The sequence below is a fragment of the Bacillus sp. MRMR6 genome (assembly GCF_001940785.1).
GTDB lineage: Bacteria > Bacillota > Bacilli > Bacillales > Cytobacillaceae > Neobacillus.
Genome location: NZ_MSLS01000036.1, coordinates 1 through 52507, shown reverse-complemented (window position 1 = coordinate 52507; position 52507 = coordinate 1). Strand labels below are relative to the sequence as shown.

General features: G+C 38.9%; 54 protein-coding genes and 3 rRNA genes. 56 read left to right on the top strand and 1 reads right to left on the bottom strand.

All coding sequences use genetic code 11. The features are described from left to right. The 13 genes from BTR25_RS23025 to rsmI all read left to right on the top strand — a co-directional run. Positions 1-146, top strand: a 23S ribosomal RNA gene (locus tag BTR25_RS23025); the annotation flags it as partial. 216 nt (positions 147-362) lie between these two features. Then, a 5S ribosomal RNA gene (rrf, locus tag BTR25_RS23020) occupies positions 363-479 on the top strand. Positions 480-910: 431 nt separating this feature from the next. After that, positions 911-1111, top strand: a complete 201-nt coding sequence (locus BTR25_RS23015) for a sigma factor G inhibitor Gin (RefSeq protein ID WP_075690330.1) — start codon at positions 911-913, stop codon at positions 1109-1111. A gap of 96 nt (positions 1112-1207) precedes the next feature. Further along, a complete protein-coding gene (locus BTR25_RS23010) occupies positions 1208-2671 on the top strand; it encodes an aminotransferase class I/II-fold pyridoxal phosphate-dependent enzyme (RefSeq protein WP_075690335.1) in 1464 nt (487 codons plus the stop codon). A gap of 6 nt (positions 2672-2677) precedes the next feature. Beyond that, complete coding sequence (gene tmk / locus BTR25_RS23005) at positions 2678-3307, top strand: dTMP kinase (protein ID WP_075690329.1); 630 nt, start codon at positions 2678-2680, stop codon at positions 3305-3307. Between the two features lie 186 nt (positions 3308-3493). Then, positions 3494-3823 (top strand): cyclic-di-AMP receptor, encoded by a 330-nt coding sequence (locus tag BTR25_RS23000; protein ID WP_075690328.1) that lies wholly within the window; start codon positions 3494-3496, stop codon positions 3821-3823. 28 nt (positions 3824-3851) lie between these two features. After that, entirely contained in the window at positions 3852-4859 is a 1008-nt protein-coding gene (gene holB / locus BTR25_RS22995; protein ID WP_075690327.1) for a DNA polymerase III subunit delta', read from the top strand. Continuing rightward, the gene (locus BTR25_RS22990; protein ID WP_075690326.1) at positions 4852-5679 is read left to right on the top strand and encodes a PSP1 domain-containing protein; all 828 of its coding nucleotides are present in this window, start codon (positions 4852-4854) and stop codon (positions 5677-5679) included. Before holB ends, BTR25_RS22990 begins: the two co-directional genes overlap by 8 nt. Positions 5680-5691: 12 nt before the next feature. After that, positions 5692-6063: a DNA replication initiation control protein YabA gene (yabA, locus tag BTR25_RS22985; RefSeq protein ID WP_075690325.1), complete on the top strand. Its 372-nt coding sequence runs from the start codon at positions 5692-5694 to the stop codon at positions 6061-6063. A gap of 76 nt (positions 6064-6139) precedes the next feature. Then, entirely contained in the window at positions 6140-6877 is a 738-nt protein-coding gene (locus BTR25_RS22980) for a tRNA1(Val) (adenine(37)-N6)-methyltransferase (protein WP_075690334.1), read from the top strand. Beyond that, positions 6867-7142, top strand: a complete 276-nt coding sequence (locus BTR25_RS22975; RefSeq protein WP_075690324.1) for a GIY-YIG nuclease family protein — start codon at positions 6867-6869, stop codon at positions 7140-7142. The genes BTR25_RS22980 and BTR25_RS22975 overlap by 11 nt, the downstream gene beginning before the upstream one ends. After that, positions 7132-7317 carry a hypothetical protein gene (locus BTR25_RS27840; protein ID WP_175596863.1) on the top strand — a complete coding sequence of 62 codons (186 nt, stop codon included), beginning with the start codon at positions 7132-7134 and terminating at the stop codon, positions 7315-7317. Before BTR25_RS22975 ends, BTR25_RS27840 begins: the two co-directional genes overlap by 11 nt. Further along, the gene (gene rsmI, locus BTR25_RS22970) at positions 7295-8176 is read left to right on the top strand and encodes a 16S rRNA (cytidine(1402)-2'-O)-methyltransferase (RefSeq protein WP_075690323.1); all 882 of its coding nucleotides are present in this window, start codon (positions 7295-7297) and stop codon (positions 8174-8176) included. Before BTR25_RS27840 ends, rsmI begins: the two co-directional genes overlap by 23 nt. 39 nt (positions 8177-8215) lie before the next feature. On the opposite strand, the gene BTR25_RS22965 is transcribed toward rsmI, so the two are convergent. After that, complete coding sequence (locus tag BTR25_RS22965) at positions 8216-8500, bottom strand: transition state genes transcriptional regulator AbrB (RefSeq protein ID WP_075690322.1); 285 nt, start codon at positions 8498-8500, stop codon at positions 8216-8218. A 468-nt stretch (positions 8501-8968) separates the two neighbouring features. Here BTR25_RS22965 and metG point away from each other — a divergent pair, with 468 nt between their 5' ends. The 43 genes from metG to BTR25_RS22750 all read left to right on the top strand — a co-directional run. Then, a complete protein-coding gene (metG, locus tag BTR25_RS22960) occupies positions 8969-10951 on the top strand; it encodes a methionine--tRNA ligase (RefSeq protein ID WP_075690321.1) in 1983 nt (660 codons plus the stop codon). A gap of 156 nt (positions 10952-11107) precedes the next feature. Continuing rightward, positions 11108-11875, top strand: a complete 768-nt coding sequence (locus BTR25_RS22955; protein ID WP_075690320.1) for a TatD family hydrolase — start codon at positions 11108-11110, stop codon at positions 11873-11875. Between the two features lie 337 nt (positions 11876-12212). Beyond that, entirely contained in the window at positions 12213-13388 is a 1176-nt protein-coding gene (locus BTR25_RS22950; protein WP_075690319.1) for a G5 and 3D domain-containing protein, read from the top strand. Between the two features lie 197 nt (positions 13389-13585). After that, the gene (rnmV, locus tag BTR25_RS22945) at positions 13586-14146 is read left to right on the top strand and encodes a ribonuclease M5 (RefSeq protein WP_075690318.1); all 561 of its coding nucleotides are present in this window, start codon (positions 13586-13588) and stop codon (positions 14144-14146) included. Further along, on the top strand, positions 14139-15017 hold the full coding sequence (rsmA, locus tag BTR25_RS22940; protein WP_075690317.1) for a 16S rRNA (adenine(1518)-N(6)/adenine(1519)-N(6))-dimethyltransferase RsmA: 879 nt from the start codon (positions 14139-14141) through the stop codon (positions 15015-15017). Before rnmV ends, rsmA begins: the two co-directional genes overlap by 8 nt. Before the next feature lie 135 nt (positions 15018-15152). Continuing rightward, positions 15153-16031: a sporulation peptidase YabG gene (yabG, locus tag BTR25_RS22935; protein WP_075690316.1), complete on the top strand. Its 879-nt coding sequence runs from the start codon at positions 15153-15155 to the stop codon at positions 16029-16031. 210 nt (positions 16032-16241) lie between these two features. Next, on the top strand, positions 16242-16505 hold the full coding sequence (gene veg / locus BTR25_RS22930; protein ID WP_045515579.1) for a biofilm formation stimulator Veg: 264 nt from the start codon (positions 16242-16244) through the stop codon (positions 16503-16505). A 375-nt stretch (positions 16506-16880) separates the two neighbouring features. Further along, positions 16881-17066: a small, acid-soluble spore protein, alpha/beta type gene (locus BTR25_RS22925; protein WP_075690315.1), complete on the top strand. Its 186-nt coding sequence runs from the start codon at positions 16881-16883 to the stop codon at positions 17064-17066. Between the two features lie 274 nt (positions 17067-17340). Then, on the top strand, positions 17341-18210 hold the full coding sequence (gene ispE, locus BTR25_RS22920; protein ID WP_075690314.1) for a 4-(cytidine 5'-diphospho)-2-C-methyl-D-erythritol kinase: 870 nt from the start codon (positions 17341-17343) through the stop codon (positions 18208-18210). 54 nt (positions 18211-18264) lie between these two features. Continuing rightward, positions 18265-19083: a pur operon repressor gene (gene purR, locus BTR25_RS22915; protein WP_075690313.1), complete on the top strand. Its 819-nt coding sequence runs from the start codon at positions 18265-18267 to the stop codon at positions 19081-19083. A gap of 13 nt (positions 19084-19096) precedes the next feature. Beyond that, positions 19097-19471 carry a 2-iminobutanoate/2-iminopropanoate deaminase gene (gene ridA, locus BTR25_RS22910; protein WP_075690312.1) on the top strand — a complete coding sequence of 125 codons (375 nt, stop codon included), beginning with the start codon at positions 19097-19099 and terminating at the stop codon, positions 19469-19471. Positions 19472-19632: 161 nt separating this feature from the next. Continuing rightward, positions 19633-19923 (top strand): septation regulator SpoVG, encoded by a 291-nt coding sequence (gene spoVG, locus BTR25_RS22905; protein WP_015591897.1) that lies wholly within the window; start codon positions 19633-19635, stop codon positions 19921-19923. Between the two features lie 199 nt (positions 19924-20122). After that, positions 20123-21496, top strand: coding sequence for a bifunctional UDP-N-acetylglucosamine diphosphorylase/glucosamine-1-phosphate N-acetyltransferase GlmU (glmU, locus tag BTR25_RS22900; RefSeq protein ID WP_075690311.1), 1374 nt, complete (start codon positions 20123-20125; stop codon positions 21494-21496). A gap of 23 nt (positions 21497-21519) precedes the next feature. Further along, the gene (locus tag BTR25_RS22895; protein WP_075690310.1) at positions 21520-22476 is read left to right on the top strand and encodes a ribose-phosphate diphosphokinase; all 957 of its coding nucleotides are present in this window, start codon (positions 21520-21522) and stop codon (positions 22474-22476) included. A 145-nt stretch (positions 22477-22621) separates the two neighbouring features. Next, positions 22622-23257 (top strand): 50S ribosomal protein L25/general stress protein Ctc, encoded by a 636-nt coding sequence (locus BTR25_RS22890; protein ID WP_075690309.1) that lies wholly within the window; start codon positions 22622-22624, stop codon positions 23255-23257. 131 nt (positions 23258-23388) lie between these two features. Continuing rightward, complete coding sequence (gene pth / locus BTR25_RS22885; RefSeq protein WP_075690333.1) at positions 23389-23949, top strand: aminoacyl-tRNA hydrolase; 561 nt, start codon at positions 23389-23391, stop codon at positions 23947-23949. A 130-nt stretch (positions 23950-24079) separates the two neighbouring features. Continuing rightward, positions 24080-24310 carry an anti-sigma-F factor Fin gene (gene fin / locus BTR25_RS22880; RefSeq protein ID WP_075690308.1) on the top strand — a complete coding sequence of 77 codons (231 nt, stop codon included), beginning with the start codon at positions 24080-24082 and terminating at the stop codon, positions 24308-24310. A 145-nt stretch (positions 24311-24455) separates the two neighbouring features. Continuing rightward, entirely contained in the window at positions 24456-27992 is a 3537-nt protein-coding gene (mfd, locus tag BTR25_RS22875) for a transcription-repair coupling factor (protein WP_075690307.1), read from the top strand. Between the two features lie 531 nt (positions 27993-28523). Continuing rightward, the gene (gene spoVT, locus BTR25_RS22870; protein WP_075690306.1) at positions 28524-29060 is read left to right on the top strand and encodes a stage V sporulation protein T; all 537 of its coding nucleotides are present in this window, start codon (positions 28524-28526) and stop codon (positions 29058-29060) included. Between the two features lie 123 nt (positions 29061-29183). Beyond that, on the top strand, positions 29184-30806 hold the full coding sequence (locus tag BTR25_RS22865) for a putative polysaccharide biosynthesis protein (protein ID WP_075690305.1): 1623 nt from the start codon (positions 29184-29186) through the stop codon (positions 30804-30806). A 4-nt stretch (positions 30807-30810) separates the two neighbouring features. Beyond that, positions 30811-32277 carry a bifunctional methyltransferase/pyrophosphohydrolase YabN gene (gene yabN, locus BTR25_RS22860; RefSeq protein WP_075690304.1) on the top strand — a complete coding sequence of 489 codons (1467 nt, stop codon included), beginning with the start codon at positions 30811-30813 and terminating at the stop codon, positions 32275-32277. A gap of 16 nt (positions 32278-32293) precedes the next feature. Then, a complete protein-coding gene (locus BTR25_RS22855) occupies positions 32294-32563 on the top strand; it encodes an RNA-binding S4 domain-containing protein (RefSeq protein ID WP_075690303.1) in 270 nt (89 codons plus the stop codon). Positions 32564-32656: 93 nt separating this feature from the next. After that, complete coding sequence (gene yabP, locus BTR25_RS22850; RefSeq protein WP_075690302.1) at positions 32657-32959, top strand: sporulation protein YabP; 303 nt, start codon at positions 32657-32659, stop codon at positions 32957-32959. After that, complete coding sequence (gene yabQ / locus BTR25_RS22845) at positions 32956-33588, top strand: spore cortex biosynthesis protein YabQ (RefSeq protein ID WP_075690301.1); 633 nt, start codon at positions 32956-32958, stop codon at positions 33586-33588. Before yabP ends, yabQ begins: the two co-directional genes overlap by 4 nt. Before the next feature lie 12 nt (positions 33589-33600). Then, positions 33601-33969 carry an FtsB family cell division protein gene (locus tag BTR25_RS22840; protein ID WP_075690300.1) on the top strand — a complete coding sequence of 123 codons (369 nt, stop codon included), beginning with the start codon at positions 33601-33603 and terminating at the stop codon, positions 33967-33969. A 108-nt stretch (positions 33970-34077) separates the two neighbouring features. Then, positions 34078-34527: a S1 domain-containing RNA-binding protein gene (locus BTR25_RS22835; protein WP_075690299.1), complete on the top strand. Its 450-nt coding sequence runs from the start codon at positions 34078-34080 to the stop codon at positions 34525-34527. Between the two features lie 383 nt (positions 34528-34910). After that, positions 34911-37385, top strand: coding sequence for a stage II sporulation protein E (gene spoIIE / locus BTR25_RS22830; RefSeq protein WP_075690298.1), 2475 nt, complete (start codon positions 34911-34913; stop codon positions 37383-37385). Positions 37386-37478: 93 nt separating this feature from the next. Then, positions 37479-38216 (top strand): VWA domain-containing protein, encoded by a 738-nt coding sequence (locus BTR25_RS22825; RefSeq protein WP_075690297.1) that lies wholly within the window; start codon positions 37479-37481, stop codon positions 38214-38216. Continuing rightward, positions 38185-39186, top strand: coding sequence for a protein kinase domain-containing protein (locus tag BTR25_RS22820; protein ID WP_075690296.1), 1002 nt, complete (start codon positions 38185-38187; stop codon positions 39184-39186). Before BTR25_RS22825 ends, BTR25_RS22820 begins: the two co-directional genes overlap by 32 nt. Before the next feature lie 161 nt (positions 39187-39347). Further along, positions 39348-40733: a tRNA lysidine(34) synthetase TilS gene (gene tilS / locus BTR25_RS22815; protein ID WP_075690295.1), complete on the top strand. Its 1386-nt coding sequence runs from the start codon at positions 39348-39350 to the stop codon at positions 40731-40733. Positions 40734-40755: 22 nt separating this feature from the next. Then, positions 40756-41304, top strand: a complete 549-nt coding sequence (gene hpt, locus BTR25_RS22810) for a hypoxanthine phosphoribosyltransferase (RefSeq protein ID WP_075690332.1) — start codon at positions 40756-40758, stop codon at positions 41302-41304. A gap of 128 nt (positions 41305-41432) precedes the next feature. Continuing rightward, complete coding sequence (ftsH, locus tag BTR25_RS22805) at positions 41433-43379, top strand: ATP-dependent zinc metalloprotease FtsH (RefSeq protein WP_075690294.1); 1947 nt, start codon at positions 41433-41435, stop codon at positions 43377-43379. A gap of 115 nt (positions 43380-43494) precedes the next feature. After that, complete coding sequence (locus tag BTR25_RS22800) at positions 43495-44277, top strand: type III pantothenate kinase (RefSeq protein WP_175596864.1); 783 nt, start codon at positions 43495-43497, stop codon at positions 44275-44277. A gap of 77 nt (positions 44278-44354) precedes the next feature. Then, a complete protein-coding gene (gene hslO / locus BTR25_RS22795; RefSeq protein WP_075690331.1) occupies positions 44355-45233 on the top strand; it encodes an Hsp33 family molecular chaperone HslO in 879 nt (292 codons plus the stop codon). A gap of 19 nt (positions 45234-45252) precedes the next feature. Further along, on the top strand, positions 45253-46146 hold the full coding sequence (locus BTR25_RS22790) for a peptidyl-prolyl cis-trans isomerase (protein ID WP_075690292.1): 894 nt from the start codon (positions 45253-45255) through the stop codon (positions 46144-46146). A gap of 112 nt (positions 46147-46258) precedes the next feature. Next, positions 46259-47185: a cysteine synthase A gene (gene cysK, locus BTR25_RS22785; protein WP_075690291.1), complete on the top strand. Its 927-nt coding sequence runs from the start codon at positions 46259-46261 to the stop codon at positions 47183-47185. 122 nt (positions 47186-47307) lie between these two features. Beyond that, positions 47308-48153: a dihydropteroate synthase gene (gene folP / locus BTR25_RS22780; protein WP_075690290.1), complete on the top strand. Its 846-nt coding sequence runs from the start codon at positions 47308-47310 to the stop codon at positions 48151-48153. Then, positions 48146-48505: a dihydroneopterin aldolase gene (gene folB / locus BTR25_RS22775; RefSeq protein WP_075690289.1), complete on the top strand. Its 360-nt coding sequence runs from the start codon at positions 48146-48148 to the stop codon at positions 48503-48505. The genes folP and folB overlap by 8 nt, the downstream gene beginning before the upstream one ends. Before the next feature lie 2 nt (positions 48506-48507). Continuing rightward, the gene (folK, locus tag BTR25_RS22770; RefSeq protein ID WP_075690288.1) at positions 48508-49041 is read left to right on the top strand and encodes a 2-amino-4-hydroxy-6-hydroxymethyldihydropteridine diphosphokinase; all 534 of its coding nucleotides are present in this window, start codon (positions 48508-48510) and stop codon (positions 49039-49041) included. Beyond that, entirely contained in the window at positions 48993-49205 is a 213-nt protein-coding gene (locus BTR25_RS22765) for a helix-turn-helix domain-containing protein (protein WP_075690287.1), read from the top strand. The genes folK and BTR25_RS22765 overlap by 49 nt, the downstream gene beginning before the upstream one ends. 17 nt (positions 49206-49222) lie before the next feature. After that, entirely contained in the window at positions 49223-50221 is a 999-nt protein-coding gene (dusB, locus tag BTR25_RS22760; RefSeq protein ID WP_075690286.1) for a tRNA dihydrouridine synthase DusB, read from the top strand. A 201-nt stretch (positions 50222-50422) separates the two neighbouring features. Beyond that, positions 50423-51907 (top strand): lysine--tRNA ligase, encoded by a 1485-nt coding sequence (lysS, locus tag BTR25_RS22755; RefSeq protein ID WP_075690285.1) that lies wholly within the window; start codon positions 50423-50425, stop codon positions 51905-51907. A gap of 334 nt (positions 51908-52241) precedes the next feature. Further along, positions 52242-52507, top strand: a 16S ribosomal RNA gene (locus BTR25_RS22750); the annotation flags it as partial.

The window sequence follows — 52507 nt, the reverse complement described above, 5'->3', positions numbered from 1 at the left end:
TCTAAGCATGAAGCCCCCCTCAAGATGAGATTTCCCATAGCGCAAGCTAGTAAGAACCCTGAAAGATGATCAGGTTGATAGGTCAGAGGTGGAAGCGCGGTGACGTGTGGAGCTGACTGATACTAATCGTTCGAGGACTTAACCAAATAGAAAAGCGTAGGCGACTGTTCAACTCTGAGAGGCGTTGGAGGGCCGGCACTACAAATCCTTCACTTTGGATTTGTAGAGACGGACCGAAACGAAAGAAGAGTTAGGAGCCGAAGCTGGACAAAACATAGCAATATGAGTAAGGTGAACTYGGTTTTACAAAACTTCTTCTACATTATCTAGTTTTGAGGGAATGAAACCTCAAACTWAAATAGTCTGGTAATTAAGGCGAGAAGGYCACACCCGTTCCCATACCGAACACGGAAGTTAAGCTTCTCAGCGCCGATGGTAGTTGGGGCAGGCGCCCCTGTGAGAGTAGGACGTTGCCAGGCAAATGAAAAGACAATCCTTAATAGGGTTGTCTTTTTTTTCAGTTGAGTAACGTAGCTAAGTTATTTGTGACCACTTTGCCAAAGATAAGTAAAAGAGGGAGTGGTGATAAGTAACCTGTTTGCCAAAGAATAGTGAGGAAAAGGTCACTTATAGTATTTCTTTAAGAGATATCCAAAATAACAATAAAAACACAACAAAACACAAAACAACCTCTTACCTAACCAGTTCCTTGTCCGGGAAATAATGTACAAGAAATATTAGCTTATTCGTCAAAAAGTACGAAGTGTTTTTAAAGAAATCGACACTAGACATACACCCAAATGCAATTTGCTACATAGGATAATAACGAGGAATTCTAGGAAGAGATAATTCTAAAGATTGTATACAATTCTACGAAAAAGGTAACACTAGGTCTGTGGAGGTGGTGGGATTGAGTTCAGCAGCACATAACGAATTTCCGAAAACATGTGTTATCTGTGAGGATTTAAAACCCAAAGGAATCTATTTATATACGTCTTTTATCTGTACCGAGTGCGAAAGTGATTTAATTCATACAGAAACGCATGACCCAAAATATAAATATTTCTTGCGGCAGCTAAGAAAGATTACCACACCAGAAATTTTTTCCTAATAAGTCCTATTAAGGGCTTTATTTTTTTGCAAAGAAGGGGGTAGAGCCCTTTGTTTTTTGTTAAAATAAATGAGACTCTTAAAGGAGTATGAAAAGATGAAAAATCAAAACAGAATGCCCATATTTGAGGCTTTAATAAAACATAGGAACAGCAGACCCACTTCCTTCCATGTACCAGGACATAAGTACGGGGTGCTCCTTCAGCACCGTCCAGAGGAAGAGAATTACTTTAAAGATGTTCTTAAAATAGATGCCACTGAAATAACAGGTTTGGATGACTTACATTCTCCAGATGGCATCATTCAAGAGGCAGAAGAGCTCTTAGCTGAACTATACCAGGTGAAGAAAAGTTTCTTTCTAATAAATGGTTCGACAGTCGGGAACCTTGCCATGATTATGGCAGCATGTGAGCAGGATGATCTAATACTTGTACAAAGAAATTGCCATAAATCTGTATTAAATGCATTAAATTTAGCCAAAGTTCGACCTGTTTTTTTAGATCCTGACTTCGTTCACCACTGGAAAATTGCTTCAGGTGTTAGTTTAGATACGGTTGAACAAGCTTTCTCTAGGTTTCCATCAGCAAAGGCGATCATATTAACCTATCCGAATTATTACGGTTTGGTAAGTGATTTAAAAGAAATAAGCAAACTCGCTCACCTTTATAATATTCCTGTATTAGTCGATGAGGCGCATGGTTCACATTTAATCGTCGGCGAACCTTTTCCTGCTTCGGCTATACAATGTGGAGCAGATGTTGTGGTCCAATCAGCACATAAAACACTACCGGCGATGACGATGGGCTCTTACATGCATGTTAACAGTGACCTCGTTAGCATAGATAAAATCAGAGAGTACCTGCAGATGTTCCAATCAAGCAGTCCATCCTACCCGATTATGGCTTCACTTGATTTAGCAAGACACTACTTATCTTCTTATAAAAAAGCAGATTGTGATTTTTTAAATAAAGAAATTGCACGATTTAAAAAAGAGTTAGCAGTTATACCAAGTATTGAAGTGTTAGATTTTCCATCAAAAATAGGTGATCTTTTAAAAATTACTATTCAATCTAAATCAGGGTTAAGTGGATTTGAGTTGCAAAAGCTCCTTGAAAAGGAAGGAATATATACTGAACTAGCAGATTCCTATAATGTTTTATTCATCTTTCCTTTATTAAAGGAAAATCATGTATACCCTATTGATGAAACAATAATGAAAATCAAAAGAGTATTAGCTGATATAAAAATTGAACATGTTCGCGAAGAAATGGTTATGACGATCGATACCAGAATTTCAGAATTAGCAATTCCATTCAGTGAAATGGCTAAATATGAGACGAAGGAAGTACCAATTGACGAAGCAGAGGGAAAAGTCTGTGCGGAGACAATCATTCCTTACCCACCTGGCATTCCATTATTGCAGCGGGGTGAGCAGATTACGGAGGAAAAAATAATCCACTTAAATCGGTTAGTAGGGGGCGGGTCCCGTTTTCATGGCGGGTTGCTATTAGATAAGGGATTATTAAAAGTTTTTATAGAAACAACAGCTTTTGGAGGTTAATTGAAAATGACAACAGGATATTTTATTACATTTGAAGGCCCAGAAGGTGCAGGTAAAACAACTATTATAAATATGGTTGCAGAATACTTCGAAGAGGCGTTAATAACGCGTGAACCAGGCGGGATTGACATTGCAGAACAAATCAGGAATGTCATTTTAGATAAAGGAAACACATCGATGGATGCTCGAACAGAGGCCCTGCTATATGCAGCAGCAAGGAGACAGCATCTGGTTGAAAAGGTAAAACCAGCATTAGAGGAAGGGAAAATCATTCTATGTGATCGGTTTGTAGACAGTTCTTTGGCCTATCAGGGGCATGCAAGAGGTTTAGGAATAGATGAAGTGTTTACAATTAACCAGTTTGCTATTGAACAGATGATGCCTGACCTGACTATTTACTTTGATATTGAACCTGAGTTAGGGTTAAAGCGAATCAATAGTAATAAAGGAAGAGAAATAAACCGATTAGACCTTGAAGATTTAGAATTCCACAGTAAGGTAAGAGAGGGATATAAAATCCTATTAGACCGTTTTCCGAATAGAATGGTAGAAATCGACGCATCGGAATCACTAGAAATGGTCTATAAAAAAACAATAAAAATTCTAGAACGGAAATTAACGAAAGGAAGCCTATAAGGGCTTTTTTTCTTATTTAGAAGCTAAATATCCTGTGCTTTATGCTGGAAAGTAAAATTAGGCACTCTAAGTAGCCGCTTTTTCCAAAATTGATCTCTGTTCCCTGTCGAATATCCATGTAAGCAGCCATAATACCTGTTATAATATAGTTAATACAAAAGCTGACTATAGGAAGGGACTGGTTGGATGAAACTAATCATCGCTGTTATTCAGGACCAAGATAGCAATCGGTTATCAAAGGCCTTAGTAGATAATAATTTTAGAGCAACGAAGCTTGCTAGTACAGGTGGTTTTTTAAAATCCGGCAATACTACTTTCATGATTGGAACGGAAGACATTCGAGTTGATCGTGCACTGCAAATTATTAAAGATAACTGCCGGTCACGCGAGCAATTAGTTGCGCCTGTTTCACCCATGGGCGGAAATGCAGATTCATTTGTTCCGTATCCAGTTGAAGTTGAGGTTGGAGGAGCAACTGTATTCGTTCTCCCAATTGAACAATTCCTACATTTTTAAAAAAGTACTAAAGTAAGCGGTGATAAGCATGGTTAAATCATGGGATCAACTAGAAGAACTTCAGCCAACAGTATTAAAAATGCTGAAGAACAGTGTATTAAAAAATCGGATTGCTCATGCCTATCTGCTTGAGGGTATAAGAGGAACTGGAAAGAGAGAAATTGGTTTACTGATTACCAAAACTCTCTTTTGTGATTTTCTTATAGAGAGATATAAACCATGTGAAGCCTGCCATAATTGCCGGAGAATAAATAGTGGTAATCATCCAGACGTCCATAAGGTAGAGCCTGATGGACTATCAATAAAAAAACAGCAGATACAAGACCTGCAAGGGGAGTTTGCAAAAAAAGGGGTAGAGTCATCGCGGAAGGTTTATATGATCCACCATGCAGATAAAATGAGTGTGAGTGCTGCCAATAGTCTGCTAAAGTTCTTAGAGGAACCAAACTCACAGACAGTTGCTTTTCTAGTAACAGAACAACCACAGCAGCTATTACCAACCATCCTTTCTCGCTGCCAAATTTTACCTTTTAGGCCATTATCCTCCCGGGCAATGATTAATCAGTTAGTTGAAAATGGTGTGGATTCGCGTGTGGCGCCACTATTGGCCCAGCTGACGAATAGTCTGGATGAGGCATACGAATTAAATGTCGATGATTGGTTTGCACAAGCCCAAAAAATAGTGTTAAAATTATATGAGGTGTTGGAGAAAAATCCTTTAGAGGCTATGGTAACACTTCAAGGTGATTGGTTTTCACACTTTAAAGATAAAGAACAGATTAATCGTGGTTTAGACCTTTTACTTCTTATTTTTAAGGATTTATTATATATACAATTAGACAAGCAGGAGCAAATCGTTTTTAAGGCTGAAGGTGAACGGTTAAAGCAGTTTGCTCTTAAGGCATCCGGACGGCGCTTATCGGATCAAATGTCAGCGATTCTCGAGGCAAAAAGAAAGCTTGGGGCCAATATGAACCCTCAGTTAATGATGGAAGAGCTTGTGTTAAAATTGCAGGAGGGATCTTCATTTGTATGATGTTGTAGGAGTACGCTTTAAAAAAGCAGGTAAAATCTATTATTTTGATCCTGGGGACCTCTCTATTGAAAAAGATGACTTTGTAATTGTTGAAACTGTAAGAGGCGTAGAATACGGCAGGGCAGTTATTGCCCGTAAACAGGTAGAGGAAAACGATGTAGTCCTCCCTCTTAAAAAAGTTGTCAGAGTTGCGGACCATAAGGATCGAATGATCGTTGATGAAAATAAACAAGCGGCCCAAGAAGCATACGAAGTTTGTAGTGAAAAAGTTAGTGAACATCAGCTGGATATGAAACTAGTGGATGTTGAATATACATTTGATCGAAATAAAATTATTTTCTATTTTACAGCGGATGGCAGAGTGGATTTCCGTGATTTGGTTAAGGATCTGGCCGCTATTTTTCGGACAAGAATCGAGTTACGCCAAATTGGAGTTAGAGACGAAGCAAAGATGCTGGGGGGTATAGGCCCATGTGGAAGGATGCTATGCTGTTCTACCTTCCTAGGCGACTTTGACCCTGTTTCGATTAAGATGGCGAAGGATCAAAACCTTTCCTTAAATCCTACTAAAATTTCAGGTTTATGTGGAAGGCTTATGTGCTGTTTGAAATATGAAAATGATGAATATGAAGCAGCAAAGGAACAGCTTCCTGACTTAGGAGAAATAATTATGACTCCGCAAGGCAAAGGAAAGGTAGTAGGACTGAATTTATTAGGGCGGGTACTTCAGGTGGAACTTAAAGAACAGGAACAGGTTCTGGAGTATACATTGGAGGAAATCATAAAAGAGGGTGCCTTTTCTATACAATCCACAGATTAAGAGGTGGAAGACGTGGATAAAAAAGAGATATTCGAATCAGTTAGTAATATGGAAACGCAGATTGGCCATCTTTACCAACAGCTCGGCGAATTAAAGCAGCATTTAGCTGAGATACTAGAAGAAAATCATTATTTAAAGCTCGAGAATGACCATTTGCGACGCCGTTTAGATGTAACTACGGAAAAGGAAAAGAAGGAAGAAAAACAAAAAAAGGGCAAAGACCCTCGTGCCGCCTCTGGCGATAAAGTTTTAGATGTGGGAGAAGGATATGATAATCTTGCCCGTCTATATCAGGAAGGCTTCCATATATGTAACCTGCATTTTGGAAGCTTACGTAAAGAAGGCGATTGTTTATTTTGTTTATCTTTTCTAAATAAGAAATAATCCTAAGGCCTTCCTTTACATGGAAGGCTCTTTTTATAAGATAGAACTCCTAGAAAAAGAGGTTTTTTAGCATATGATAAATTTGAAAGAAGATGAGCGGTTAGACTATTTGCTTGCAGAACAACTTAGAATCATCCAAAGTCCCACTGTATTCTCCTTTTCTCTAGATGCTGTATTACTATCAAGGTTTGTCTATGTTCCGATTCAAAGAGGCAATATTCTCGATTTATGTAGTGGCAATGGCGTCATTCCATTATTTTTAAGTGCGCGAACAAAAGGACAGATTACCGGTGTTGAGATTCAAGAACGCCTCTATGATATGGCCATTAGAAGTATTGAATATAATCAACTTCAGAATCGATTACATATGATTAACGGGGACATTAAGGATATGCCCAAAGTATTAGGGTTTGGCAAATTTGATGTGGTAACCTGCAATCCTCCTTACTTTGTGACACCTTCAAAAGAGGAAGTAAATCCAAACGAATATTTGGCAATTGCACGTCATGAGATTCTTTGTACACTTGAAGATGCTATTAAAGCATCGAGCCAATTAGTAAGACAGGGAGGAAAGGTGGCATTTGTTCATCGCCCAAGCCGGCTATTAGATATCATTACCTTAATGAGAAAGTATCGCCTCGAACCAAAACGGATTCAGTTAGTCTATCCGAAACAAGGAAAGGAAGCCAATACACTGCTAGTAGAAGCAATAAAGGATGGCAATCCTGATTTAAAAATTCTTGCGCCGCTATTTGTTTATAATGAAAACGATGAATATACGTCTGAAATAAGAGAAATTTTATATGGAGAATAAAGAACATTATTTCTATGTCTTAACCTGCAGGGATGGAAGTTTCTATGGCGGTTATACGAACAATCTCGAACGGCGTTTAAAGGTACATAATGAAGGAAAAGGTGCTAAATATACACGTGGCAGAGGCCCAGTTAAATTAACCTATTACAAGGAATTTACAGATAAGAGCGAGGCTTTAAAAGCGGAGATCTGTTTTAAAAGGTTGACGAGAAAGAAAAAGCTGGAGTTCTTAAAGAGCAAAGAATGTATAGAACTTGAACTTTGAGAATTGTCTAGCTCCAGGCGCCATCGGCTCGAGGTCAAAAGCCCATCCGTCAAGAAGGTTAAAGAGCAACCTTCATGCTGGCTGGTTCGTCTTTTGCTGGTCGTCGATTAACGGACGCCTTCCGCTATTCTATAAAGAAACGGGTGGTAACAATGTGGCAGCAGAAGAGCTTTGAAAATGAGAAGGATAAAGGAATACTCTATCTTGTACCAACTCCAATAGGCAACTTGGAAGATATGAGTTTTAGAGCAATTAGAATTTTAAAAGAAGCCGATTTAATTGCTGCTGAAGATACAAGAAACACAAGGAAGCTGTGCAATTATTATGAAATTCAAACACCTGTTGTGAGTTACCATGAGCATAATAAAGAAGCTAGCGGTGAGAAGCTTATTGAGAAGGTTCAGGCAGGATTGAAGGTAGCTTTAGTTAGTGATGCCGGAATGCCCACGATCTCTGACCCTGGATATGAACTAGTTGTTGCTGCTGTAAAGGAGAGAGTGACAGTAGTACCTCTTCCTGGTGCAAATGCAGCCCTAACGTCGTTAATTGCCTCAGGCCTCAGCTGCCAGCCGTTTTATTTTTATGGCTTTTTAGCCCGAAATAAAAAAGAGAAGAGGCTGGAATTAGAAGTCCTAAGGAAACAAACAGCAACCTTGATTTTTTATGAATCACCACATCGGTTAAAAGAAACATTGAATATTATGTTTGATGTGCTAGGGAATCGTAAAATTGCGTTATGTCGTGAGTTAACAAAGAAATTCGAGGAATTTATTAGAGGGACAATTGAAGAAATGATTGAATGGGCGAATCAAGATGAAGTTCGCGGAGAATTCTGTATAATCATTGAAGGAACTGATGACCAAGATTTAAGTAAGGAAGAAACTAGCTGGTGGGAGGGAATGGAGATCAAGAATCATGTAAACCATTATATTCATGAAAGAAACCTTACCTCAAAGGATGCCATCAAACAAACAGCAAAAGACCGGGACATAAATAAAAGAGATGTATACCACGCCTACCATGTAGATGAATAAATAAAAAAGCTTCTCCAATTTGGAGAAGCTTATATGTTATTATTTAACAGCTGCAAATGAGTTTTGGATTTCTTCTACTAATTTCTCTGCACCTTCACGGCTAAGAATTAACTTTCCGCCTGCAAGAGCTAGATTATCGTCAGAAACTTCACCAGTTACTTGGCAAGTCATATTAGGCTTGTACTTTTTAAGGATGATACGCTCGTCATCAACATAGATTTCTAGTGCATCCTTTTCTGCAATACCAAGGGTACGTCTTAATTCGATTGGAATAACCACACGACCTAATTCATCAACTTTACGAACAATACCTGTAGATTTCATTTTAAAATTTCTCCTCTCAAACTTGTATAATGATTATTTTTCTATCTATATTCGTCAATATTCGACAATGTTTTTATATTTTTATAATACCAGCCATTCCCAAATCCGTCAATTATTTTATATTAAAAAGTAATAGGAATTTTTACCTTTTTGTCTAAAATATTGATATATCAACATAATATCTTATGTGTAAACAGTTGAAATAAGGTATAACTGGTATTCCACATGAAATTTGGATAATATTTCGCTTTTTAGTTATCCGACATAATTCGACATAATGCGTTTGGTTCACCTGGATATTATTCGACAGAAATCTATTGTTTGTGGGGGGAGTAATTGAGTAAAATAAAATATAAAAAATGGGAGTTACAGCAACAGGAAAAATTAATGTAGCTTTATTATTAGGAAAAACATTATGAATAGCGAAAAACAGGCAATAATGATTTAATAGATATAGATGTTACCTTTATTAGGAGGGTTCAAATGGAAGAGAAATTGAAGACTTTTTACCTTACAACACCAATCTACTATCCGAGCGGTAATTTACATATTGGTCACGCTTATACAACTGTTGCAGGTGACGCGATGGCCCGTTACAAACGATTACGCGGTTATGATGTTATGTATCTAACTGGGACCGACGAACATGGACAGAAAATTCAGCGAAAGGCTGAAGAAAGCGGACTTACTCCTCAGCAATATGTGGATGGTATTGTCGATGGAATAAAAGAATTATGGCAGAAGCTTGATATATCTTATGATGACTTTATCCGGACTACCGATGAGCGGCACAAACAAGCCGTGGAGAAAATTTTTGCAAAACTAGTTGAGCAAGGTGATATATATCTTGATCAATATGAAGGCTGGTACTGTACCCCCTGTGAATCTTTTTATACTGAGAGACAGCTGCAAGAAGGGAACTGCCCAGACTGCGGGAGATCAGTTGAGACTGTAAAAGAAGAGTCATATTTCTTTAAAATGAGTAAATATGTTGAGCGCCTACTGAAACATTACGAAGAAAATCCAGACTTTATCCAGCCTGAATCTCGTAAGAATGAGATGGTAAACAACTTCATCAAACCCGGACTAGAGGATTTAGCTGTTTCCCGAACTACCTTTGATTGGGGTGTAAAGGTACCTGGAGATCCAAAGCATGTTATTTATGTATGGATAGATGCCTTATCAAACTATATTACAGCACTTGGCTATGGAACAGAGAATGATAGTAAATACTTAAATTACTGGCCAGCTGATGTCCACTTAGTTGGCAAAGAAATTGTTCGTTTCCATACCATATATTGGCCAATTATGTTAATGGCACTCGATCTGCCTCTCCCTAAAAAGGTGTTTGCACATGGTTGGTTATTAATGAAGGATGGAAAAATGTCAAAATCAAAAGGTAATGTGGTGGATCCTGTTACCCTAATTGACCGGTATGGTCTAGATGCACTTCGTTATTATCTATTACGAGAAGTACCATTTGGAGCAGATGGAGTATTTACGCCAGAAGGGTTTGTAGAAAGAATTAACTTTGATTTGGCTAACGATCTTGGCAACCTATTAAATCGGACGGTTGCCATGATTGATAAATATTTCAATGGTGTCATTCCTACCTATTCAGGATCAATAACAGAATTTGATGAGTCATTGCTGCAAATGAACCAAGAGACCGTTGCTAAATATGAAGAGGCTATGGAAAAGATGGAGTTCTCGGTTGCTTTAACTACTATCTGGCAGTTAGTGAGCCGGACAAATAAGTACATTGATGAAACAAAACCATGGGCTTTAGCGAAAACAGAAGAAAATACGAAAGAACTTGCCAGTGTGATGAGCCATCTAGCGGAATCATTAAGACGGGTTGCAGTTTTGCTTCAACCGTTCCTAACCCGTACCCCGAATGGCATCTTTGAGCAATTAGGTGTTCAGGCAGCTGAATTGAAAACTTGGGAAAGTTTAGACCAACTTGGTGCTATACCAAGTGGAACGAAAGTGTCGAAAGGAAATCCATTATTCCCACGCCTTGAAATAGCAGAAGAAGTTCTATACATCCGCACCAAAATGGAAGGTACAGCACCAGCTTCTGTGGAAAAGAAGGAAGAGAAAAAGGAAGAAAAGCTTGAAACAACTGAAGAAATTGCGATTGATGACTTTATGAAAATTGATTTACGTGTAGCGGAAGTCATTCAGGCAGAACCTATTAAAAAAGCAGATAAGCTATTAAAGCTGCAGCTTGACCTTGGCTATGAGAAACGGCAAGTTGTTTCTGGAATTGCGCAATATTATAAGCCAGAGGATTTGGTTGGTAAAAAGGTTATTTGCATTACCAACTTAAAGCCAGTGAAACTTCGCGGTGAACTTTCCCAAGGTATGATATTAGCCGGTTCAAAGGATGGGGTTCTTTCTGTAGCGACAGTGGACCAAACGCTTCCAAACGGATCAAAGGTGAAGTAAACTCAAGCAAAAAGAGCCTTTTAAAGGCTCTTTTGCTTTTCCAAACGCCGCTAAACAGGGCACTTGCGCTTTTGTAGAATGTTTCACGTGTAACATTTTTCGATACCACTCAACTAGATTATTACTTATTCGACAAAAAATAAGGAGTTTTTTGCTATGTTATTTGATACACACGCACATTTAAATGCGGAGCAATACAATGAGGATTTACAGGAGGTTATCGAACGAGCTCAGGAAGAGGGAGTTTCAAATATCGTGGTAGTCGGTTTTGATCGCCCTACCATTGAGAAGGCAATGGAACTAGCTGAAAACTATGAATTTATCTATGCCTGTGTAGGATGGCATCCTGTAGATGCGATTGATATGACTGAGGCAGATTTAATTTGGATTGAAGAACTAGCTGCCCATCCTAAGGTCGTGGCAATCGGAGAAATGGGGCTGGATTATCACTGGGATAAGTCCCCGAAGGAGATTCAAAAGAGTGTTTTCCGCAAGCAAATCCAATTAGCTAAAAAGGTAAAATTACCGATTGTCATCCATAATAGAGAGGCAACTGCTGATATTGTTGAAATCTTAAGGGAGGAAGGCGCTGAAGAAGTAGGGGGGATTATGCATTGTTTCAGCGGTAGTGCAGAAATTGCTAAAGAATGCGTGAATATGAATTTTTATATCTCCCTAGGTGGGCCGGTTACCTTTAAGAATGCAAAAAAACCGAAGGAAGTTGCTGCTGCAATTCCTTTAGATAAGTTGTTAATTGAAACCGATTGCCCTTATTTAACACCGCATCCACATCGTGGAAAGCGAAATGAACCATCATATGTAAAATTAGTAGCTGAACAAATTGCCGAAATAAAGGGGATATCCTTAGAAGAAGTGGCAATCGAAACGACACGCAATGCCAAAAAAATATTCGACATAAAATGATATCAGAGTATGTCGAAGTTAGAGGAAGCCTGTCCAAATTGATTCATTTAACTTAAAGTTCTACATGTCTCCTTTTCAACATAGGATAACCGTGTCGAGAAGTTTTGCTTTGCAAATTTCCCAACTTTATGCATAATAAGTTATACGTTCACAACAAATGCAAGGGTTGACAGCCAAATGCATGTTTCTCGAACATCTTTATAAGTAGATACACCTGTAATGTCCTTATTAGAGGGCGATAATCATGGTGTGCCTGCACTTATGTGTAGCAGGAAGGATAGCTTTTATCTTTCTTGTGTGCCGAGAAAAGGAGGCGTTTTTCATCGTAATCCAAAACATGAAAAGCCTGTTTTCGAAGCTTTTGAGTAAACGATTGGTCATTATTTGTGCTAGTTTGCTAGTTTTAACTGCAACCTTAGGATTTTCTTATTATGAAGGATCCAAGAAGATCGTAACGTTGACGCTAAATGGGGAACAAAAAACAGTTAAAACACATGCAAAAACGGTGAAGGCTTTATTTGCTGAACTAGAATTAGCAGTAAACTCAAAAGATTACTTGTATCCCTCGGCTAATGCCTTGGTGAAGGACAACGAAGAGATTGTCTGGAAACAAGCGAAACAGGTTCATATTGTGAAAGACAACGAGAAGAAAACGATTTGGACAACAGCAGGTACGGTTGCTGAGCTTTTAACAGAGCAGAGAATTGTATTGAACGAACATGATAAGATATCACCAGATCCGCATGCAATCCTTAAAAGTAAGATGAAAGTAGATATTGATTTTGCTTTTAATCTTATCTTAGTTGACGGCGGAAAAGAGCAGCAAGTTTGGTCCACTTCGGCTACGGTCGCTGACTTTTTAACACAGCAGGGCATTAACTTAAATGAACTTGACCGAGTTGAACCGTCACTAGTACAGACAGTCAAAAAGGATGGGGTTATCAACGTCATCCGAGTAGAAAAAGTCACCGATGTAGTGGAAGAACCAGTACAATTTGCCGTCATCACCAAAAAGGATAGCAGTTTAGAAAAAGGACAAGAAAAGACAATTACGCCAGGAATGCAAGGTCTTGTTACTAGAGAATACGAGGTTGTTTTTGAAAATGGTATAGAGGTATCAAGACAACTTATTAGTGAGCAACAGATTAAAGAGAAACAGGATAAAGTTGTGGCTGTCGGTACGAAGGAAGTGGCATATCAAGTATCTCGTGGTGAAGAAACTGGTACTGAATTTTACGTAACTACAACTGCTTATACAGCATATTGTAACGGCTGTTCAGGAACAACAGCTACAGGTATTGATTTGCGTGCAAACCCTAACATAAAAGTAATTGCAGTGGATCCTTCTATCATTCCGCTAGGAACAAAAGTGTATGTTGAAGGCTATGGCTATGCGATAGCAGGTGATACAGGTTCTAGTATAAAGGGAAATAAAATTGATGTTTTCTTTCCGACAAAAGCAGAAGCCTTCCGCTGGGGAGTAAGACAGGTGAAAATCAAGATATTAAAATAAGCTATCACAATGCAGAGGATTTTGGCCTCTGCATTTTGCTTTTTGGTCAACTTTCTTTATACTTACAACATGGGTGAATGTTAATTTCTTTAATATAATGATATGAATGGTTTCAATAATATAGACGATGGACATTACGAAAATGTTTCAAGTTTTTTTCAATTTTATATAAATTTAATATACGGAGATTCGAAAAAATGAAGATTAAAGAAATCATTGTTGTGGAAGGTAAGGATGACACAACCGCTATAAAACGTGCTGTAGATGCTGATACTATTGAGACCAATGGTTCAGCAGTAAATAGTGCAACCATTGCACAAGTAAAAAGGGCAAGCGAAACAAGGGGGGTCATTATTTTCACCGACCCAGATTTTCCAGGAGAGAAGATTAGGAAAATAATAGCCGAAAATGTTCCCTCTTGTAAGCATGCGTTCTTACCAAAGGAGGCAGCAATTGCTAAAAATGGTAAAGGGCTTGGTGTCGAACATGCATCTATTGAGGCCATTCAAGAGGCTTTAAGAGATGCACAAATGATGCGTGATGCGATCGTTGAAGAGATTACACAGGAAGATTTACTGACTGCAGGACTTATTGGCGGTTCGGGATCAAAGGAACGAAGAATACGTATAGGAAGTCTGCTGAAAATTGGCTATACAAATGGGAAACAGTTACATAAACGTTTAATGATGTTTCAAATTAGCAGACAGGAATTTGCTGAAGCACTTGCAGTTGCCATTCAGGAGGAACAGGATGAATAAAGATATTGCTACACCAATTAGAACAAGAACAATCTTAGAAAAATATGGTTTTTCTTTTAAGAAAAGTCTGGGTCAGAATTTTTTAATCGATACGAATATCTTACGAAGAATTGTAGATTTTTCAGAGGTTAACGAAAATACAGGTGCAATTGAAATTGGACCTGGCATTGGAGCGCTAACAGAGCAGCTGGCAAGGAGCAGTAAAAAGGTGGTGGCCTTTGAAATTGACCAGCGTTTATTACCAATCTTGTCAGATACGCTTTCTCCATATGATAATGTTAAAATCATTCATCAAGATGTATTAACGGCGGATGTTCAGGGGGTAATTGATACCGAGTTTACCGATATGAGTGACTTAATGGTAGTGGCTAATTTACCGTATTATGTAACAACACCGATCATTATGAAGCTTTTAGAGGAAAAACTACCAATCCGCGGTATTGTTTGTATGCTTCAGAAGGAGGTAGCGGACCGAATCTCTGCGAGCCCAGGAACAAAAGATTATGGTTCACTTTCGATTGCCGTTCAGTATTACACGAAGGCTGAAACGGTTATGATTGTGCCTAAAACAGTTTTTGTCCCTCAGCCGAATGTAGATTCTGCGGTTATTCGGTTAACAAGGCGGGAAACTCCTGCAGTCGAAGTACAGGATGAAAACTTCTTCTTTCAAGTCACAAAGGCAAGCTTTGCTCAGAGAAGGAAAACCATCCTTAATAACCTGACCAGCCAACTCCCAGACGGAAAGCAAAAAAAAGAACAAGTACTAGCTGCCCTGAATTCTGCCGGAATTGAACCAACTAGAAGGGGCGAAACACTCTCCCTACAAGAATTCGGAAAACTAAGCGATGAACTATATACCTACTTCAAATAGACCTTGCATAGGTCTATTTTTTTATTTTTCCCAATCATATAACACAACTACTCACACCTAATGTGACTGTTGCATAGCCTATGAAAAGAAACTATTCTTTAAAGGCCATATGATGGTTTAATTGGAGTGACGGAAGTGGATATAAAACTGATGGATCTTGTCGGAAGACGAAAATATAAATGTGATATTCTATTCCGCGTTATCGATATACAAGAAATGAATGGCCAGAAGCTTGTGGTCCTTTATGGTGCAGATATCCGCTTAGTAGCTGATGCTCTGTATGATGATTTAGTGGTAATCAACCAAAATCAAAGGTCCAAAATTACCGAAGAATATAGAACACTAGAGGAACAGTCTTACAGGCTGTTTGCACAGGATATAGATTTAATAAAGCAACGACAAGAATATGAGGCTACTGGCGGCTACGTGAAACCATCCAACTATTTTCAAATTCCGGGGAAGGTTCTGCATCTAGATGGTGATGCAGCTTATCTAGAAAAATGTATGACCTTATACGAGAAAATTGGTGTTCCTGTTACAGGTATTCACTGTAATGAAAAGGAGATGCCTAACCAAATTGGGAAATTGATTGATCGATTTCGGCCAGATATCTTAGTGATCACCGGTCATGATGCCTATTCAAAGGCAAAAGGAAAAATGGCAGACATTAATGCTTATAGGCACTCAAAGCACTTTGTTCAAACTGTAAGAGAGGCTAGAAGAAAAATACCCCATTTAGACCAGCTCGTCATCTTTGCAGGAGCCTGCCAATCTCATTTTGAATCGCTCATATATGCAGGTGCTAATTTTGCTAGTTCCCCTTCAAGAATCAATATACATGCTTTAGACCCTGTCTACATTGTCGCAAAAGTAAGCTTTACCCCATTCGTGGAACGAGTCAATGTTTGGGATGTTTTACGAAACACATTAACTGGGGAAAAAGGACTAGGAGGCATCGAAACAAAAGGAGTTTTAAGAACCGGTATGCCTTTCAACCCCGTTCAGGATGATTAACCATAAGCCTTTTGTGCTAGTTGGGGCTTATTTTTTTTGCTAACTACACATATTCGTACCTAGTTAAGGTAAAAATAGGATTGTTGAAATTTAGAAGAAAAAGTAGAAGGAAATATATTGACAATCTTTTTGTCGGACTGATATAATTTTATGTTTTTATTTGACAGTACTATGTCAGTGTGATATACTTTACACAGTGAGGTGGACCGAATGCCAAAAACCTTAGCCGATATTAAAAAGGCTCTTGATTCAAATTTAGGGAAAAGATTGTTGCTTAAGGCAAACGGAGGTCGAAGAAAGACAATCGAACGTTCCGGCGTATTAGCGGAAACGTATCCTTCAGTATTTGTAATTGAGTTAGACCAAGAAGAAAATGCTTTCGAACGTGTTTCCTACAGTTATGCAGATGTATTAACTGAAACCGTTCAAATCACCTTCTATGAAGATGCAGCAGGAAATATAGCTCTAAGCTAGTATTATACGTTTAGTAAGCAGTAAACCTAGGTTTACTGCTTTTTGCCTTTTTAAAAATAGGTTTGTTAAAGGTAAATGTTGATTCTAAACGATACTTACTAAATCAACGAGACTCCCCGGAACGCCCGCAGAAAGGGAGTGGATTTCGCAAATCACTGCTAAATAATTACTGGAATTATTAAGATTTCATGAAATTCGTTATTCTTCTTATACTAATTGTACCGTGTGTGATAAAAAGAAAAGCGGAAGCGCCTTGGTTAGGGGCGACCGGCATAAGCCCGAGCCGGCGAGAAGGTTGCTTTTTAACCTTCTTGAGGGATTGGCTTATGACCCGAGCCCCTAGGCGCTGAAGCTGGACAAAAAAGGGGTGTTTAGATGGGCAGAAGAAGAGGTGTCATGTCTGATCACTTTAAAGAGGAATTAGCAAAAGAACTAGGCTTTTATGATGTCGTCCAAAAAGAAGGCTGGGGCGGCATTCGTGCTAAAGATGCGGGAAACATGGTAAAAAGAGCCATTGAACTTGCAGAGCAACAGCTAATGAGTAGAGGGACAAAATCCTAGGAGCATTCACGTTAACCTGAAGTAAGATAAATACTACTGTCACCACGGTAAAAGTCAGGGGAATATCCCCTGACTTTTTTATTTCTTATGTTTTTGCTGTTTTTTGTCGAAAATGAAGGATAAAATTTATTATTTGTTAGGATTGTCATATTGTTACGTCTTACTTTTATCTTTTTGTGGTAAAATAGGACAAAATGTGGATTTCGGAATACAGAAAAGCGTTAACGTCTTAGAAGGGCGTTACAGCTGGAATTTTAATAAGTAGGTGGGCGTAGTGAAGCTTTTAGTTAAAGCACCGGCCAAAATTAATCTATCTTTGGATGTACTGTACAAGCGTCCTGATGGTTTTCATGAAGTTGAAATGATTATGACAACAATTGATTTGGCTGATCGGATTGAATTATCTTTATTGAATCAAGATAAAATACATATCCTTTCTCATAATCGATATGTTCCTGATGACCAAAGGAACTTAGCTTATCAAGCAGCACAATTGTTAAAGCATCGGTTTAATGTTAAAAAGGGCGTTGAAATAACAATTGAGAAATCTATCCCTGTCGCTGCTGGGTTGGCAGGAGGTAGCAGTGATGCGGCTGCAACCTTGAGAGGTTTAAATAAACTATGGGATCTCGGCTTAACCTTGGATGAATTAGCGGACCTGGGATCTGAGATTGGTTCAGATGTATCATTTTGTGTCTATGGGGGAACAGCGTTGGCCCAAGGGAGAGGCGAAATCATTAGAAGACTGCCTGCACCGCCAACCTGCTGGGTAATCCTTGCAAAACCGTTTATCGGCGTTTCGACAGCAGATGTCTATCGCCGGCTTGACGTAAATGGAATAAAGCATCCAAATACCAGTGAGATGATTAAGGCGATTAAGGAAAATGATTATCAGCGGGTATGTGGGAATGTAGGGAATGTTCTAGAAGAGGTCACCTTAAACCTTCATCCAGAAGTAGCCCAAATAAAAGAACAAATGAGACGTTTTGGTGCAGATGCTGTATTAATGAGCGGCAGCGGACCAACTGTATTTGCCATTGTCCAGCATGATTCGAGGATGCATCGAATCTATAATGGACTTAGGGGATTTTGCGACCAAGTATTTGCAGTAAGATTGTTAGGTGAACGTCATACTCTTGATTAAAAACGTACAATAATGATATTCTAAAAATAGAATATTCGTCTTTGGGGGTTTGTTATGAAGTTTCGTCGGAGTGAACGATTGATTGATATGACGAATTATTTACTAGACCATCCACGTCACCTAGTGCCACTGACATTTTTCGCTGAACGTTACTCTTCAGCAAAGTCCTCTATTAGTGAGGACTTGGGCATTATTAAAGAAACCTTTGAACAAAGGGGAGTCGGGACACTTCAAACTGTACCTGGGGCTGCTGGTGGAGTTAAGTTTTTTGTTAATGTGAGTAATGAAGAAGCAAAACCTTTTGTAAACGAATTATGCAATTTAATCGCTAAACCCGATAGGCTTTTACCTGGTGGGTATTTATACCTGACAGACATATTGGGCAATCCTACAATCGTCCAAAAGGCCGGGAAAATCATTGCTTCAGCATACGCAAATGTGAAAATTGACGTCGTAATGACAGTAGCTACTAAGGGTATTCCGCTTGCATATGCCGTCGCGAGTCAGTTGAATACTCCTGTCGTGATTGTTAGAAGAGACAGCAAGGTAACAGAAGGACCGACTGTTAGTATCAATTATGTGTCGGGCTCAGCAAAGAGAATCCAAACAATGGTGCTTTCAAAAAGGAGTATTCCTCAAGGGTCAAAGGTTTTAATTGTAGATGACTTTATGAAGGCTGGCGGAACGGTTATTGGTATGATTAGTTTGCTTGAAGAGTTTCAAGCTCAGGTTGCTGGCATTGCTGTTCTCGTCGAAGCAGAGGAAATAGAAGAACGCTTGATTGATGAGTATATATCGCTTGTAAAGCTAGAAAATGTTGATGTGAAAGAGAAAACGATAAATGTAAAAGAGGGAAATTACTTTAACAAATGATGGAGGTATGGTTATGAAAGTAGTAGAAACAAAGCAAGCTCCAGCAGCAATTGGACCTTATTCGCAAGGAATTATTGTAAATAATATGTTTTACAGCTCAGGACAGATTCCATTAACACCAGAGGGAGTCATGTTAGAAGGTGATGTTAAAGAGCAGACCCATCAAGTATTTAGCAATTTAAAAGCGGTCCTTGCTGCTGCAGGTGCTTCCTTAGAGACAGTTGTAAAGGCAACAGTATTTATAAAGAATATGGATGAATTTTCACTTGTAAACGAGGTATATGGAGAGTATTTCTCAAACCATAAACCTGCACGTTCATGTGTTGAGGTGGCAAGATTACCTAAAGATGCTTTGGTAGAAATTGAAGTAGTAGCACTCATTAAATAAACAAAATAATCATTTTTATTGTAGCTTAATGTCTAAAATCTACAAATGTTCACTAAATCGCCCTATTTTTCTTAAATATTTTAAAAATTAAGAAGGATTATTTGAAATTCTGTTGAATTTATTAAATAGCTTTTAACATTGAGAAAAGGGTGTGAACAAACATGGAAGTAACTGACGTAAGATTACGCCGCGTTAATACGGATGGAAGAATGAGAGCGATTGCATCAATCACATTAGACAATGAATTTGTCGTTCATGATATCCGCGTCATCGATGGCAACAACGGTTTATTTGTTGCAATGCCAAGTAAACGTACTCCAGATGGAGAGTTTCGTGATATTGCACATCCAATTAACTCAGGAACACGTGGGAAAATCCAAGAGGCTGTTTTAGTTGAATATCATCGCTTGGGTGAGTTAGAAGTTGAATTTGAAGAAGCAGGAGCTTCCTAATACCATCACAGCAACTAGAGCCTACTACATAAGTAGCGCTCTTTTTTATTCTATTTCCTCGTTTTATCTTCCCTAAAAATCCTTCAAATTATTTTTTTAAATAATACAAATTTAATCAACTCACTCTCTCTCCTTGAAATGATAGGCTATTTACGTTAATATTTTTAATGGATAAAAAGGTAAAATTGGAGGCCTGTACATGTCTAATCGTTATGCTGTAATTTTAGCCGCCGGCCAAGGGACTCGTATGAAGTCAAAGCTTTATAAGGTATTGCACCCTGTTTGCGGTAAACCAATGGTTCAGCATGTTGTTGATCAAATAATGAAGCTTGATATACAAGAAATAGTGACAATTATTGGGCATGGAGCCGAAAAGGTAAAAGCGCAATTAGGGAAGCAAAGTAGATACGCACTCCAGGAGCAGCAGCTTGGGACTGCACACGCCGTAATGCAGGCACAAGAAATGCTGGCTGGTAAAGACGGTGTAACCATTGTAGTTTGTGGTGATACACCTCTAATCAAGGCAGAGACGATGCTATCGCTATTCAAACATCATGAGGAGTTAGGTGCAAAAGCAACCATTCTGACGGCGTTGATTAAAGAACCGACAGGATATGGCCGTATTATACGGAATGGCATGGGTCTTGTCGAAAAGATCGTAGAACATAAAGATGCAACAGAAGCAGAGCGAGAAATAAATGAAATCAATACAGGTACATACTGCTTTGATAATGCAGCGTTATTTGAGGCATTGAAAAATGTTTCAAATGAAAATGTACAAGGGGAATATTACTTACCTGATGTAATTGAAATTCTTAAAAACCAGGGCGAAATCGTTACAGCCTTCCAAACAAATGAATTTGAAGAAACTTTAGGCGTAAATGACCGAGTTGCCTTGGCAGAGGCTGAACGGATTATGCGAAATCGTACAAATGAATTTCATATGCGGAATGGAGTCACGATTATTGATCCGGCTAATACATACATCGAAACAGATGTAGTAATTGGTCAGGACACAGTTCTTCTTCCAGGTACATCTATTATTGGAAATACGGTCATTGGAACTGAATGTCAGATTGGACCAAACTCTGAGATTGATACATGTGAGATTGGGGAAGAAACCGTCATTCGTCAATCTGTTGCCCATTACAGTAAGATTGGAAGCCGAGTTAATATTGGCCCATTCGCTCATATTCGACCTGATTCGGCTATTAGCGATGAAGTGAAAATTGGAAACTTTGTAGAAATTAAAAAGGCTGTTTTTGGTCATGGCAGCAAGGCATCTCACTTAAGTTATATTGGTGATGCGGAAGTAGGAAGCAATGTAAATATTGGTTGTGGATCAATCACTGTTAATTATGATGGTAAAAACAAATACTTAACTAAAATAGAAGACGATGTATTTATTGGATGCAATTCTAACCTAGTCGCCCCTGTTACAGTTGGAAAAGGTGCTTATGTGGCTGCGGGTTCCACTATTACGAAGAATGTTCCTGGTCAAGCCTTGTCGATTGCACGTGCGCAGCAGGTGAATAAGGAAAATTACGTTGATAAGCTTAATCTAAAAAAATAAGCGATTGATTCGGGAGGCTAACAATGTCAAATCAATATTTAGATCCTAACTTAAAGGTATTCAGTTTAAATTCAAATTTACCGCTCTCACAAGAAATTGCTAAGGTAATCGGAGTGGAATTAGGAAAGACCTCTGTAACCAGATTTAGTGATGGGGAAATCCAAATTAACATTGAAGAAAGTATCCGTGGCTGTGATGTCTATGTCATCCAGTCGACTAGTTCACCTGTTAATGAAAATATTATGGAAGTCCTAATCATGATCGATGCATTAAAAAGAGCATCTGCAAAAACTATTAATATTGTTATGCCGTATTATGGCTATGCTCGACAGGATCGTAAAGCGAGAGCAAGGGAGCCGATTACGGCAAAACTTGTAGCCAACCTGCTTGAAACAGCTGGTGCTACCCGCATCATTTGCTTGGACTTGCATGCTCCACAAATTCAAGGTTTCTTTGAAATTCCAACTGATCATCTTATGGGTGTACCAATTCTTTCAGATTATTTTAAAACAAAAGAATTTAATGGCGATATTGTTATTGTTTCTCCCGACCATGGCGGTGTAACAAGAGCTAGAAAAATGGCTGAACGTCTGAAAGCGCCCATTGCCATCATTGACAAACGCCGTCCCAGACCGAATGTTGCTGAAGTCATGAATATTGTTGGAAATATTGAAGGGAAAGTTGCGATCTTAATTGATGATATTATTGATACAGCTGGAACCATTACACTTGCTGCTAATGCACTTATTGAAAATGGTGCTTCAGAAGTTTATGCTTGCTGTACACATCCAGTACTGTCCGGTCCTGCAATCGATCGCATTCAAAACTCAAAAATAAAAGAACTCGTTGTCACGAACTCGATTGCTCTTCCTGAAGAGAAAAAGATTGATAAGATTATAAATCTTTCTGTGGCTCCATTAATGGGTGAAGCAATTATCCGTGTCCATGAAGAACAGTCAGTGAGTACCCTGTTTGATTAATACAACCAATTAGTAGAGAAGAGGATCTGATATGAATCAGATCCTGCTATTATTTACAGAATAAAAAATGTTTAGACCTTCCTGTTTTGGGGCATTTTTTATATAGAGATGTTTTTGATTTTCATACAGGAAGGTGACTTGACTTATGAGTACTATATTAGAGGCAAAAGAACGGACTGATTTGCAGTATTCTTCACTAAGAAAAATTAGAAGTGCAGGAAATATCCCTGCAGTTATCTACGGAAAAAAGGTTGCTAGTAAACCAGTTATGGTTAGTTCAGCCGATTTGCTGAAAACGATTCGGTCTGTGGGAAGAAATGGTGTTATTTCTCTTAATATTGATGGTGCTTCCCAAGATGTCATACTATCAGATTACCAAGAGGATTTTATCAAAAAGGAGATTATTCATGCTGATTTCCTAGCCGTAGATAAATCTTCTAAAATCACTGTTTCTGCAAGACTTGCTCTTACTGGTGAAGCAGCAGGTGTGAAAGATGGAGGGGTTCTGCAACAGCCTGTTCATGAGCTATCCATTACAGCAACACCTAGTGAAATCCCTCAGCAAATCGAGATGGATGTTACAAATCTGCAGGTAGGGGAAACCTTAACGATTGCGGATTTACTTTATCAAGGTTCATTTACCATAAACCATGAAGCTGATGAGGTCATTGCATCCATTCTTCCGCCTAAGGTAGAAGAGGAAATTAATGCAGGAGAGGAACAGGAACCAGGGCATCCTGACAATGAAGAGGGAAGAGAAACAGAACCAATTGGTGAATAAGTTTAGACGTAACCTGATTAAGGTTACGTCTTTTATGATTACCTTTTTGACGATAAAGAGACTATAATGGGAGAAGAGCGATGTTACGAGAAATTTTTAAAAGGTGGTTTGAGTCAAAAGATATGGGGAGTATGAAATTAATCGTTGGGTTAGGTAACCCTGGAAAACAATATGAAAATACGAGACACAATATAGGATTTGATGTAATTGAAGAGCTGGCTCGTAAATTCTCTATACCGCTGAACCATTCTAAATTCAAAGGACTATATGGCATTGGCTTTTATAACGGAGAAAAGGTAGTCTTATTAAAACCACTTACATATATGAATTTGTCTGGTGAATCCATTAGAGCCGTAATTGATTTCTACCAAATAGATGTTTGCGACATTGTTGTCATTTATGATGATCTCGATTTGCCTGTTGGTAAAATTAGACTAAGGCAAAAAGGGAGTGCTGGCGGACATAATGGGATTAAATCGACCATACAACATTTGGGCACCCAAGAGTTCAACAGAATCCGAATTGGAGTGGATCGGCCAAAGACTGGAATGAAGGTAACAGACTATGTGCTTGGGCATTTTCATGAGGAAGAAAAGGGACTAACGATGGAAGCGGTAAAGAAGAGTGCTGATGCCTGTGAAGCTTGGCTGGATAAGCCTTTTTTACAGGTAATGAATGAATATAATCAGTAATTTGTTCATGAGGAAAACCTTTGCTTCATACAATAGGAACAGTCCCTAAGTAGAGTGATACAATGCTCCTGTATAAGTTTGTCCCTAATCGTTAATACTAATGATGAATAGTATATTAGGAGGGACAGGCGTGGCCATCCATTATCATTGTCGTCATTGTGGGACCCAAATCGGCTCCATTGAGCAGTCATATATTCAAAGTGAAACACTCGGTCTTCATAAATTAACGAATGAAGAGAGGCAGGAAATGGTCGCTTATGATGAGTCGGGTAATATATTGATATCTGCTATATGCGAAGACTGTCAAGAGGCTCTAGAGCGAAATCCTGACTTTCATCAATACGACTTTTTGATCCATTAATTAGCTTTGGAATGCCATCCAAAGCATTTTTCTATTTACTTTTAAACACTAAGTGGTAATTCATATATAAGTCTAGCTGAAGTACCTGAGGCTGCCACTCTCAGTCAGGGTGCTTCTGCTTTTCCAACGGAGAGGAGGAAAATTCTTGAATGGTTTAAAAACATTGTTTCTTCAGCAGGAGGATATTCATTCGATTATTTCTGGAGTGAAAGAGGGTCTGAAGGAACAGCTTATTGCTGGGATATCAGGTTCATCAAGAACGGTCCTCGCTGCTGCCATGTACGAGCAAATGAAAAGGCCGATTCTGCTAGTTACACATAATCTGCTGCAAGCACAAAAACTATATGATGATATTGTTAATCTACTAAGTGAGAACGATGTTTTTCTTTTTCCAACAAATGAATTAATTGCGGCTGAGATGAGTATCGCCAGCCCGGAGTTAAAAGCACAGAGAATAGAAACGTTAAATCATTTGAGCAAGCATGGTCGCGGTATTGTGATCGTGCCTATTGCTGGTTTAAGAAAAGTTATTCCACCTAAATCACTATGGAAACGCCATCAACTCTCGATCAAACTTGGGGATGATTTAGAAGTCAACGAGCTATTGGCTGACTTTGTAAAGATGGGGTATATCCGGGCTGACATGGTCTCAACGCCAGGTGAGTTTAGTATTAGAGGTGGAATTATAGATGTTTATCCTCTGACAGAGCTTAATCCCATCCGAATTGAACTGTTTGATACTGAGGTGGATTCAATCCGGTTTTTCTCGCTTGAAGACCAAAGATCAAAGGAAAAGGTCATGGAGGTTTCCATAGGGCCGGCGACTGAAATTTTGTTAGAAGAAGCGGACTACAGCCGGTTAGTTACAAAGTTGGAGGCTGGGTTAGCAAAGAGTTTAAGGAAATTAAAAGTTGACAAGGCAAAAATGCAGCTTTCACAAAATATTAGCTATGAATTAGAACAATTAAAAAATCATCAAAAACCAGAGCAAATTTTTAAATATCTATCGTTAGCCTATGAGGGGGCTACTAGTTTACTAGATTATCTACCTGATAACGGGCTGGTATTTATCGATGAAATAAGTCGTGTTCAGGAAATGAATGACTCCCTTGTCAAGGAAGAGGCTGAATGGTATACAGCTTTACTTGGTGAAGGGCAAATTATTCACGATTTAACAATATCTCATGATTTGACGGTATTGCTGCAAAGAAGTGTTTTTCCAGTCATTTATATGAGTTTATTTCTTCGTCATGTAGCCAATACAAGTCCGCAGAACATTGTTAATATCTCTTGTAAACAAATGCAGAATTTTCATGGACAAATGCACTTGCTTAAGGCAGAAATAGACAGATGGAAAAAAGGAAATTATAGTATTTTATTTTTAGGACCTGATGAAGATAGAGTTAAGAAATTAGAACGAGTTTTAGAGGATTATGACGTAGAAGCTTCCGTGCTGCAGGAGGGTCAGCAGTTATTGCCTGGCAGGGTACAGATTATGAAAGGAAACTTGCAGACAGGGTTTGAACTTTCTATTCAAAAAATAGCGGTTATTACCGAAGAGGAGCTCTTTAACAAACGTGTAAAAAAGTCATCTAAAAATAGACAAAAACTATCTAATGCTGAAAGAATTAAGAGCTATTCTGAGCTGAAGATTGGTGATTATGTTGTCCATGTTAATCATGGTATAGGTAAGTATATTGGGATAGAAACTCTTGTAATTAATGGAATTCACAAGGATTATCTCCATATTCGCTATCAAGGGTCTGATAAGCTTTATGTTCCCGTTGAGCAAATTGACCTTGTTCAAAAATATGTTGGCTCAGAAGGTAAGGAGCCAAAAATATATAAACTAGGCGGAACCGATTGGAAAAAGGTTAAGAAAAAGGTCCAATCTTCTGTTCAGGATATCGCCGATGATCTCATTAAGTTATATGCTGAACGAGAAGCCGCTGTTGGTTATGCCTTTTCTCCAGATGGAGATATGCAGCGCGAATTTGAAACTGCTTTTGCTTATCAGGAAACAGAAGACCAGCTGCGCTCCATCCATGAAATTAAGAAAGATATGGAAAGAGCACGTCCAATGGATCGTCTTCTTTGTGGGGATGTAGGCTATGGAAAAACGGAGGTTGCCATTCGTGCAGCTTTCAAGTCAATTGCTGATGGTAAGCAAGTAGCACTTCTCGTACCAACTACCATACTAGCTCAGCAGCATTTTGAAACCATGAGGGAAAGATTTCAAGAATATCCTATTAATATAGGTATATTAAGCAGGTTTCGCTCGAAAAAACAGCAAACCGAAACGATTAAAGGTTTAAAGGCGGGAACAGTAGATGTGGTGATTGGAACACACCGGATCCTCTCAAAGGATATTGTATACCGCGATTTAGGTTTATTAATTATCGATGAAGAGCAGCGGTTTGGTGTTACCCATAAAGAAAAGATCAAGAAATTAAAAACAAATATCGATGTTCTGACATTGACAGCAACACCGATACCAAGGACTCTTCACATGTCGATGCTGGGTGTACGCGATTTATCCGTAATCGAAACACCGCCAGAGAATCGCTTTCCTGTTCAAACGTATGTGATGGAATACAACGGAGCGCTTGTCAGAGAGGCAATTGAAAGGGAACTGGCACGCGCGGGACAAGTCTACTTTTTATATAACAGAGTAGAAGATATTGAACGAAAAGCAGAAGAAATTTCCATGCTTGTTCCTGATGCACGTGTTACTTTTGCACATGGGCAGATGTCGGAGAATGAACTTGAATCTGTTATGCTAAGCTTTTTAGCTGGAGAATTTGATGTCCTAGTCAGCACGACCATTATTGAAACAGGGGTAGATATCCCTAACGTTAATACTTTGATTGTCTTTGATGCTGACAAGATGGGGCTTTCTCAGCTTTATCAGCTTCGTGGGAGAGTTGGAAGGTCTAATCGTGTTGCCTATGCCTATTTTACCCACCGTAAGGACAAGGTTTTGACAGAGGTTGCGGAAAAAAGACTGCAAGCTATCAAAGAATTTACGGAGTTAGGCTCTGGGTTTAAAATAGCTATGAGGGACTTATCGATTCGAGGTGCAGGAAATCTGCTCGGAGCCCAACAGCATGGATTTATTGATTCAGTTGGTTTTGACTTGTATTCGCAAATGTTAAAAGAAGCGATTGAGGAAAGAAGGGGAGATTTAAGGGCAGAAGACAAGAACTCAGTAGAAATTGATCTTGAAATTGATGCTTATATCCCAGATACCTATATTAAAGACGGGCACCAGAAGATTGAAATGTATAAGCGGTTTAGAGGGGCACAGGCGCTTGAGGATATTGCCGAGCTTCAGGAAGAAATGCTCGACCGATTTGGGGAATATCCTGAGGAAGTTGCGTATCTGTTTCAAATTGCTGAAATGAAGGTTTTTGCACTCCTTGCTGGTGTCGAATCGATTAAACAGTCGAAGCAGGAAGTAACGATTTTAACAAACGAACGGGCTAGCACTCATATTGATGGTCAAAAGATCTTTGCACTTAGCAGCCAGTTTGGAAGAATGATTGGTCTAGGGATGGAAGGCCAAAAGTTTAAAATGGTCCTACAAATAAAAGGCACAGAAACAGCATATTGGCTGAATGTAGCCTTTGAAATGATAAAAGGCCTGCAAGCAACTAAAAAAGGCCAAGAAAACCCAGTATAAAAGTCCTGTTTTACCACTACCGGAAAGCGAAGCACCTGGAGCGCAAATCAGCACAAAATATTAATTCAACCTATAAAAATAGTGTTGTCTCATTTTTATCCCGCATTAACGGGCAGTAAGCCCCCACCTCAAGGTTATGAGTGAAAACAAGGGAATCCTAGGTGGGGATAACTGCCCGTAAAAGCCCGATAAGTTCAACTAACCATAAGTGGGAAAAATCCCCACTTATGAAAGTTTCACTTTATACTCTGATGGGATATATTTCACAAATTTGAAAAAAAACGCTGAATGTGAATAGAACTTTCTAGATGAAAGATACTAAGTTCAAAGTTGGTGATGAATAGAAAAGCGGAAGCGCCTCAATCAGGGGCGACAGGCATAAGACGAGCTGGCGAGATGGTTGCTTTTTAGCCTTCATGACGGATTGGCTTATGACCCGAGCCACTAGGCGCTGAAGCTAGACAGCTACCTTTAATACTATGTCATTACCAAGTTAAAATAAATCATCAGATGAAAGTGAGGCAACATTGGATGAAAGCAACTGGAATAGTTCGTCGAATCGATGATTTGGGTCGTGTTGTCATTCCCAAAGAAATACGCAGAACACTGCGTATCCGTGAGGGTGATCCGTTAGAGATCTTTGTAGACAGAGACGGAGAAGTGATTTTAAAGAAGTATTCTCCAATCAGCGAGTTAAGCGATTTTGCCAAAGAGTATGCAGAAGCCCTATTTGACAGCCTCGGTAATCCTATTTTGATTTGTGACCGCGATACGTACATAGCGTTAGCTGGGAGCTCAAAGAAAGATTATTTGAATAAAAATATTAGTGATATGGTTGAAAAGACGATGGAGGACCGTAACACAGTTCTCGTGAATCAACAGGGTGATATTGCATTAGCAGATGGTAATGATGAAGCCATTTCATCCTATACCATTGGACCTATTATCGCAAATGGAGATCCAATTGGTGCTGTTATCATTTATTCAAAAGAAGGAACCCTTGGTGAAGTGGAGAAAAAAGCTGTTGAAACAGCAGCTGGATTCCTTGCACGTCAAATGGAGTCATAAACTTGATTTTTAATACAGCATTTTCCTTAAAAGACAGCTTATGCTGTCTTTTTTCAGTATGCAGAGTTGTTCCTGTGCTATAATACAAATCTAATAAAGTTTACTGTTTTAAAGGAGAAAGTGATGAAGCCCGTAAATCAATCGAAAGCACTTTTTAGGGGGGCTTTTATTTTAGCTCTTGCAGCACTGGTCACAAAAATCTTAAGTGCAGTTTATCGAATCCCATTTCAAAACATTGTCGGGGATGTCGGCTTTTACATATATCAGCAGATCTATCCATTTTACGGCCTTGCCATTGTGCTGGCTACCACTGGATTTCCTGTAGTTATTTCGAAGCTTTATACGGAATTAAAGGAAAGAGGTGACCGTGAGAAGATAAAGTTCCTCTTGCTGGCATCCTATGGAATCCTGCAATTATTTGGTTTTATTTGTTTTTTAATCCTATACTTTGGCTCAGAATATATTGCTTCTTGGATGAATGACTCCCAATTGGCCATTCTCCTTCGAGTAGTCTCGCTTGTCTTTTTGTTATTCCCGATTGTATCTATATTAAGAGGTTTTTTTCAAGGAAATGGAGATATGGTACCAACCGCCATATCACAGGTAGGTGAGCAGCTCACCCGGACCTTCACGATTCTCTTTTTGGCCTATGTACTCTCAAAGGGAGGGTATTCCCTCTATCTGATTGGAGGAGGGGCTATGTTTGGCTCGGTCACTGGTAGTATTGTTTCAGTGTTAATTCTGTTTATGTTCCTTCGAGTTCGTAAACAATGGAAGGTAGTGGCACCGAGAAAGGGGCTTCTACTGGATTACACTAAAGAATTCAAAGCAATCTTTATCGCTTTGACCTTTCAAGGCTTAACGATTTGTATTAGCGGGATGCTAATGATATTTATCCAATTAGCTGATTCATTAAATCTTTATGCACTCCTTGTGAACAGTGGTATAGAAATCCAAACCGCCAAAGGGCTGAAGGGGATTTTTGACCGAGGACAGCCGTTAATTCAGCTTGGAATCGTTGTTGCAACAGCTATGTCCTTATCACTCGTACCATTGATTACTAGTGTAAGAATGAAAAGGGACTTAAGGTTTTTACATGATAAAGTTCAATTGGCACTCAGAATAAGCATTGTTGTTGGAATCGGTGCATCGGCAGGATTATCGACAATCATAGAACCGACGAATATTATGTTATTTGAAAATAATTTAGGTTCTCCTGTCCTAGGAATTCTTAGTTTCGTAATCTTATTTACCAGCATAATTATGACGATTAATGCTATTTTACAGGGAATGGGTGTACTGATTTTTCCAAGTATTGCGGTCGCAATAGCATTTCCAATCAAATATGTTCTTAATGCTATCTTAGTCCCAGGATTTAGTACAATGGGAGCCGCTTATGCAACACTCATTACCTTATTTATTGTATGTGCTCTGTTATATCGTAAATTTAAGAGGGTGCTGACTATTCCGCTAGTACCATTCCCGTTTATAAAAACAATTTTATTAGCGGGGGGCATGATGGTCATCTTTTTAAAGGGGTATTTATACTTGATAGCTCAAATTGAAGTTCCGATAGGTTTTGAGCGCATTACCGCTGCTGCACAGGCACTTAGCGGAGTCGTTTTGGGAGGATGCTTATATTTTTTGATTGTGATTAGAGGCGGTGTTTTTCACGAAAAAGAATTAGCGTTATTTCCGTTTGGCAGCAAACTTAGCCTTTTTTTACCTAAGATGAAAAGGAGTTAATAGAATGGGAAACAAAATTGAAATCCTTGGTTTAGGTGCGGGAGACTTAGAACAACTTCCGTTAGGTGTATATAGAAAGTTGACACAATCCGCTCATGTTTATCTACGGACAAAACAGCATCCGGTTGTTACTGAATTAGATCAAGAAGGCTTTAACTTCACCAGCTTTGATTCAATTTACGAAAAGCATGACCAGTTTGAACAGGTGTATGAAGAAATTGTCCAGACTTTACTAGAGAAATCACAAACGGGAGACGTTCTATATGCTGTACCAGGTCACCCGCTAGTAGCTGAACGAACAGTACAATTACTTCTTGAATATAGCGCGGCCAGTCGGGTTGAAATTATCATTGGCGGCGGACAAAGCTTTATTGACTCTCTTTTCCAAGCGTTGAAGATAGATCCAATTGAAGGCTTCCAGTTGTTAGATGGAACTGCTCTATCATCAAGCGAAATCGAAATCAAGCAGCATATTATCATTGGTCAAGTATATGACCAGTATGTAGCTTCTAATGTAAAGCTTACCTTAATGGAGCGTTTGCCTGATGACTATGAGGTGATTATTGTAACAGCTGCAGGAAGCAGCTCTGAGTCAATTATAAAGGTTCCTCTTTATGAGCTTGACCGAGAAGTGATTCTGAGCAATCTTACCTCGGTATATGTCCCGCCTGTAAAAGAAGAAAAGCTGCTGGTCCGAGAGTTTTCTAAGCTAAAGGAAATTATTGCGGTACTCAGAGGTCCAAATGGCTGTCCTTGGGATAAGGAACAGACACATGAATCATTAAAAAGATATTTAATCGAAGAAACATATGAAGTTATTGAAGCAATCAACAGCGGAGACATAGATAACCTAATAGAGGAACTTGGTGATGTTCTGCTTCAAGTGATGCTCCATGCGCAAATTGGGGAAGACGATGGATATTTTTCTATTGATGATGTAATAGGGGTTCTAACTGAAAAAATGATTCGCAGGCATCCACATGTGTTTGGAGATAGAAAAGCAGAGGATGCAGACACTGTTGTTCGCAATTGGCAGGAAATAAAAGAACAGGAAAAGGGTGTGAAAGAGACTTCGCGCTTGGCTGGTGTACCTAAATCGCTACCTAATTTAATTAGAGCTTATGAAATTCAGAAGAAAGCCGCAAAGGTTGGTTTTGATTGGCAGGAAATTAAACCTGCAATCGAGAAAGTGAAAGAAGAGCTCCAGGAGTTTGAAGATGAATTAACCGAAAACCTAGAGGGTATGCAGCTAGCAAAAGAAGAATTCGGCGATTTATTATTTGCATTTGTTAATGTGGCGAGATTTTTAAAAATCCATCCTGAGGAAGCTTTACTAGCGACAAATGAAAAGTTTATCCGCCGGTTTCAATATATTGAAGCTAGGGTAAGGGAAAGCGGAAAGTCTTTCGAGCAGCATACACTAGAGGAGCTCGATTTATTCTGGGATGAAGCAAAGATAAAAGGACTTTAAATGGAGGGTGATTTACATGCGTTTAGATAAATTTTTAAAGGTGTCCAGGCTAATTAAGAGAAGAACAATGGCAAAGGAAGTATCAGATCAAGGTCGGATTTTAATTAATGGAAAAGAGGCAAAGGCAAGTACCACCGTAAAAGTAGGAGACGAGATTACCATCCGCCTTGGTCAAAGAGTTGTTACAGCAAGAGTTGACCTTATTCAGGATACATCCCGCAAAGAAGCAGCTGCCGAAATGTATACGATTGTTAAAGAGGAAAGAGTCAGTACATCTGAATTTTAATCAACTACGGTAATAGTAAAGTGTGTTCTAAACCATATCGAACTCACATACAAATGTACAAAAGGTTGTACAAATGATTGTGAGGGATGAAGGATGAGCCAATTTTACGAAAATAGCCCAGCGAAAAGCACAATACCCGATCATGATGTGATTATGAGGGGAAGAAAGCTACTCGACATCACAGGTGTTAAACAAGTAGAAAGCTTTGATAATGAAGAATTCTTATTGGAAACATCAATGGGCTTCTTAGCGATTAAGGGACAAAATTTGCAAATGAAGAATTTAGATGTAGAAAAAGGAATTGTTTCTATTAAGGGGAAAATATTTGATTTAGTATACCTAGATGAGCAGCATGGGGAGAAAACTAAAGGCTTCTTTAGTAAGTTGTTCCGATGACACTCTCGACTCAATTTTTAACCATGCTTTCCATGATTGGTATGGGCTCGATGTTTGGTGTCATGCTTGATACCTATCAGCGATTTTTAAATCGGCCAAATCGAAAATCATGGATCGTATTCTTCAATGATTTGCTGTTTTGGACTGTTCAGGCTTTACTCATCTTTTATATATTATTCCTGGTCAATAATGGAGAGCTTCGTTTTTATATTTTCATAGCATTGCTATGTGGATTCGCTGCCTATCAAAGCTTATTTAAAGGCTTCTATCTCGAATTACTTGAAACTTTAATTAATACGGCTATCTCCATCTATAGGTTTTTAAGAAGAACTTTTTTACTCCTTGTCTATAAACCAATCATTGGGTTAATTGGCTTGGTCATTTCTATTATTGTTTTAATTGGCAAGGCGATTTTTACCCTTGTTAAGTTTGTTTATAAAGTTCTGCTGGTTTTATTGAAAGGAATTATCATACCTCTTGAAAAAATTGTGTTAATTCTATGGAAACTTTTGCCGAAAGGTATTAAAAAAAACGTCGAGAAGTTATATAATAAAACGGCAGGAAATTTCTTGGTAATAAAGAATTATATGATACAGTGGCTGGATAAGTGGAAAAAGAAAAAAGAATAAGGAGGTTGGGAAATGAGTTCAGTAAGAGAAAAAAGTGTAGCAAAGCTTCAGACAACCTATGTTCATCAACAAGAATATGCTGAAATTGCATCTGCGAGGAAAAAGAAACTTCTTATTCGAAGAATGTCCTTGTTTTTAGTATTCTCCGTCGTGATTTCCTATTTCGTTATTTCTGGATTTATTTCCCAGACTTCGAATTTAGAGGCAAAGCTTGCTCAGAAAAAACAGCTCACCCAAGAGCTAGCTCAATTGAAGAAAAAACAAGAGATCCTCAAAGAAGATATCGTGAAACTAAATGATGATGATTATATGGCTAAGCTGGCTAGAAAGGAATATTTCTTCTCAGACAAGAATGAAATTATCTTCAGTATTCCTGATTAATTAAGGAAAAAGGACTAATTGCTAGTCTTATTGACACTGATTTTTACCATTCTGTATAATATAAGATAAGTATGATTTTTTATATTCTTAAGGAGGAACATTCTTTTTATGTCAATCGAAGTAGGCAGCAAGTTACAAGGGAAGGTAACAGGGATAACAAATTTTGGAGCATTTGTGGAGCTGCCGGATGGCTCAACAGGACTCGTACACATCAGTGAGGTTGCTGACAATTATGTAAAAGATATTAATGATCATCTTAAAGTTGGCGACCAAGTAGAGGTAAAAGTCCTCAATGTTGAAAAGGATGGGAAAATTGGGCTGTCAATTAAAAAGGCCAAGGATAGACCAGCACCACCACCAAGATCCCATTCTAACTCAAATTCAAACTCACATTCACAACGTCCTCGTCCAGGAAGACCAAATGACCGTAACGCCCCTAAAGTAGAAACATTTGAGTCGAAAATGGCGAAGTTCCTAAAGGATAGTGAGGACCGACTAACTTCATTAAAACGCCAAACAGAATCTAAGCGTGGCGGCCGAGGAGCTAAAAAAGGATAACTTGCTGCTGGACAATTAAAAAGACTTCCATTACTAAAGACAAGTCAAAACGACTTGTCTTTTTTGTTATTCCTCAGCATTGTTGAAAATAAATGATACAAGAATAGATGTTTGCGAAATCTGCGAGACTCCTGCGGGAAGGACGAGACAGGTGAGACCGCGGAAAGGGAGCAGATTTCTCAAAAATCTATACACAACATTGGAAGTCTTAACATAACGGTATAAGCGTTTTTCCACAATATATGTGGTTAGATAATATTATTTGGTTGATTATAGTGAAAACCGTCGAACGAATTATTTAATTCATTCACTATTTTGACAAACTTCTAACTCTATCAAATTTATAATAGAATTCAACGAGAAAATAATAGGGAGTGTGATTTATGGAGAAGATGGAGCGGAGTTTAATAGAACCGGTCGGAGAAACTAGTTTCCAGCCATCTAGGTGGGACTTTGAAAGCGTCTTGAAGAAAATCCAATTAAAAATCGAAACCTTCTTTATTAAAAAAGGATATCTATTATTATTGGTAGGTTTCTTATTAGGCAGAGCTTTAATACTATCAAAGCTAACTCCCTTTAGTCTGCCATTTTTTGCAGCTGTCTATTTAATAAAACGAGATCGGTCACCACTTGCTCTAGTAGGGCTTATTGCTGGAGCGGCAACCATATCCTTGAAAAATGCAGCATTTACCTTTGCTGTCTCTATTCTTTTCTTAATCAGCTATCGAATCAGTGAAAAATGGCTGAAAAATGAAATGAGAGCCGTTCCCTTTTATGTAGCAGGTATTGTAGGTGTTGGCAAACTAACAGAGGCCTTTATTATATCAACACAATTAACACTATACGATGCTATGATGGTCGGAGTTCAGGCAAGCCTAGCTTTTATTTTGACCCTTATTTTTCTGCAGAGTATACCATTGTTAATTTTAAATAAAAGAAGGCAGCTGTTAAAAACAGAGGAAATTGTTTGCTTAATTATTATGCTCGCCTCCATTATGACCGGGACTATTGGGTGGCAAGTCTATGATTTGTCCGTGGAACATATTATGTCTAGATACCTCGTACTAATATTTGCATTTATTGCAGGCGCTACGGTCGGTTCAACAGTGGGGGTTGTAACTGGATTAATCTTTAGCCTTGCAAGTGTTTCTAGCTTTTATCATATGAGTTTACTAGCCTTTTCAGGTGTCTTGGGCGGCTTATTAAAAGAAGGAAAGAAAATAGGGGTCGCAATCGGTCTATTTATCTCAACGCTGTTAATTGGTATGTACGGTTCTGAGGGAGGACCATTAACGAATAGCCTATTAGAATCGGCGGCAGCAATTTTCCTTTTCCTTTTAACACCCCAAGCCTTTACCTCTAAACTAGCTAAATATATTCCCGGTACCTCGGAATACACGACAGAGCAGCAGAAATATATGCGAAAAATGAGAGATGTAACAGCCCAACGTGTAGCCCAATTTTCAAATGTGTTCCATGCACTTTCAAAAAGTTTCTCACAAATGGAGGTTCAGCCTGGGGCAGAGGAAAACGAACGTGAAATGGATTACTTCATGAGCAATGTGACGGAAAAAACCTGCCAAACATGCTTCAAGAAGGATCAATGCTGGGTTAAGAATTTTAATACAACCTATGTATATCTTGAAGAGATTATTCACGAAATGGACCAGAATGATGGAGTGGTACCCCAGAAATTATCACGAGATTGGGAAAAGCACTGCACCCGATCTAAAAGAGTATACGAAGCAATTGGGCAAGAGTTAACTTTCTTCCAAGCTAATCAAAAGCTAAAAAAGCAGGTAAAGGAAAGTAGAAAACTAGTTGCCGATCAATTGCAGGGTGTATCGGAGGTAATGGACAATTTTGCCAAGGAGATACAGCGTGAAAGGGAGAATCACCACAAACAGGAAGAACAAATTATGGAGGCCATTCAAGCCTTTGGTATTCATATTGAACATGTTGAAATCTATAGCTTGGAACAAGGAAATGTAGACATCGAGATGAGTATCCCATTTTGTAATGGTCATGGGGAATGTGAAAAACTCATTGCCCCGATGCTGTCGGACATTCTTGGAGAAACAATCGTGGTTAGTTCAGAAGAATGTGCCACATACCCAAATAGCTTATGCCATGCCATATTTAGATCTTCCAAAGCATTTATGGTTGAAACAGGAGTTGCCCATGCTGCTATGGACGGAGGCTTCGTTTCGGGGGACAGTTACTCGACGATAGAGCTTGGATTTGGGAAATTTGCACTCGCAATCAGCGACGGAATGGGAAATGGAGAAAGAGCACATTACGAAAGTAAAGAAACACTGCAGTTATTAAAAAAGATACTCCAATCAGGAATTGAAGAGAAGGTTGCGATTAAGTCGGTGAACTCCATTTTATCCCTGCGCACCACTGATGAAATTTTTTCAACTTTAGACTTGGTTATGATTGACCTGCAAAATGCTAACGCGAAGTTTCTGAAGATTGGCTCAACACCAAGCTTTATTAAACGGGGAAATAAAGTGATTAAGATACAAGCGAGTAACCTGCCGATCGGTATTCTCGAAGAAGTTGAAGTAGATGTTGTCAGCGAACAGCTAAAAGCAGGAGATTTGCTCATCATGATGAGCGATGGTGTATTTGAGGGGCCTAAGCATGTAGAAAACTACGATGTATGGATGAAACGAAAGATTCAAGAGCTTCAGACAGACAATCCGCAGGAAATAGCGGACTTGATTCTAGAAGAGGTCATTCGAACTCGTGATGGGAGTATAGGAGACGATATGACCATTGCTGTTGCTCAAATAAAGCATAACACCCCTAAATGGGCGAGCATACCAGTGCAAAATCATAAACGCTGGGCATAAACAGCTATTTTACCCAGACACTATTAAAATATGTATAAAACCCTCCGACACGGTCGAAAATGGTGATACTACGTGTTGTGGAGGGAGAATGGTATGTACACTGGGAAGATTCGTCAAATCTTACTAATTACTGATGGCTGTTCAAATCAGGGAGAAGACCCAATTGCAATGGCTGCACTAGCAAAGGAACAAGGAATTACTGTTAATGTAATTGGTGTAATGGAACAGGATGTTATTGATGAAAAGGGATTGAAGGAAATTGAGGGTATGGCGATGTCTGGTGGTGGAGTTAGTCAAATTGTTTACGCCCAGCAGCTTTCACAGACAGTGCAAATGGTTACACGTAAAGCTATGACCCAAACGATCCAGGGAGTAGTCAATCGGGAGCTTCAACAAATCCTCGGGCGATCCCAATCCATTGAAGACCTTCCCCCGGAAAAAAGAGGCGAGGTTATGGAGGTTGTTGATGAATTAGGGGAAACTGTCGAATTAGAAGTGTTGATTCTTGTCGATACAAGTGCGAGTATGAAACACAAGCTGCCAACTGTTAAAGAGGCGTTGCTTGACCTTTCCCTAAGCCTGAACGCTCGTTCCGGAGAAAATCAATTCTCTGTTTTTGTATTTCCCGGGAAAAAGAAAGATGTCGAAAATATTTTAGATTGGACACCAAATCTACAATCTTTGACAAGTGTTTTTTCGAAGCTGACTACAGGAGGAATTACTCCAACTGGCCCTGCAATTAGGGCAGCATTGGCCTCATTTGACCAAAAACGTTCACTAAGGAGCCTCATATCCCGTGATGATGAATCATTCCTTGAAGAATCGATGTAAAGTTCGCCCTGGCACTGTTATAAAAGGAAAATGGCATTTAAATCAATACACGATCCTGAAGGAACTGGGATATGGAGCAAACGGAATCGTCTATCTTGCGAAGTATAAAAACGCTCAAGTAGCTTTAAAGATGAGTGACAATGGGATGTCAATTACCTCTGAAGTAAATGTTTTAAAATCGTTTGCAAAGGTCCAAGGGTCAGCCCTCGGACCTTCTTTGCTTGATGTAGATGATTGGATGAGCAATCAAGGTCAGATTTCTTTTTACATTATGGAATATATTCAAGGGCCGGACTTTTTAACCTTTATTGGGCAAAGGGATAAATCGTGGATGCCAATCCTTGTCCTGCAGCTGCTAAATGATCTTAATAAACTTCATGAAAATGGCTGGGTGTTTGGCGACTTAAAACCTGAAAACCTAATTGTCACAGGTCCTACTCCAAGAATCCGATGCATTGACGTGGGGGGAACCACACTTAGTGGTAGAGCCATAAAGGAATTCACAGAATTCTATGACCGTGGATACTGGGGATTGGGTACGAGAAAGGCAGATCCTGCCTATGACTTGTTTGCCGTGGGTATGATCATCATTAATACTTTCTATCCTAAACGTTTCAATAGGAGTACAGGGGGAATTACTCAGCTAAGAGAGGCAATCAGGAAAGAGAAGGATTTAATACCTTTCGAAAAGGTCATTGTAAAGTCATTACAAGGACAATACGTGAATGCACTGCAAATGAGGGCAGACATTTTATCGATGACAAAGGTTAAAAACAATACAGAATCTGTTCAAACACAAGTACAGCGGACACAAAAGAGTGTACAAAAAGTCGTACAACAAGGAACTCAGCCAAAGACGAGGCAGGGCTACCGGAAGAAAAAGAAAAAGAGCCGTTGGATTGAAACCATGGTGATTGCAACAGCCATTGCTTCATTCTACATCCTTTATATTTTTCAAAAGTTACTTTAATTTTGAAACCTTACTCTTTTAAATCCGTATTAACGGAAAGGTATCGAGATGGTTTTGGATTGTTTTTTCCAAAGAGGACTTTCTCTTTGATACTTTATTGTTAAAAGTGGTAAGCTAATGGTAATCTTGAAAGATTAAAGATTTTTAAGGAAGAGGACATAATGTTAGAAGCAAAGGTAGCAGCCTTTCTTAACCATAATTCTTATTCGTTCAAAAACAAAAAAATGGTCGTCGGGGTTTCAGGTGGTCCTGATTCATTGGCCTTGCTGCATTTTCTTTGGGGGCAAAGGAAGACGTATCATTTCTCGATTGTTGCAGCGCATGTAGACCACATGTTTCGCGGCCAGGAATCATTCGAAGATGCATTATTTGTTAAGTCCTTTTGTCATCAAAATAACATACCCTTTGAAATGGCTCGAATTGATGTTCCTGAACTTTCCAAAAAAACAAAGAAAAGCTCACAAATTGCAGCTAGAGAAGCAAGGTATGGATTTTATAAAAATATAATGGAAAAATACAACTATCCCTATTTGGTGCTTGGTCATCATGGTGATGATCAAGTAGAGACGATTTTAATGAGGTTAACACGAGGCAGTTCAGGGACTGCGAGAGCAGGTATACCGTTTAAGCGTACCTTTGGTAGTGGTTTCCTTCTTCGTCCGTTTTTGGGTATAACAAAGACTGATATTGAATCCTATTGTCATAGGCATCATTTACAGCCAAGGATTGATCCTAGTAATGAGAAGGGAGTTTACAGCAGAAATCGATTTCGTAAGGTTGTACTTCCTTTTTTAAAATCAGAGAATCAAAATGTCCATGAACATTTCCAGAGGTTTAGTGAAGAATTAAACCAGGATGAAATTTTTCTTCAGGAATTAACTGTCCAGAAAATGAATACAGTAATGACTATAAGAAAAAAGGGCAAAATTACTATTGACAACAATCGTTTTCTTGAGATGCCTTTACCTTTACAAAGGAGAGGGATTCATCTAATATTAAACTATCTTTACAATGAAAAACCAGCATCACTTTCTGCACTACATACTGATCAAATCTTGTCCTTAGTTAAACATCCTCACCCGTCGGCAGCCCTTGATTTACCAAGTGGTTTAAAAGTAATCAAATCCTATGATTTCTTATCTTTCCAGTTTGAACTAATGACTGTAGAAAATTATTATTTTGAATTGAAAGAGCCAGGCGTGGTTGTGTTGCCATCAGGCACTATGATCAAAATGGTTGTTACTGACCAGTGCGAAATGGATTTGAATACTTGCTGTTTGCTTCTTGATGCAGACCAGTTTGTGTTCCCTATTAAGATTCGAACGAGGAGAATGGGGGACAGAATGACGTTGAAAGGCATGTCAGGCACGAAAAAATTAAAGGATATTTTTATTGATGGTAAAATTCCTATTCAGGACAGGGATAGTTGGCCTGTCATTACTGATGGAAATGACAATATTCTTTGGCTTCCTGGTTTAAAAAAATCATCATTCGAAGGTATTAAACATCCAGCAAGTCACTATATACTACTCACATATCAAAAGTAATGATTTTCTAGGGGGCACAATGATTATGAAGCAGGATATTGAAAAAGTTTTAATCACAGAAGAAGAAATTCAAGAAAAAATCAAGGATTTAGCGACTCAATTAACGGAAGAATATAGCGATCGTTTTCCGCTTGCAATTGGTGTCCTAAAGGGTGCGATGCCATTTATGGGAGATTTGCTAAAACGAATGGATTGCTATTTAGAAATGGACTTTATGGATGTATCAAGCTACGGTACTGGAATGGTATCATCCGGAGAAGTGAAAATTCTAAAGGACTTAGATACATCTGTTGAAGGAAGAGATATTCTCATCATTGAAGATATCATCGATAGTGGATTAACACTCAGTTACCTAGTGGACTTATTTCGTTACAGAAAAGCAAAGTCCATTAAGATTGTAACGCTGCTTGATAAACCGACTGGAAGAAAGAGCGCAATCCAAGCAGATTATGTTGGATTTATTGTTCCAGATGCATTTGTTGTGGGCTACGGTTTAGATTATATCGAAAAGTACCGGAATCTTCCATATATTGGAGTATTAAAACCTGAAGTATATAGCGATAACCTTTGAGAGATAGCTAACATAAAGGTATTCACGTATTAAGTTATACCCTGTTTAAAGAGTGATTTTCTTGAAATGGAATGATTTTCTATGATACTATTTAAAAATAGTTCGTTTATCGCGGGAGGAGGTAAGAGATGAATCGGATTTTCCGTAATACCATCTTTTATTTATTGATATTTTTAGTCATAATTGGCGTGGTAAGTTTCTTCAATGGAAGCAACGAACCGACTGATAACATTTCTTATGATAAGTTTGTTACGGCATTAGAAAATAATGAAGTAAAAACATTTTCAATGCAGCCTGAACGTGGAGTTTTTGAGGTAAGAGGTACATTCCAGGATGATGTAAATAAAGGTGCTAACTTCCTCACTTACGTTCCTAATAGTGAAATTATTCTAGAGCGTATTGATAGCGCAGGTTCTGAAGTTCAAGTGATGCCAGCTAAAGAAACAAGCGGATGGGTTACCTTCTTCACCTCCATTATTCCGTTTGTCATTATCTTTATTTTGTTTTTCTTTTTACTAAACCAAGCCCAAGGCGGCGGAAGCCGTGTCATGAATTTTGGAAAAAGCAAAGCGAAGCTTTACAACGATGATAAGAAAAAGGTTCGTTTTAAAGATGTTGCTGGTGCAGATGAGGAAAAACAGGAACTAGTTGAAGTAGTAGAATTTTTAAAGGACCCACGCAAATTTGCAGAGCTAGGTGCCCGTATTCCAAAAGGGGTACTACTAGTAGGTCCGCCGGGTACTGGTAAAACTTTACTTGCAAGGGCGACGGCAGGAGAAGCGGGTGTGCCATTCTTCTCAATCAGTGGTTCTGACTTCGTAGAGATGTTTGTCGGGGTAGGTGCATCCCGAGTTCGTGACTTATTTGAAAATGCTAAGAAAAATGCTCCATGTATTATTTTTATCGATGAAATTGATGCGGTAGGTCGTCAGCGTGGTGCTGGTCTAGGTGGCGGACATGATGAGCGTGAACAAACATTGAATCAATTACTAGTTGAAATGGATGGTTTTGGCGCAAATGAAGGAATTATTATCATTGCAGCAACAAACCGTGCCGATATACTTGACCCAGCATTATTACGTCCGGGTCGTTTTGACCGACAAATTACTGTTGACCGCCCAGATGTCATTGGCCGAGAAGCAGTACTTAAAGTACATGCCCGTAATAAACCATTAGATGAATCTGTTAACCTAAAGAATATTGCAATGCGTACCCCTGGTTTTTCAGGTGCAGACTTAGAGAATTTATTGAATGAAGCGGCTCTAGTTGCAGCTCGGACAAATAAAAAGAAAATCGATATGGAAGATATTGATGAAGCAACTGATCGAGTAATTGCTGGACCAGCAAAAAAGAGCAGGGTTATTTCCGAAAAAGAGCGTAACATTGTTGCTTTCCATGAAGGCGGTCATACCGTCATTGGTTTAGTATTAGATGAAGCTGATATGGTACACAAGGTTACAATTGTACCGCGTGGCCAGGCAGGCGGGTATGCGGTCATGCTTCCTCGAGAAGATCGTTATTTTATGACAAAGCCTGAACTGTTAGATAAGATAACCGGTTTATTAGGCGGACGCGTAGCAGAGGAAATTGTCTTTGGTGAAGTAAGTACAGGAGCACACAATGATTTCCAACGTGCGACAACTATTGCTCGCAAGATGGTAACTGAATATGGTATGAGCGATAAGCTGGGTCCATTACAGTTTGGTCAAGCACAAGGCGGTCAAGTATTCTTAGGTCGTGATTTGCATAATGAACAAAACTATTCAGATGCGATTGCTTATGAGATTGACTTAGAAATCCAAAGGATTATTAAAGAGTGTTATGAAAAGGCAAGAACAATCCTTACGGAAAATCGTGCTAAGTTAGATCTAATTGCCAAGACACTTTTAGAAGTAGAAACGCTTGTTGCTGAACAAATTAAATATTTGGTTGAACACGGTCATATGCCAGAGCCAACTCTAGCTTTGGAAAGTGTACCTATCGGACCGAAAAAAACTGATGATGTGAAAATAACAATCAATACCAAGAAGGAATCAGAAAATGATTCCAAGCCTTCTGAAGATGAAAATAAATAGTGATCTATGAAAAAAAGAGTGCTTCCGTGAAGCACTCTTTTTTCACGATTAATTATGTTATGATATGATATCTTCAGTGTAAAATATAGAAAACTAGGGTAAAGTGGTGATCATGTTGATTTTTGTATTTGATGTTGGTAACACCAATACGGTCTTAGGGGTATATAAAGGTGATGAGCTTAAACATCATTGGAGGGTAGAAACCCATAGAAATCGGACAGAAGATGAATTTGGAATGATTATAAAATCCTTGTTTGAAAACTCTGGATTGTCTTTTACCGATATAGATGGAATTATTATTTCTTCCGTTGTACCACCAATTATGTTTGCTTTAGAAAGAATGTGCAAAAAGTATTTCAATATTAATCCACTCGTCGTAGGACCTGGAATTAAAACAGGGCTCAATATAAAGTATGAAAATCCCAAAGAGGTTGGAGCAGACCGAATAGTTAATGCAGTAGCGGCCATCCATGAATATGGAAGCCCGCTGGTTATTGTTGATTTTGGTACAGCTACAACATACTGCTACATCAACGAACACAGGCAGTATATGGGTGGTGCAATTGCTCCAGGAATTGGAATTTCAACAGAGGCCCTTTATTCGAAGGCGGCTAAACTGCCTAGAATTGAGATTACACGACCAGAAGGAGTAATTGGAAAAAATACAGTATCTGCCATGCAGGCTGGGATTGTTTATGGTTATGTTGGTCAAGTTGAGGGAATTGTCAAACGGATTATGGACCAAAGTGAAGAAAAACCTAAAGTGATTGCGACTGGGGGGTTATCAAGCTTAATTGCCCAAGAGTCTACTTTGATTGATGTTGTCGATCCCTTTTTAACTTTAAAAGGGTTACAGTTAATCTATAAACGAAATATGGACATGATAAGAAATGGATGAACTTTCTCAGCTCAGCAGGTAATAAGGCTGAGCTGAAGGTATTACTAGAAAATGGGACTCTTGAAAGGAGCTATACAATGAAGGATTATTTGGTTAAGGCACTAGCCCATGATGGACAGATTAGGGCCTATGCCGTTCGGACAACCGAAATTGTATCAGAAGCACAACGCCGACATCAGACGTGGAGAGTAGCTTCAGCAGCACTGGGGAGGTCACTAACTGCAGGTGTAATGATGGGTGCTATGCTGAAGGGTGAAGATAAACTAACGATAAAAATTAACGGCGGCGGTCCCATCGGTGTCATCTTGGTTGACAGCAATGCAAAAGGTGAAGTTCGAGGTTATGTTTCAAATCCCCACGTTGATTTCGAAGCTAACGAACATGGGAAACTTGATGTAAGGCGAGCAGTAGGAACAGAAGGTTCTTTAACTGTAGTAAAGGATTTAGGTCTTCGCGATTTCTTTTCCGGTCAAGTGCCAATTGTTTCAGGTGAGCTTGGTGAAGACTTTACATACTATTTTGCTACTTCTGAGCAGTTACCTTCTTCAGTTGGAGTAGGTGTTTTAGTGAATCCAGACGACACGATCCTGGCTGCAGGCGGTTTTATTTTTCAATTGATGCCGGGGATTGAAGAGCAAACAATCACAAAGATAGAGGAACGGTTAAAAACGATCGCACCTATTTCGAAGTTAATTCAGAAGGGATTAACACCTGAAGAAATCTTAGAGGAACTGTTCGGCAAAGAACAGGTGAATGTGCTTGAAACGATGCCGGTACAGTTTAAATGTGTTTGTTCTAAAGAGCGATTTGCGGACGCAATTATCAGCTTAGGAACGTCCGAAATAGACGATATGATTACTGAAGATGGCCAGGCAGAAGCACATTGTCATTTTTGTAATGAAAAGTACTTATTTACGAGAGAAGAATTAGAAGAACTAAAAAATGAGGCCAACTAATAAATCTGGGGGGAGGCAATTGAGGAGGAAGCAGCTTTGGTTGATGATTGCAGCGTTAATCACTCTTAATTGTTTAACGGTTGCCTATTTCCTTTCAAAGGAGAATGAGTTAGCCAACTTTGCGGTTACGGAAGATGTTGTTGCAACAGTGGGGAAAGGTAAAATTTCTAGACAAGAATGGCTTAATGAATTAGAGACTCGATATGGGAAAGATGTATTGAAGGATATGATTGATCAAAAAGTCGTCTTAGAAATGGCGATGAAATATAAGATTGAGATTTCAGAAGAGGACATTGAACGAGAATATCGACTACTTCAAACGCGCTATAGTTCCTTTAATGAGCTTAAGAGTATAAGTGAAAATCGCTGGAAAGAGCAAATTCGAAATAGTCTATTAAAAGAGGAAATCCTTACTAAGGATGTTGTTGTTTCTGATAAGGAATTGAAGGCCTACTATGAGAAAAACAAGGAACTGTTTAATATCCCAACCACCTTCCATCTTTCCCATCTTATTGTAAAAACAAAATCGGAGGCAGAAACTGCTTTAAAGGAGTTATCTGAGGGATCTAGTTTTGCAGTACTTGCGATGGAACGTTCAATTGAAGAGTTTTCAGCTAATGAGGGCGGAGACATCGGGTATCTTGTCGAAGAAGATGAAAGATATCCGGCTGAATATATCCAAGCTGTTAAGAAGTTAGCCGACGGGGAATGGAGTGGACCGATTAAAGTGGAACAAGGCTATGCGATTATTCTCTTAGAAGGCAAAATCAAAGGGAAGGATTATTCCTTTGAGGAGGTAAAGCAGCCCATTCGCCGTCAAATAGCAATTGAACAAATGAAAACCTCTGCTACAACAGAGGTTTTCTGGGAAGAAGTGAAGGTCGATTGGTTTTATGGAACAAAAAAGGAATAACTTATTAATAAAATTTGGAATAAAAACATGAAAATAATTGACAAAACAGGCAGGTAACTGATAAATTCATTATAATACCAATAAAAATACTCGGAATAAGAGGTGCTGTATAATGGCTCGTGTTGCAAATTCTGTAGCCGAATTAGTCGGCCAAACCCCTATTGTCAAGTTAAACAGATTAGTAGATGAAAACAGTGCAGAAGTATACTTAAAGCTTGAGTACTTCAACCCTGGAAGCAGCGTAAAGGATCGGATTGCGTTAGCGATGGTTGAAGCCGCAGAGGAAAAAGGATTAATTAAGCCAGGCGTCGATACGATTATTGAACCTACTAGCGGAAATACAGGAATTGGACTTGCTATGATTGCTGCAGCAAAAGGATATAAGGCAATCTTTGTAATGCCTGAGACCATGAGTATGGAAAGAAGAAATCTACTTCGTGCATATGGAGCAGAGCTTGTATTAACTCCAGGCCCTGAAGGTATGAAGGGAGCCATTGCCCGCGCTGAAGAATTATCAAAAGAAAAAGGCTTTTTCATGCCTCAGCAATTTAAAAACGAAGCAAATCCTGAGGTCCACCGCAGAACAACTGGTAAGGAAATTGTAGAACAAATGGATGCTCTTGATGCTTTTGTATCAGGTATTGGAACAGGTGGAACCATTACAGGTGCTGGTGAAGTGCTTCGCGAGAATTTTTCTAATGTTAAAATTTATGCGGTAGAGCCAACAGATTCTCCTGTATTATCAGGTGGAAATCCAGGACCGCATAAGATTCAAGGAATTGGCGCTGGATTCGTTCCAGATATTTTGAATACAGATATCTATGATGAAGTGATTCAAGTTAGTAATGATCAAGCTTTTGAATATGCACGTCGTGCAGCAAAAGAAGAAGGGATTCTTGGTGGAATTTCTTCAGGTGCAGCTATTTATGCAGCGTTAAAGGTTGCTAAGGAATTAGGTAAAGGTAAAAAAGTATTAGCAGTTATTCCAAGTAACGGCGAACGCTACCTAAGCACACCACTTTATCAATTTGAAAATTAATCTATAGTTATAGAGGTGATGGCTCCGTTGGGCATAAGCCTCTTTTTTTTTGCTTTGAAAATGTTTTTTCTTGTATGATGTAAGGAGTGTAAAACTGTATGGGTTTTTTAGGAGGTTTATAAATGCCAGAAGCATTTGAAGGTAAAATTCAGTGTGGTCCATATACATTAGAGTTAAATAGAAAAACAATAATAATGGGGATATTGAATACTACCCCTGATTCATTTTCAGATGGCGGAAAATTTAATCATGTTGACAAAGCAATTTTACGCGCCAAAGAAATGGTAGCAAATGGAGCAGATATCATTGATGTGGGAGGAGAGTCAACACGTCCTGGCTCTGCTAAAATATCGGCAGATGAAGAGCTGGAAAGAGTTATTCCTGTAATCCAGGCGATTGCCCGACATGTACATGTTCCAATTTCGATTGATACGTATAAATCAGAGGTTGCGAAACAAGCGGTAGAAGCTGGTGCGCATTTAATTAATGATGTTTGGGGTGCTAAGGCGGATGATAAAATGGCAAGTGTTGCAGCAGAAAAAAGTGTACCAATCATCTTAATGCATAATCGCCCAGAGCGGAATTACAACTTGTTTTTGAGAGATGTGTTAAATGACCTTTACGAGAGCATTCAAATAGCAAAAAGAGCCGGTGTTAAGGATGAAAATATAATTTTAGACCCTGGCATAGGTTTTGCAAAGGACTACAATGAAAATATTCAAATGATGCAAAACCTGCAAGTGTTAACTTCGCTGGGGTATCCTGTACTCTTAGCTACATCAAGGAAAAGTATGATTGGACAGGCTCTAGAATTACCGGTTACTGAGAGAATGGAAGGAACAGGTGCATCTGTTTGTTACGGAATTCATCAGGGCTGTCAAATGATTCGAGTCCATGATGTGAAGGAAATGAGCAGAATGGCAAGAATGATGGATGCGCTAATGGGGAAAGGAGCTCACAATGGATAAAATTTATGTTAATAATATGCAATTTTATGGCTATCATGGTGTGTTTCCTGAAGAAAATCGCCTTGGCCAACGCTTCAATGTTGATTTATCTATTTCCTTGGATTTGAAAAAAGCGGGCAATTCAGATGAGTTAGAGCACTCTGTAAATTATGGTGAACTATTTAATGTATGCAAAGGGATTGTTGAGGGAAAGCCGTATAAGCTTGTAGAGGCAGTTGCAGAAAATATTGCAACAACGGTTTTACGCCAATTCAGCCTTGTAACAGATGTGACTGTAAAAGTAATTAAGCCTGATCCTCCGATACCGGGTCATTATCAGTCTGTTGCAGTAGAAATTACAAGGAGTAGATAAAATTGGGAAATAAAGCATATATTGCCCTTGGATCGAATATGGAAAGCCGCTATGATTATCTTTTGAGCGCTCTCCAACAGTTGCAAATGCATCCTTGTATAGAATTAGTAAATATTTCCTCTATATATGAAACTGATCCGGTTGGATATGAGGATCAAGATTTATTTTTAAATATGGTTGTTGAGATAAATACTGAGCTTGATGCTTTTGAATTGTTAGAAGTGTGTTTAAATATCGAGCTGAAACTTGGGAGAAAAAGGGAATTTAAGTGGGGGCCAAGAACAATAGACCTTGACATTCTGCTTTATAACCAAGAAAATATTGAATCAGAGAACTTAATCGTTCCTCACCCTCGGATAAAGGAACGTGCTTTTGTCGTTATCCCTCTTTTAGAAATCAATCATGATATAATCATTCCGCCTGAAGGAAAGCCTCTTTCCTTTTGGCTGGATGAATTACCTAACCAAGACCAAAAAGGAGTTCGGATATGGAAGCGGAAAAATGGGGAAGACGTATTCGTGCCTATCGAAAGCTAAAAGGATATACACAGGAAAGCTTTGCAAAGGTACTAGGTGTTTCAGTTTCAATAATAGGGGAGATCGAAAGAGGAAATCGTCTGCCTACAGGCGATTTACTAGTTAGAATTGGTCAAACCTTAAATATTAGCGTTGAGGAGCTTACTCCCTCAAAAGAAAAATAGAATAGGCGGTATTTTGGATGTTAAAAATCGGCGATATTCAGATGAAGAATCAAGTCGTATTAGCACCAATGGCTGGTGTATGCAACTCGGCGTTCCGTTTAACGGTAAAAGAGTTTGGCGCTGGCTTAGTTTGTGCTGAAATGGTTAGTGATAAAGGCATTGTCTTGAAAAATGAAAAGACAATGAATATGTTATATATTGATGAACGTGAAAAACCGTTGAGCCTGCAAATCTTTGGCGGGGTAAAAGAAACCCTTGTTAAAGCAGCACAATTTGTTGATAAAAATACAAATGCAGATATTATTGATATTAATATGGGTTGTCCTGTACCGAAAATAACAAAATGTGATGCTGGTGCTAAATGGCTACTTGATCCTAATAAAATCTACGAGATGGTTTCAGCGGTAGTAGCTGCAGTGGAAAAACCAGTTACCGTAAAAATGCGGATGGGCTGGGATGAGGACCATATTTATGCTGTTAAAAATGCTCAAGCTGTTGAACGTGCAGGAGGAAAAGCTGTTGCATTACATGGCCGTACCCGTGTCCAAATGTATGAAGGTACAGCGAACTGGGATATTATTAAGGAAGTAAAACAGTCAGTTAATATTCCGATCATTGGTAATGGCGATGTTCAGACGCCTCAGGATGCAAAGAGAATGTTAGAAGAAACTGGTGTGGATGGTGTTATGATAGGCCGGGCTGCTCTTGGAAACCCATGGATGATTTATCGTACGGTTCAGTATCTTGAAACGGGGAAGTTACTCGGGGATCCATCAGTGCGTGAAAAGATAGATGTATGCATCTTACACCTAGATCGACTAATCGCACTTAAAAATGAGGATATAGCTGTAAGAGAAATGCGGAAGCATGCTGCCTGGTATTTAAAAGGCGTACGCGGCAATGCTAAGGCAAGACATGGCATCAATGAGTGTAATACTCGTGACCAGTTAGTTAACTTATTACATGACTTAGTTCTTGAAGCAGAAGAGAAGGAAAGTCAAGCAATAGTAGGCTAGATTTGACAGATTGACACTCGTTTTCTATAATATGCTTGTTTAAACAATCGACTGCCAGTGAATAACTGGCAGTTTTTATTTATTATCCTTTTTTGATGTCTGAATTCTCAACTTTGTGTAAAATAATAAAGTATGTAGAAAAAGGTTCGCAGGCTAGAATAGCGATTTACATAATAAGATATAAATTGGAGTTGATCAGGGATGAATCACGAAGAATTAAATGACCAATTACGCGTCAGACGTGAAAAGATGAGTACGATGCGCGAAAAAGGTTTGGATCCGTTTGGCAAACGATTTGACCGTACTCATAGTATTAAAGAGTTAGTAGAGCAGTTCAGTGACTTAGAAAAAGAAGAATTAGAAGCGAAAAACGTTGAAGTTGCCCTCGCAGGCCGCATTATGACGAAGCGTGGGAAAGGGAAGGCGGGATTCGCTAATATACAGGATATTACCGGACAAATCCAGGTTTATGTTAGACAAGACACTGTTGGTGAAGAATCCTATGGAATTTTTGATTCTGCTGATTTAGGTGATATCGTTGCAGTTAGCGGCACCTTGTTTAAAACAAAAGTGGGAGAACTTTCTGTGAAGGTTCAAGATTTTGTCTTTTTAACAAAGGCGTTGCGTCCATTACCTGATAAATTTCATGGATTAAAAGATGTTGAACAACGGTACCGCCAACGTTATTTAGATTTAATAATGAGCCAGGAGAGTAAGGAAACGTTTATTACTCGCAGCAGAATTATCCAGTCGATGCGCCGCTACCTAGATGACCATGGTTACTTGGAAGTAGAAACACCTATGATGCACGCTATTGCTGGTGGAGCATCAGCAAGACCTTTTATTACACATCATAATGCATTGGACATGCAGCTTTTTATGAGGATTGCTATTGAACTTCATTTGAAGCGTCTAATAGTAGGTGGACTTGAGAAGGTATATGAAATCGGCAGAGTATTTAGAAATGAAGGTGTATCCACACGTCATAATCCGGAGTTCACCATGATTGAACTTTATGAGGCATATGCTGACTATCGTGACATCATGAGCCTAACTGAGAATCTAATTGCTCATATTTCTCAAGAAGTACTTGGAACAACTACTGTTCAATACGGAGAATATGAAGTAGACCTTAAGCCTGAGTGGAAGAGGCTTCATATGGTAGATGGGATTAAAGAATATACTGGTGTTGACTTCTGGAAGGAAATGAGTGTGGATGAAGCACGAAATCTTGCAAAAGAACATAACGTAGAAATTAACGATCATATGCTTTATGGTCATATTGTAAATGAGTTCTTTGAGCAAAAGGTTGAGGAAAAATTGATTCAGCCAACATTTATCTACGGTCATCCGGTTGAGATTTCACCACTTGCAAAGAAAAATGACGAAGACCCAAGATTCACGGATCGCTTTGAGTTATTTATTGTAGCTCGTGAGCATGCCAATGCCTTTACTGAATTAAATGATCCAATAGATCAGAGAGAGCGTTTTGAAGCACAATTGAAAGAACGTGAGCAAGGTAATGATGAAGCACATCTGATGGATGATGACTTTATTGAAGCGTTAGAATATGGTATGCCTCCTACAGGTGGGTTAGGAATTGGTATTGACCGCATCGTAATGCTGCTAACCAATTCTCCATCAATTCGTGACGTTCTCTTATTTCCATTAATGCGTCACCGTTAACTAAAAGCACCGGGTAACCGGTGCTTTTCCTATATGATATGGCTTAATAATTGCTATATTGATATATAGGATAAAAATCACAAAAAAACTATTGCACTGTATGTCCAATGGTGGTATATTAATATCTGTTGTTGCGAAACACGATTCGCTGACAGCGAAAACTTTTTAAAAAAGTTATTGACTCAAGGTTAATAACTTGGTATGATAATAAAGTCGTTTTAAGGCGATGTAATAGTTTGCTCTTTGAAAACTAAACAAACAAAAATGTCAACAAACAATTTTTTTCGTTTCTTAACTGAAACGAAGCCAACGTAACAAATGAGCTATATCAACTTTCATGGAGAGTTTGATCCTGGCTCAGGACGAACGCTGGCGGCGTGCCTAATACATGCAAGTCGAGCGAATCTTGAGGTGCTTGCACCTCTTGGTTAGCGGCGGACGGGTGAGTAACACGTGGGCAACCTGCCTGTAAGACTGGGATAACATCGGGAAACCGATGCTAATACCGGATAATCCTTTTCCTCTCATGAGGGAAAGCTGAAAGTCGGCTTCTCGCTGACACTTACAGATGGGCCCGCGGCGCATTAGCTAGTTGGTGAG

Coding starts and splice junctions, on each gene's coding strand:
- BTR25_RS23010 (WP_075690335.1), top strand. CDS start 1,208: ATGAAAAATCAAAACAGAATGCCCATATTTGAGGCTTTAATAAAACAT.
- tmk (WP_075690329.1), top strand. CDS start 2,678: ATGACAACAGGATATTTTATTACATTTGAAGGCCCAGAAGGTGCAGGT.
- BTR25_RS23000 (WP_075690328.1), top strand. CDS start 3,494: ATGAAACTAATCATCGCTGTTATTCAGGACCAAGATAGCAATCGGTTA.
- holB (WP_075690327.1), top strand. CDS start 3,852: ATGGTTAAATCATGGGATCAACTAGAAGAACTTCAGCCAACAGTATTA.
- BTR25_RS22975 (WP_075690324.1), top strand. CDS start 6,867: ATGGAGAATAAAGAACATTATTTCTATGTCTTAACCTGCAGGGATGGA.
- rsmI (WP_075690323.1), top strand. CDS start 7,295: ATGTGGCAGCAGAAGAGCTTTGAAAATGAGAAGGATAAAGGAATACTC.
- BTR25_RS22965 (WP_075690322.1), bottom strand. CDS start 8,500: ATGAAATCTACAGGTATTGTTCGTAAAGTTGATGAATTAGGTCGTGTG.
- BTR25_RS22955 (WP_075690320.1), top strand. CDS start 11,108: ATGTTATTTGATACACACGCACATTTAAATGCGGAGCAATACAATGAG.
- BTR25_RS22950 (WP_075690319.1), top strand. CDS start 12,213: ATGAAAAGCCTGTTTTCGAAGCTTTTGAGTAAACGATTGGTCATTATT.
- rnmV (WP_075690318.1), top strand. CDS start 13,586: ATGAAGATTAAAGAAATCATTGTTGTGGAAGGTAAGGATGACACAACC.
- rsmA (WP_075690317.1), top strand. CDS start 14,139: ATGAATAAAGATATTGCTACACCAATTAGAACAAGAACAATCTTAGAA.
- veg (WP_045515579.1), top strand. CDS start 16,242: ATGCCAAAAACCTTAGCCGATATTAAAAAGGCTCTTGATTCAAATTTA.
- BTR25_RS22925 (WP_075690315.1), top strand. CDS start 16,881: ATGGGCAGAAGAAGAGGTGTCATGTCTGATCACTTTAAAGAGGAATTA.
- purR (WP_075690313.1), top strand. CDS start 18,265: ATGAAGTTTCGTCGGAGTGAACGATTGATTGATATGACGAATTATTTA.
- ridA (WP_075690312.1), top strand. CDS start 19,097: ATGAAAGTAGTAGAAACAAAGCAAGCTCCAGCAGCAATTGGACCTTAT.
- spoVG (WP_015591897.1), top strand. CDS start 19,633: ATGGAAGTAACTGACGTAAGATTACGCCGCGTTAATACGGATGGAAGA.
- glmU (WP_075690311.1), top strand. CDS start 20,123: ATGTCTAATCGTTATGCTGTAATTTTAGCCGCCGGCCAAGGGACTCGT.
- BTR25_RS22895 (WP_075690310.1), top strand. CDS start 21,520: ATGTCAAATCAATATTTAGATCCTAACTTAAAGGTATTCAGTTTAAAT.
- BTR25_RS22890 (WP_075690309.1), top strand. CDS start 22,622: ATGAGTACTATATTAGAGGCAAAAGAACGGACTGATTTGCAGTATTCT.
- pth (WP_075690333.1), top strand. CDS start 23,389: ATGAAATTAATCGTTGGGTTAGGTAACCCTGGAAAACAATATGAAAAT.
- spoVT (WP_075690306.1), top strand. CDS start 28,524: ATGAAAGCAACTGGAATAGTTCGTCGAATCGATGATTTGGGTCGTGTT.
- BTR25_RS22865 (WP_075690305.1), top strand. CDS start 29,184: ATGAAGCCCGTAAATCAATCGAAAGCACTTTTTAGGGGGGCTTTTATT.
- yabN (WP_075690304.1), top strand. CDS start 30,811: ATGGGAAACAAAATTGAAATCCTTGGTTTAGGTGCGGGAGACTTAGAA.
- BTR25_RS22855 (WP_075690303.1), top strand. CDS start 32,294: ATGCGTTTAGATAAATTTTTAAAGGTGTCCAGGCTAATTAAGAGAAGA.
- yabP (WP_075690302.1), top strand. CDS start 32,657: ATGAGCCAATTTTACGAAAATAGCCCAGCGAAAAGCACAATACCCGAT.
- yabQ (WP_075690301.1), top strand. CDS start 32,956: ATGACACTCTCGACTCAATTTTTAACCATGCTTTCCATGATTGGTATG.
- BTR25_RS22840 (WP_075690300.1), top strand. CDS start 33,601: ATGAGTTCAGTAAGAGAAAAAAGTGTAGCAAAGCTTCAGACAACCTAT.
- BTR25_RS22835 (WP_075690299.1), top strand. CDS start 34,078: ATGTCAATCGAAGTAGGCAGCAAGTTACAAGGGAAGGTAACAGGGATA.
- spoIIE (WP_075690298.1), top strand. CDS start 34,911: ATGGAGAAGATGGAGCGGAGTTTAATAGAACCGGTCGGAGAAACTAGT.
- BTR25_RS22825 (WP_075690297.1), top strand. CDS start 37,479: ATGTACACTGGGAAGATTCGTCAAATCTTACTAATTACTGATGGCTGT.
- BTR25_RS22820 (WP_075690296.1), top strand. CDS start 38,185: ATGATGAATCATTCCTTGAAGAATCGATGTAAAGTTCGCCCTGGCACT.
- tilS (WP_075690295.1), top strand. CDS start 39,348: ATGTTAGAAGCAAAGGTAGCAGCCTTTCTTAACCATAATTCTTATTCG.
- ftsH (WP_075690294.1), top strand. CDS start 41,433: ATGAATCGGATTTTCCGTAATACCATCTTTTATTTATTGATATTTTTA.
- hslO (WP_075690331.1), top strand. CDS start 44,355: ATGAAGGATTATTTGGTTAAGGCACTAGCCCATGATGGACAGATTAGG.
- cysK (WP_075690291.1), top strand. CDS start 46,259: ATGGCTCGTGTTGCAAATTCTGTAGCCGAATTAGTCGGCCAAACCCCT.
- folP (WP_075690290.1), top strand. CDS start 47,308: ATGCCAGAAGCATTTGAAGGTAAAATTCAGTGTGGTCCATATACATTA.
- folB (WP_075690289.1), top strand. CDS start 48,146: ATGGATAAAATTTATGTTAATAATATGCAATTTTATGGCTATCATGGT.
- BTR25_RS22765 (WP_075690287.1), top strand. CDS start 48,993: ATGGAAGCGGAAAAATGGGGAAGACGTATTCGTGCCTATCGAAAGCTA.
- dusB (WP_075690286.1), top strand. CDS start 49,223: ATGTTAAAAATCGGCGATATTCAGATGAAGAATCAAGTCGTATTAGCA.
- lysS (WP_075690285.1), top strand. CDS start 50,423: ATGAATCACGAAGAATTAAATGACCAATTACGCGTCAGACGTGAAAAG.